This is a genomic window from Mesorhizobium sp. BHbdii, from assembly GCF_053848045.1.
Window position 1 is genome coordinate 385,507 of record NZ_JBSPKX010000005.1, and the last position, 56,979, is coordinate 442,485.

The 56,979-nt window shown below is 62.6% G+C and carries 51 protein-coding genes, 1 tRNA gene and 3 pseudogenes (2 of these 55 cut by a window edge); 22 read left to right on the forward strand and 33 right to left on the reverse strand.

Annotation, left to right across the window (positions count from 1 at the left end; all coding sequences use genetic code 11):
* Window positions 1-134, reverse strand: the start of a protein-coding gene (locus ACWTU8_RS25435) for a 50S ribosomal protein L21 (RefSeq protein WP_095518038.1). It extends 520 nt beyond the left edge of the window; only the first 134 of its 654 coding nucleotides appear in the window; the start codon lies at window positions 132-134; the stop codon falls past the left edge of the window.
* 316 nt (window positions 135-450) lie between these two features.
* Here ACWTU8_RS25435 and ACWTU8_RS25440 point away from each other — a divergent pair.
* From ACWTU8_RS25440 to ACWTU8_RS25455, 4 genes and pseudogenes are all read left to right on the forward strand, one after another.
* Window positions 451-540 (forward strand) — tRNA-Ser (locus ACWTU8_RS25440).
* A gap of 429 nt (window positions 541-969) precedes the next feature.
* Window positions 970-2,088, forward strand: coding sequence for an alpha/beta hydrolase (locus tag ACWTU8_RS25445; RefSeq protein WP_455850318.1), 1,119 nt, complete (start codon window positions 970-972; stop codon window positions 2,086-2,088).
* Between the two features lie 72 nt (window positions 2,089-2,160).
* Entirely contained in the window at window positions 2,161-2,571 is a 411-nt protein-coding gene (locus tag ACWTU8_RS25450) for a cyclophilin-like fold protein (RefSeq protein WP_455850319.1), read from the forward strand.
* A gap of 167 nt (window positions 2,572-2,738) precedes the next feature.
* Window positions 2,739-3,185, forward strand: a pseudogene (locus tag ACWTU8_RS25455) (LysR substrate-binding domain-containing protein); the annotation flags it as partial.
* A 206-nt stretch (window positions 3,186-3,391) separates the two neighbouring features.
* On the opposite strand, the gene ACWTU8_RS25460 reads toward ACWTU8_RS25455, so the two are convergent.
* Entirely contained in the window at window positions 3,392-4,366 is a 975-nt protein-coding gene (locus tag ACWTU8_RS25460; protein ID WP_455850392.1) for a Tim44 domain-containing protein, read from the reverse strand.
* Between the two features lie 180 nt (window positions 4,367-4,546).
* Between ACWTU8_RS25460 and ACWTU8_RS25465 the strand changes: the two genes are divergently transcribed.
* Window positions 4,547-5,470, forward strand: coding sequence for an alpha/beta fold hydrolase (locus ACWTU8_RS25465; protein ID WP_455850320.1), 924 nt, complete (start codon window positions 4,547-4,549; stop codon window positions 5,468-5,470).
* Between the two features lie 105 nt (window positions 5,471-5,575).
* Window positions 5,576-5,899 (forward strand): hypothetical protein, encoded by a 324-nt coding sequence (locus ACWTU8_RS25470; RefSeq protein WP_029349021.1) that lies wholly within the window; start codon window positions 5,576-5,578, stop codon window positions 5,897-5,899.
* Window positions 5,900-6,013: 114 nt separating this feature from the next.
* On the opposite strand, the gene ACWTU8_RS25475 is transcribed toward ACWTU8_RS25470, so the two are convergent.
* From ACWTU8_RS25475 to uxaC, 13 genes are all read right to left on the reverse strand, one after another.
* Window positions 6,014-6,364: a type II toxin-antitoxin system PemK/MazF family toxin gene (locus ACWTU8_RS25475; RefSeq protein ID WP_455850321.1), complete on the reverse strand. Its 351-nt coding sequence runs from the start codon at window positions 6,362-6,364 to the stop codon at window positions 6,014-6,016.
* Entirely contained in the window at window positions 6,354-6,578 is a 225-nt protein-coding gene (locus ACWTU8_RS25480; RefSeq protein WP_455850322.1) for an antitoxin MazE family protein, read from the reverse strand. The genes ACWTU8_RS25475 and ACWTU8_RS25480 overlap by 11 nt, the downstream gene beginning before the upstream one ends.
* 99 nt (window positions 6,579-6,677) lie before the next feature.
* A complete protein-coding gene (locus ACWTU8_RS25485) occupies window positions 6,678-7,454 on the reverse strand; it encodes a hypothetical protein (protein WP_455850323.1) in 777 nt (258 codons plus the stop codon).
* Entirely contained in the window at window positions 7,441-8,880 is a 1,440-nt protein-coding gene (dgt, locus tag ACWTU8_RS25490) for a dGTP triphosphohydrolase (RefSeq protein ID WP_455850324.1), read from the reverse strand. Before dgt ends, ACWTU8_RS25485 begins: the two co-directional genes overlap by 14 nt.
* 395 nt (window positions 8,881-9,275) lie before the next feature.
* Window positions 9,276-11,117, reverse strand: a complete 1,842-nt coding sequence (gene recQ / locus ACWTU8_RS25495) for a DNA helicase RecQ (protein ID WP_455850325.1) — start codon at window positions 11,115-11,117, stop codon at window positions 9,276-9,278.
* A 422-nt stretch (window positions 11,118-11,539) separates the two neighbouring features.
* Complete coding sequence (locus tag ACWTU8_RS25500; protein WP_065011190.1) at window positions 11,540-11,878, reverse strand: cupin domain-containing protein; 339 nt, start codon at window positions 11,876-11,878, stop codon at window positions 11,540-11,542.
* Window positions 11,879-11,899: 21 nt separating this feature from the next.
* Window positions 11,900-12,667 (reverse strand): 2-dehydro-3-deoxy-D-gluconate 5-dehydrogenase KduD, encoded by a 768-nt coding sequence (gene kduD / locus ACWTU8_RS25505; RefSeq protein WP_455850326.1) that lies wholly within the window; start codon window positions 12,665-12,667, stop codon window positions 11,900-11,902.
* A complete protein-coding gene (gene kduI / locus ACWTU8_RS25510) occupies window positions 12,664-13,521 on the reverse strand; it encodes a 5-dehydro-4-deoxy-D-glucuronate isomerase (protein ID WP_455850327.1) in 858 nt (285 codons plus the stop codon). Before kduI ends, kduD begins: the two co-directional genes overlap by 4 nt.
* 20 nt (window positions 13,522-13,541) lie before the next feature.
* A complete protein-coding gene (locus tag ACWTU8_RS25515) occupies window positions 13,542-14,324 on the reverse strand; it encodes a FadR/GntR family transcriptional regulator (RefSeq protein WP_455850328.1) in 783 nt (260 codons plus the stop codon).
* A 9-nt stretch (window positions 14,325-14,333) separates the two neighbouring features.
* Window positions 14,334-15,614 (reverse strand): TRAP transporter large permease, encoded by a 1,281-nt coding sequence (locus tag ACWTU8_RS25520; protein ID WP_065011186.1) that lies wholly within the window; start codon window positions 15,612-15,614, stop codon window positions 14,334-14,336.
* Between the two features lie 4 nt (window positions 15,615-15,618).
* The gene (locus tag ACWTU8_RS25525; RefSeq protein WP_455850393.1) at window positions 15,619-16,146 is read right to left on the reverse strand and encodes a TRAP transporter small permease; all 528 of its coding nucleotides are present in this window, start codon (window positions 16,144-16,146) and stop codon (window positions 15,619-15,621) included.
* 103 nt (window positions 16,147-16,249) lie between these two features.
* A complete protein-coding gene (locus ACWTU8_RS25530) occupies window positions 16,250-17,227 on the reverse strand; it encodes a TRAP transporter substrate-binding protein (RefSeq protein WP_029349035.1) in 978 nt (325 codons plus the stop codon).
* Between the two features lie 36 nt (window positions 17,228-17,263).
* Window positions 17,264-18,673 carry a glucuronate isomerase gene (uxaC, locus tag ACWTU8_RS25535; protein WP_455850329.1) on the reverse strand — a complete coding sequence of 470 codons (1,410 nt, stop codon included), beginning with the start codon at window positions 18,671-18,673 and terminating at the stop codon, window positions 17,264-17,266.
* Window positions 18,674-18,849: 176 nt separating this feature from the next.
* Here uxaC and ACWTU8_RS25540 point away from each other — a divergent pair, with 176 nt between their 5' ends.
* Window positions 18,850-20,334 carry a mannitol dehydrogenase family protein gene (locus ACWTU8_RS25540; RefSeq protein ID WP_455850330.1) on the forward strand — a complete coding sequence of 495 codons (1,485 nt, stop codon included), beginning with the start codon at window positions 18,850-18,852 and terminating at the stop codon, window positions 20,332-20,334.
* A 51-nt stretch (window positions 20,335-20,385) separates the two neighbouring features.
* Here ACWTU8_RS25540 and lepB read toward each other — a convergent pair whose 3' ends face one another.
* The 9 genes from lepB to ACWTU8_RS25585 all read right to left on the reverse strand — a co-directional run bounded on the left by lepB (window position 20,386) and on the right by ACWTU8_RS25585 (window position 29,685).
* On the reverse strand, window positions 20,386-21,348 hold the full coding sequence (lepB, locus tag ACWTU8_RS25545; protein WP_455850331.1) for a signal peptidase I: 963 nt from the start codon (window positions 21,346-21,348) through the stop codon (window positions 20,386-20,388).
* A 94-nt stretch (window positions 21,349-21,442) separates the two neighbouring features.
* The gene (locus ACWTU8_RS25550) at window positions 21,443-21,850 is read right to left on the reverse strand and encodes a F0F1 ATP synthase subunit epsilon (RefSeq protein ID WP_455850332.1); all 408 of its coding nucleotides are present in this window, start codon (window positions 21,848-21,850) and stop codon (window positions 21,443-21,445) included.
* Window positions 21,850-22,089, reverse strand: coding sequence for a hypothetical protein (locus ACWTU8_RS25555; protein WP_455840119.1), 240 nt, complete (start codon window positions 22,087-22,089; stop codon window positions 21,850-21,852). Before ACWTU8_RS25555 ends, ACWTU8_RS25550 begins: the two co-directional genes overlap by 1 nt.
* The gene (gene atpD, locus ACWTU8_RS25560; RefSeq protein WP_455850333.1) at window positions 22,089-23,669 is read right to left on the reverse strand and encodes a F0F1 ATP synthase subunit beta; all 1,581 of its coding nucleotides are present in this window, start codon (window positions 23,667-23,669) and stop codon (window positions 22,089-22,091) included. The genes ACWTU8_RS25555 and atpD overlap by 1 nt, the downstream gene beginning before the upstream one ends.
* A gap of 73 nt (window positions 23,670-23,742) precedes the next feature.
* Window positions 23,743-24,627 carry a F0F1 ATP synthase subunit gamma gene (locus ACWTU8_RS25565; RefSeq protein ID WP_455850334.1) on the reverse strand — a complete coding sequence of 295 codons (885 nt, stop codon included), beginning with the start codon at window positions 24,625-24,627 and terminating at the stop codon, window positions 23,743-23,745.
* A 33-nt stretch (window positions 24,628-24,660) separates the two neighbouring features.
* The gene (gene atpA, locus ACWTU8_RS25570; RefSeq protein WP_029349046.1) at window positions 24,661-26,190 is read right to left on the reverse strand and encodes a F0F1 ATP synthase subunit alpha; all 1,530 of its coding nucleotides are present in this window, start codon (window positions 26,188-26,190) and stop codon (window positions 24,661-24,663) included.
* Window positions 26,190-26,750, reverse strand: a complete 561-nt coding sequence (locus ACWTU8_RS25575) for a F0F1 ATP synthase subunit delta (protein ID WP_128342606.1) — start codon at window positions 26,748-26,750, stop codon at window positions 26,190-26,192. The genes atpA and ACWTU8_RS25575 overlap by 1 nt, the downstream gene beginning before the upstream one ends.
* A gap of 245 nt (window positions 26,751-26,995) precedes the next feature.
* Entirely contained in the window at window positions 26,996-27,391 is a 396-nt protein-coding gene (locus ACWTU8_RS25580) for an AGROH133_08824 family phage infection protein (protein ID WP_455850335.1), read from the reverse strand.
* A gap of 110 nt (window positions 27,392-27,501) precedes the next feature.
* Window positions 27,502-29,685 (reverse strand): primosomal protein N', encoded by a 2,184-nt coding sequence (locus tag ACWTU8_RS25585; protein WP_455850336.1) that lies wholly within the window; start codon window positions 29,683-29,685, stop codon window positions 27,502-27,504.
* Between the two features lie 91 nt (window positions 29,686-29,776).
* On the opposite strand from ACWTU8_RS25585, the gene fsa reads away from it, so the two are divergent.
* A complete protein-coding gene (gene fsa, locus ACWTU8_RS25590) occupies window positions 29,777-30,430 on the forward strand; it encodes a fructose-6-phosphate aldolase (protein WP_455850337.1) in 654 nt (217 codons plus the stop codon).
* A 128-nt stretch (window positions 30,431-30,558) separates the two neighbouring features.
* On the opposite strand, the gene lptE is transcribed toward fsa, so the two are convergent.
* Window positions 30,559-31,146, reverse strand: a complete 588-nt coding sequence (lptE, locus tag ACWTU8_RS25595; RefSeq protein WP_455850338.1) for an LPS assembly lipoprotein LptE — start codon at window positions 31,144-31,146, stop codon at window positions 30,559-30,561.
* Complete coding sequence (gene leuS, locus ACWTU8_RS25600; RefSeq protein ID WP_455850339.1) at window positions 31,133-33,757, reverse strand: leucine--tRNA ligase; 2,625 nt, start codon at window positions 33,755-33,757, stop codon at window positions 31,133-31,135. The genes lptE and leuS overlap by 14 nt, the downstream gene beginning before the upstream one ends.
* 145 nt (window positions 33,758-33,902) lie before the next feature.
* Here leuS and ACWTU8_RS25605 point away from each other — a divergent pair, with 145 nt between their 5' ends.
* From ACWTU8_RS25605 to ACWTU8_RS25620, 4 genes and pseudogenes are all read left to right on the forward strand, one after another.
* Window positions 33,903-34,565 carry a YggS family pyridoxal phosphate-dependent enzyme gene (locus ACWTU8_RS25605; RefSeq protein ID WP_455850340.1) on the forward strand — a complete coding sequence of 221 codons (663 nt, stop codon included), beginning with the start codon at window positions 33,903-33,905 and terminating at the stop codon, window positions 34,563-34,565.
* Window positions 34,566-34,633: 68 nt separating this feature from the next.
* Window positions 34,634-34,890: pseudogene (locus ACWTU8_RS25610) on the forward strand (type II toxin-antitoxin system Phd/YefM family antitoxin).
* A pseudogene (locus tag ACWTU8_RS25615) lies at window positions 34,890-35,287 on the forward strand (PIN domain-containing protein). Before ACWTU8_RS25610 ends, ACWTU8_RS25615 begins: the two co-directional pseudogenes overlap by 1 nt.
* Before the next feature lie 134 nt (window positions 35,288-35,421).
* Window positions 35,422-36,471 (forward strand): aldo/keto reductase, encoded by a 1,050-nt coding sequence (locus tag ACWTU8_RS25620; protein WP_455850341.1) that lies wholly within the window; start codon window positions 35,422-35,424, stop codon window positions 36,469-36,471.
* 71 nt (window positions 36,472-36,542) lie between these two features.
* On the opposite strand, the gene ACWTU8_RS25625 is transcribed toward ACWTU8_RS25620, so the two are convergent.
* Window positions 36,543-37,451: a LysR family transcriptional regulator gene (locus ACWTU8_RS25625; RefSeq protein ID WP_455850342.1), complete on the reverse strand. Its 909-nt coding sequence runs from the start codon at window positions 37,449-37,451 to the stop codon at window positions 36,543-36,545.
* A gap of 137 nt (window positions 37,452-37,588) precedes the next feature.
* On the opposite strand from ACWTU8_RS25625, the gene ACWTU8_RS25630 reads away from it, so the two are divergent.
* Window positions 37,589-38,773 carry an MFS transporter gene (locus ACWTU8_RS25630; RefSeq protein ID WP_455850343.1) on the forward strand — a complete coding sequence of 395 codons (1,185 nt, stop codon included), beginning with the start codon at window positions 37,589-37,591 and terminating at the stop codon, window positions 38,771-38,773.
* A gap of 136 nt (window positions 38,774-38,909) precedes the next feature.
* Window positions 38,910-39,944 carry an aldo/keto reductase gene (locus ACWTU8_RS25635; protein ID WP_455850344.1) on the forward strand — a complete coding sequence of 345 codons (1,035 nt, stop codon included), beginning with the start codon at window positions 38,910-38,912 and terminating at the stop codon, window positions 39,942-39,944.
* Between the two features lie 172 nt (window positions 39,945-40,116).
* Here ACWTU8_RS25635 and ACWTU8_RS25640 read toward each other — a convergent pair whose 3' ends face one another.
* A complete protein-coding gene (locus ACWTU8_RS25640) occupies window positions 40,117-40,389 on the reverse strand; it encodes an usg protein (RefSeq protein WP_065011174.1) in 273 nt (90 codons plus the stop codon).
* A 305-nt stretch (window positions 40,390-40,694) separates the two neighbouring features.
* On the opposite strand from ACWTU8_RS25640, the gene acs reads away from it, so the two are divergent.
* Window positions 40,695-42,650 carry an acetate--CoA ligase gene (gene acs / locus ACWTU8_RS25645; RefSeq protein ID WP_455850345.1) on the forward strand — a complete coding sequence of 652 codons (1,956 nt, stop codon included), beginning with the start codon at window positions 40,695-40,697 and terminating at the stop codon, window positions 42,648-42,650.
* A gap of 324 nt (window positions 42,651-42,974) precedes the next feature.
* On the opposite strand, the gene ACWTU8_RS25650 is transcribed toward acs, so the two are convergent.
* The 3 genes from ACWTU8_RS25650 to ACWTU8_RS25660 all read right to left on the reverse strand — a co-directional run bounded on the left by ACWTU8_RS25650 (window position 42,975) and on the right by ACWTU8_RS25660 (window position 47,433).
* Window positions 42,975-44,243, reverse strand: coding sequence for a class I SAM-dependent methyltransferase (locus ACWTU8_RS25650; RefSeq protein WP_455850346.1), 1,269 nt, complete (start codon window positions 44,241-44,243; stop codon window positions 42,975-42,977).
* 558 nt (window positions 44,244-44,801) lie between these two features.
* Window positions 44,802-46,220, reverse strand: a complete 1,419-nt coding sequence (locus tag ACWTU8_RS25655; protein WP_455850347.1) for a pilus assembly protein TadG-related protein — start codon at window positions 46,218-46,220, stop codon at window positions 44,802-44,804.
* A 343-nt stretch (window positions 46,221-46,563) separates the two neighbouring features.
* Window positions 46,564-47,433 (reverse strand): transglutaminase-like domain-containing protein, encoded by an 870-nt coding sequence (locus tag ACWTU8_RS25660; RefSeq protein ID WP_455850348.1) that lies wholly within the window; start codon window positions 47,431-47,433, stop codon window positions 46,564-46,566.
* 174 nt (window positions 47,434-47,607) lie between these two features.
* On the opposite strand from ACWTU8_RS25660, the gene ACWTU8_RS25665 reads away from it, so the two are divergent.
* Window positions 47,608-48,279, forward strand: a complete 672-nt coding sequence (locus ACWTU8_RS25665; protein ID WP_455850349.1) for an HAD-IA family hydrolase — start codon at window positions 47,608-47,610, stop codon at window positions 48,277-48,279.
* Between the two features lie 21 nt (window positions 48,280-48,300).
* Here the strand turns inward: ACWTU8_RS25665 and ACWTU8_RS25670 are convergent, their stop codons facing one another.
* Window positions 48,301-48,540, reverse strand: a complete 240-nt coding sequence (locus ACWTU8_RS25670) for a DUF1674 domain-containing protein (RefSeq protein ID WP_065011324.1) — start codon at window positions 48,538-48,540, stop codon at window positions 48,301-48,303.
* 108 nt (window positions 48,541-48,648) lie between these two features.
* Here ACWTU8_RS25670 and htpX point away from each other — a divergent pair, with 108 nt between their 5' ends.
* The 6 genes from htpX to ACWTU8_RS25700 all read left to right on the forward strand — a co-directional run bounded on the left by htpX (window position 48,649) and on the right by ACWTU8_RS25700 (window position 55,837).
* Window positions 48,649-49,665 (forward strand): zinc metalloprotease HtpX, encoded by a 1,017-nt coding sequence (gene htpX / locus ACWTU8_RS25675; RefSeq protein ID WP_455850350.1) that lies wholly within the window; start codon window positions 48,649-48,651, stop codon window positions 49,663-49,665.
* Window positions 49,656-51,050 carry an RsmB/NOP family class I SAM-dependent RNA methyltransferase gene (locus tag ACWTU8_RS25680; RefSeq protein WP_455850351.1) on the forward strand — a complete coding sequence of 465 codons (1,395 nt, stop codon included), beginning with the start codon at window positions 49,656-49,658 and terminating at the stop codon, window positions 51,048-51,050. The genes htpX and ACWTU8_RS25680 overlap by 10 nt, the downstream gene beginning before the upstream one ends.
* A 138-nt stretch (window positions 51,051-51,188) precedes the next feature.
* On the forward strand, window positions 51,189-52,913 hold the full coding sequence (locus ACWTU8_RS25685; protein WP_455850352.1) for a heparinase II/III family protein: 1,725 nt from the start codon (window positions 51,189-51,191) through the stop codon (window positions 52,911-52,913).
* A 232-nt stretch (window positions 52,914-53,145) separates the two neighbouring features.
* The gene (gene purH / locus ACWTU8_RS25690) at window positions 53,146-54,762 is read left to right on the forward strand and encodes a bifunctional phosphoribosylaminoimidazolecarboxamide formyltransferase/IMP cyclohydrolase (protein WP_455850353.1); all 1,617 of its coding nucleotides are present in this window, start codon (window positions 53,146-53,148) and stop codon (window positions 54,760-54,762) included.
* 86 nt (window positions 54,763-54,848) lie between these two features.
* Entirely contained in the window at window positions 54,849-55,436 is a 588-nt protein-coding gene (locus ACWTU8_RS25695) for a transposase (protein WP_455850354.1), read from the forward strand.
* Between the two features lie 14 nt (window positions 55,437-55,450).
* Window positions 55,451-55,837: a transposase gene (locus ACWTU8_RS25700; protein ID WP_455850355.1), complete on the forward strand. Its 387-nt coding sequence runs from the start codon at window positions 55,451-55,453 to the stop codon at window positions 55,835-55,837.
* Between the two features lie 168 nt (window positions 55,838-56,005).
* Here ACWTU8_RS25700 and ACWTU8_RS25705 read toward each other — a convergent pair whose 3' ends face one another.
* On the reverse strand, window positions 56,006-56,979 hold the 3' portion of the coding sequence (locus tag ACWTU8_RS25705; RefSeq protein WP_455850356.1) for an MFS transporter. It continues 403 nt past the right edge of the window; 974 of the gene's 1,377 nt are visible here — the last part of the coding sequence; the start codon falls outside the window, past its right edge; it ends in the stop codon at window positions 56,006-56,008.

Genomic DNA, 56,979 nt, shown 5'->3' on the forward strand with positions numbered 1-56,979 from the left:
TCGCCCTCGCCATGCGCGAGCACGTGGCCGATCTCGACGATATCGCCGACCTGGCCTTCGACTTTTTCGATCTTCAGGAGATCGTTGGCGGCGACGCGATACTGCTTGCCGCCCGTTTTGATGACTGCGAACATTTTTTGCCTTTCGCTGTTCGGTCGGCCTTGATGAACCGCTTCAGGCGGTTCGGCCGTCTTTTTGTCAGTCTGCGGGTTCAAAAAGCAAGCGGCGCGGAAGAACCCTCCACGCCGATTGCGCGCTGTCCCTAACCGAAGGTTGGGCGCAAGTCAAGGCAAGCGGCCAGCATGCGAGCCACGAACGCATTCAAGCCAGGCGCCGACAGCCGGGCGGCAGCCTGACAAGAAGCCGGTTCGCCGGGCAGATTGGCCCTTGTAACCTGTTCGCCCAGCCGTTATCTAGTGCGCCGCGCCGGCAACGGCGGACCATGACCGCGGAGAGGTGGCAGAGTGGTCGAATGCACCGCACTCGAAATGCGGCATGGGTGCAAGCCCATCGGGGGTTCGAATCCCTCCCTCTCCGCCATAAGCCGCCGATAGCCGCACAAATTTCCCAATATTCTCCAGATTGTTAATTATGATAGCCGTCTGGGAGCTCCGTCGCGGCCGCCGGCGCTATTCCTGAATTGCTTTGAATTCTCCCGTTGTTCGGGCAGCGCCCGCATATCACCAGCGCGTTGCTGGACGGGAGAAGCGATTTCCCGATCTGCGATTGATGAATCTGCTTCATGACGACATGCGGATTTTGCCGCCTAATCGATCGCCGGCGTCGTCACTAATCTATTTTAGACATTCGCAACACTGCCGCGCACATGCCGAGCAACCGATCTCGGCATTGACCGGAACGTTGCTCGGCTACGCCAGAGCAGCGCTTCTCAATGGGAGGATGTGAGCGAACGGAATGAGCATGGCCCGGCAGGCTTGCGACGGTTCAAGACGATCAAAGGAGACAGGCATGAACAAGCAGATCGGAATTGAGAGCACGGCGGAACCGCAGTCCAGTGTCGACTCTGGCCGGCGTGACCTCCTGAAGCTGACCGGCGCCGGCGTCGCCGCGCTCGGTGCCGCGTCGCTCTTCAACATCCCCTTCGCAAAGGCTCAAGACATGTCAAACGGCGCCAACAACTTCTACACCAGCGATCAGGTGACGCTCGAAAAGGTTGCCTTCAAAAGCCAATACGAGATGAACGTCGCGGGGAATCTGTTCATTCCCAACAACCTCGACCGCAATGCGCGCCATCCGGCGCTCGTCGTGGGGCATCCGATGGGTGCGGTGAAGGAGCAGAGCGCAAACCTTTATGCCACCAAGATGGCCGAACAGGGCTTCGTCGCCATGTCCATCGACCTGCCGTTCTGGGGCGAGAGCGAGGGCGAGGCCCGCCAGATCGTTTCGCCGGATGTCTACGCCGAGGCGTTCAGCGCTGCGGTCGATTTCTTGGGCACACGGCCATTCGTCGACAGAAGCCGCATCGGCGCTATCGGCGTCTGCGGCAGCGGCAGTTTCGTCATCAGCGCGGCCAAGCTCGACCCGCGGATGCGCGCCATCGCGACCGTCAGCATGTACGACATGGGGGCCGCCAACCGCAACGCGCTCAATCATTCGCTGAGCGTCGAGCAGCGCAAGGAGATCATTGCTGCAGCTGCCGAGCAGCGCTGGGTCGAGTTTGAAGGCGGCGAGGTCGAATATACCAGCGGCACGGTGCATGAGCTGACCGCCGACACCCATCCCATCCAGCGGGAGTTCTATGACTTCTACCGCACGCGGCGGGGTGAATTCACGCCCGCAAGTGCAAACCCGCAGATCACCACGCATCCGACCCTGACCAGCAATGTCAAGTTCATGAACTTCTACCCGTTCAACGACATCGAGACGATCTCGCCGCGCCCGATGCTGTTCATCTCGGGCGATCAGGCTCACTCCCGCGAGTTCAGCGAGGATGCTTACAAACGAGCGGCCGAGCCGAAGGAGCTTGTGTGGATTTCCGGCGCTGGGCACGTTGATCTCTACGATCGCATGGACTTGATCCCATTCGACAAGCTGACCAGCTTCTTTAATCAGCACCTCTCCGTGTGAGCGGCGAGATAGAGCCTGCGCCGGAGGGAGCAGGCTCTATCAGCATAGATCGGAGATACGGAGGGCGACCGCATGCTGAAATCATTGCTGAGCTCTGCCGTTATCGCACTAGGAATGGTTGGACCTGCCATGGCTCAAGAGCGCATTCGCATTTCTTCCGGCTGGGGCGAGGTCACAGCCGATCTCGCCGATAACGAAGCCGCAAAATCTCTGGCGCAGATGCTGCCGCTCACGATCGAGATGTCCGACCATCTCCGCCAGGAAAAGACCGGCAATCTGCCTTCCGCCTTGCCCGAACTGGCGCGGCAGCGCGACTTCTCCGTCGGCACGCTTGGGTTGTGGAGTTCCGATCATTTCGTGATCTACTATCGGAGCGGTCGCGTCCCGGCACCTGGCATCATCGTGCTCGGGCAGGTCACTGGCGATGTCTCGATCTTTGATCGTCCCGGTTCCGTCACTGTCCGAGTTGAACGCACCGATTGAACCTATGCAACCCCGCTCGTAGCTGGTTGCCAAACGGCGAGCGGCGCGAATTGCATAAGCTGCCGCAAAATGAGGTCTCTGAATTCGCTTTCGATTTATTCGGTATAATCGGGCTCTAGCTCTGTGAAGGATTCATGAGTGTCGCGGCAGAATGTCAACGATCTGCTCGCGTTGCGAAAGACATGATCTCCGCTCGCATCGGGCCGGATTTCCGGTTCGCGGTCGTCGGCGAAACGTCCTACTTTGCCGAGCATCCCGAGCCGGAGAAGCCGCAGGATCTCGTGCAGCACGATTGCATCAACTACCGTTTTCCAACGTCCGGGGCTCTTTTTGTATGGGAGTTCGAGGAGAACGGCCGCGAGATCAAAATTCGCGTCGACGGGCAGCTCGTCTTCAATAACATCTTTCATGTCCTGGACGCTGCGCTGGCCGGCCGCGGCCTCGCCTATGTTCCAGAAGAAATTGCCCTTCCTCACATCGCGAAAGATCGACTGGCCCGGATACCGGAAGGTTGGTCGCCATATTGGGATGGCTACCATCTCTATTATCCGAGCCGCCGGCAATCCTCACCTGCTTTCGTGGCCCTGGTCGATGCGCTGCGCCATCGCGAGTAACGCAACGAAGGACGACGACAACCGTCTTTACATCACGGCTCGCAAGAGGACGTGAACGGCCGAGGCTGCGTCGAAACCCGTCCTGTCCTGCTTCCCGTCCTGTCCTGCTTTTTGGCGAAAGTCCGAGTGCAGCCGGTTGCAAATCCGGCGCCAATTCGCGTGCAGATCCGCGCTGTCAGATCTCGCTGTCAGATCTAATCCATCAGTCAGGGTTGCTGTATTGCTGCGAGCTTCCAGTCGCCACCGTTCTGGCGCGTGAAGGTCCACAGTTCGGTTGTTTCCGTCGGTCGATCGGCTTCGCCCGCGACGATCTTGCCGCTGGCGCGATCGCGCATCACGTCGTGAGACTCGTAGCGCAAGGCAGCTGTCGCGTAGTCGCGATCATCTTCCCGCCAGCTCTCCGCAATGTCGGCCTCCAACAAACTGACATTCGACACATCATTCCTGATGCCCTTTTTTGCGTTGTCGGCAAGTTCTTCGGACAGGTACGACACCATCTCGGGGGTCGCCAGCCGGCGCAAACCAGCATGATCTTCGCGCCCGAATGCTTCCTGAACCTCCGTCAACCGCTGCTGGAATATGTCGAGGTCGGCCTGCGTCATTGTAATTTCATCGGAGGCTTGAGCCGTCCGGCCAAATCCTGACCCGATGCCTGGAATGGGGAAAGATGAGACGTTGTCCGCCTCAGGCTGGGCTGCCGCGTTTCGCCCAAAGTTCCCCATGCTCCGCGGAACGCCGGCCATGGCGGGCGCTTGGTTGCGTGCCGATTGCGACCGAAAAAAGCGGATGATCAGCATGATCGCGCCGCCGATCAGCAGCCCTTGAAGCAGCAGGCCCAACATGCCGGCCAAGCCGCCGAACCCTTGGCCCAAAAGAAGTCCGATCAGACCGCCGAGCAGCAGGCCGCGCATCATCGAACCGCCGAGGCCGTTGAAGAGCCCTGGTCGTTGGGGTGCCTGTGTCTGGCGGGCCGCATTGTTCGTTGCGGGCGTCATCGAGCGCTCGACCGGCGCGGCCGGCTGTGGCGCCGTCCTGGTCGGCGGGACCGACTGGAACGTGCGCGTGCCGCGGCTGCCGAAGCTGCCGCCACGCCGCGCCTCGGCGTAATCGGCCGTGACCATGGACAATGCCAGGAACAGTCCTGCAAACAAAACTGCAAACCGGCTCGAACGCGAAATCATCATGGCAAATCCCTAGGCGATACTCTTCGCGCTCATATGGGGTGCGCCGATCGAAATATCAGTGGGCCCACCCTCCATATTCAGAATTCCGGGGCCGCCTTGACTCCAGACACGGCAGCCGACCGTGATCCTTCTGCCACCTTGTGCGTTGTCGCCTGAGGCACACCGAGGAGACGAACGGTGTTTGCAGGTTTCAGAGCCACCAGCTTGCAACTGGACGACACGACCATTTTCGCAAGGGTCGGCGGAACCGGTCCGCCGCTGCTGCTGCTTCATGGTTTTCCCGAAACGCATCTGATGTGGAGGGATATCGCCGTGGCCTTGGCGCCCGACTTTACGGTGATCGCCGCCGATCTTCGAGGCTATGGGCAAAGCGGGTGCCCGGTCTCCTCTGCCGATCATAGCCCATACGCCAAGCGCGCCATGGCCGGCGACATGGTTCAAGTCATGAAACAGCTGGGATTTAAGCAGTTCATGGTTGCTGGACATGATCGTGGCGGGCGGGTCGCCTATCGCCTGGCGCTCGATCACCCCGATGAAATCTCCAAGATCGCGGTCCTCGACGTCATCCCCACCGCCGCCGCGTGGGATAGGGCGGACGCCAGACTGGCTCTCGGCTTCTGGCCCTGGAGCCTTCTTGCGCAACCGGAGCCTCTGCCGGAGCGACTGATAGGCGCCGCGCCGGATGCCATCGTCGACAATGCGATTGTGCAGTGGGGGTCGCCGGCAGAAATGTTCTCTACGGAGGTCAGGGACGCCTATGTCGAGGCGCTTCGCGATCCCGTTCATATTCATGCGATTTGCGAAGAGTATCGGGCCGCTGCCACGATCGATCGTGAGCATGACGCGGCGGACCAGGCAAATGGTCGTCGCATTGAGTGCCCGCTACTGGCACTGTGGAGTAGCGAAGGCGGCCTAGAGACCTGGTATGCAAGGGAAGGCGGACCGCTGGCTATTTGGAGAGAATGGGCCGACAGGGTTGAAGGAAGCCCTGTTCCGGGCGGGCACTTCTTTCCCGAAGAGCACCCTCACCAGACCGGAGCGGCTCTCTCGACGTTCTTCGACGATAATAGGGGGAATGACGCGTCGAACAGAGTATTGTAGAGGTCACATGCTTCCGTTACGCAAAACCTGGGGAACGCTCCGCGGCCCGAGATCGAGAACCCTCTGATATTCGCCCGGTCGGCGTCAAAACCTGCTTGATAAAAAATGAAGGCGATCACTGCAGCCACGCCCCTGATTTGCAGCTTCGTATTTATCGGAGGTTGCGCATCGCCCTTCCACGCATCCTTTGATGCCGCGAAATACGACAAGATGAGCTGCGTCGAACTCAACGTGGCCATGGGCGAAGTCGCCAAGGAGATGTCGGCGACAGCGATCACTCGGGGCAAAGTCGCGAAAAGCAATATTCCGGACTGGCTATGGGGCGCCCGGCGTGTCGCCTCTGCCGTCACTGCCCGCCAGAGCGCAAAAATCGAGCAGCTGCGGCAGCAGGAGGCTGCGATCGCGGCGGTGAGACGAAGCAAGTGCTGATTGCGCCGCCGGGGTGAGAGCCTGCAGGCCGAAGGCAGGAAATGATCAACATCGCAGGGACGTGGTATTGGAGCCGAGGCTCGACGGCTCCGTGGGTTCGGTCCTTCCCCAAAGTCACGGCTTCAGTCTTGGCGACACCGCCAAGCCGAGGAAAACGATAACGGCCTGGTTGAGGCGCAGGATGTCCGCGTCGTCCAATCGCCCGATATTCGCGCCGATCTTTGATTTCGGGACCGTGGTGATCTGTCCACCATCAGGGGCAGACGGCGAGCAGCCCGTTGCGCTCGTTCGGTTCGACGGCCAGACGGAACAATGGCGCGTCCGTGCGTCGGTCGTGAAGCCGCAGTTGGTGATCGAATCCGTCGCATCGAGACTGTCATCCTGGATGATGACGACAGATGCGATTTGCCGGCGTAATCCTTGCCGCCGGCGACCGTCCAGATATCGCCACGCTTCATTCATCATCCGCTTCCGATATCGCGTCGATGAAAGCCTGATCGTCGCTTGCATGGGCGCTTGCCGCGACCGCCAGCGACTGCCGATGCGTTTCCGAACGGAAGGCCGGCGCACGCACGTCCGGCGCCCAGATCTGTCTAGGGCGCAGACCTTGGCGGCGCAGACGCTCACGATGTTCCCGCACCTTCATGCCTGAGGACTTAGGCTTCGATGCCGGGGCCATGACGATTCTCCCCGCCAGGCTCAGTCGCAAGGCACTTCTCGAGTAGGTGTTTTCGTGGGTTAGGTCGGCTGACTGTCGCCTCCGTGAGGCTGACGTGTCTTACAACGGCAAGGCCAACTGTTGAACTTTTGGTATCTTATTTTCCGTCCAACGCATCAAGTCCGTGAAGTCCCTTCCACTTCTCGGATGGAGGTCATTGATCCAACCCAACGATGGCCGGTCAGGATATGCCGCGCGATCGACCATCACTATCTTGGCCCATCCCACGGCATCGATTTGAGAGGCGATGTATTGTACCAGGTTTGATGAAGCCCGCATGTCGAGTTCGTACATCCGTCGCAGAGCACGGACAGACGCCCCCAGCGGATTGGGATTAGGACAAAGGTTTATGTCCAAGAAGCGCCGATCCAAATCCTCCAGCGTGCCTACCTTCGCATGGACCTTGTTCTCATCCAGAAGGTAGATCATAGCGTCCACGTTGAAAAATGTGGTATCGAGAACATCCTCCAAATTGTTAACAGCCTTGTAGCCACTGGTGTGTGCCCAGGAGCATGTCACGTCCCAAAAATCTATATCAATATGATGATAGGAAACGCGAAATCCGCCGAACTTGTTTGGTTTCGCGCAGCGCCGCTCGACGAGACGCTTCCATGCATCTTGCTTTCGCACCTCGACCACAAAATCGAGATCGGATCGAAAGTGACGAACAGGCGCATAGCGGAGTTCCCGGAGAGCGCCGCCTATCAGAGCAACACGACCACTTTCCCCTAACTCTTCCAAGACTTCGGCTACGAACCCTTCTCTGGTGGCCAGCTTGCGAAGCAGAGACCGAGCTTGCCTAGCCAAGCGCCTCTCAACTTTTTCAGCCTTCGCCATCGTGCACCCCTCGAAACTTCCGATAGAGGTCAATAGCGAAATTTTCTGTCATACCGGAGACCATGTCTGTGAGCAGCAGCAGTTGATGATAGCGAGCATGCACTGCCGTTGGCGTGTTTCCCAATTCTGAGTTGAACGAGCCCACATAGTTCCTGGAGATATGGCTGTAGACAAATTGTCCAAAGGGTGTGGGTTCTGGAGCGTCCAGCGCGACGCAGAGTTCGGGGTGCTCCTTCTTATTCAAGCTGCATTCGGTAATGGCCCGCCAAAAGTAGTCCATCAGGCCGCGCAGAAGATTGTCCCCTCGCAGTTCCAACTGCTTCACTGAAGGTGCATTGTAGGCATGCTCAAAAGCGAATTTCTTTAACTGCTTGCAGAGGGCCGAGCTGCTGGACGCGTCAACCAATCCACGGGGGAAATCGCCGCTTAGAATTGCGTCTCTGTTACGCAAGAACGCTTCCGCCGCCGAGTTCACCATGTGGTGGATCGAAAAAGTTCGATAGTACTGAGAACCTATCTCATTGATGTCGGCTGTCTGTCGCCCCTCAGAACGCAGTTCCGTGACTTTGTCCCTCACTCCTTTTACGATACCTGCAAAAGCGTCACCAGCGTTCTCAACAGCCACCAGCACATCATTGATGGAAACCAAACCTTTCTTGACTGCGTCTTCTATATCGATCACCGAATACGCGATGTCATCACAAGCTTCCATCAGATACGCTAGGACATGACGCCTGCCGGGAACAAGCCCAACGGCCGCCAAAATATTTTCCGCAGTCGCCTGATCCGAAAGGAAGTACCCGAACTTCTTCTGCGCTGGATGACATCCCTTGTCCTCGCTGCGCCCAGTGGACGGGACTGTATACTTCATAAGAGCAGCCAGCGTCGCATAAGTCAGGTCGAGCCCGAAGCTGCCTTTAGCCACTTGTAGCCGCGTAAGGAGCCTCAGCGCTTGGGCGTTTCCTTCCCAAAAGAGGAAGTCCTGTTGCTGTTGCTCAGAGAGTGAAGTTCCGTCTTTGCCGACTTCGAAAATTCCCGGTCTATTTTTGAACCACCTTTGTATGGCTGCTTCGCCCTGGTGCCCGAAAGGAGGGTTGCCCAGGTCGTGGGCCAATCCTGCCGCCGCGGCGATGACCGGAACCTGCTCCTTCACATCTGCATTGCCGAAAGCCGACGCGTTTTTCCGAAGTATCTGAGTAGCCAAAGAACGGCAAAGATTGGCAACTTCATGCGAATGAGTCAGCCGCGTGCGGACGCTGTCGTTCTTTTCTAAAGGGAACACCTGCGTTTTGTCAGCCAGACGGCGGACAGGCGCCGAGAACAGAATGCGATCATAGTCGCGTTCAAATTCATTGCGGTCATCAGGCTCCGGCTTTGGAGAGGTAGCGCCAGCAGAGAGCCGCCTAGGATTAAGAAGGTTTGGCATGATTTTTCACATTATCGAAAAGAGAACGAAATGAGCACAAAGCGCAGATATTCGCAAGGCTGATGACGCGCCGCGCCACACCGCGAAAGCCACGAGGCTCCGCCGTCGTCCGCGCCAAGCCGAAACGTGAAAAACAACAACGCGAAGCAGCAAAACCACGGCCGAGAGCGAAGTCAAAGGCGGCTTCGGAGACGCAAGCCGCAGCGGGGCGGAAGCCCTAGTTCCCGTAGCTGCAAGAGCGTTGACGGTGTCTTTCGGATTCCCATGCCCAGAAATGTCCGTTGAGCGGCTACTCACATTATCGAGATTCTCTTCGAGATGACGAGTGAGACGGCAGAATGCTGGATCCCCCGTAGGCCGCAGTTTGACCTCGAGAAATACTGCCTGGATGAGCTTCACACCGCTGCTCCGGATTGGTGCGCAGCGATTGCGCCGAGGAAGATCTGACCGAATTCCCTGAGCTTCGCGGCGCCGACGCCATTGACTGCGGCGAAGGCGTCGAGGTCGCGCGGGCAGCGTTCGGCCATATCGATCAGTGTACGATCGGAGAAGATCACGAACGCCGGCACCTGGCGCTCCCGGGCGAGGCGCAGCCGAACCGCCTTGAGCGTGGCCAAGAGGGCGGTATCCAGGTCTTCCGTACCCGCAGCAGCAGCAGCGGGACGCGTCTTACCACGCGACGCGCGGCTCCGCACCTCGACGCGATACCGGAACGAGACGTCGCCACGGGCCAGCTCACGACCTTTTTCGGCGATGGCGAGGCCGCCATGGCCGCCTGAGTCCAGTGTCAGAAATCCTCCCGCGACGAGTTGGCGGACCAAGGACAGCCAGACATCCTTCTTGTGCGCCACACCGGTCCCGAAGCTGGCAAGCCTGTGGTGGTTCCTGGCCAGGACCTTCTCGGTTTCATGGCCGAGCAGAACGTCGACGATATGGGCAGCGCCAAAGCGCTCGCCGGTCTGCGCGATGGCCGCGAAGACGATCCGCGCCTCCGCCTCGCCATCCGCTTGCGGCGTCTGGTCAAGGCAGTTGTCGCAATTGCCGCAAGGCATTGCTGTTTCGCCGAAGTAGCCAAGCAGGATCTGGCGACGGCACTGGGCCGTTTCGCAATAACCGATCAGCGTGTCGAGCCGGCCATGCGCGCGTCTTTTATGCTCCGCCGGTGCGTCCTCGTCGTCGATGAAAAGCCGCCGCATGCGGATATCGCCGAGACCGAAGAGCATATGTGCCTCGGCAGCCCGCCCGTCGCGGCCAGCACGGCCGATTTCCTGATAATAGGCTTCGAGGCTGCCCGGCAGATCGGTATGGAAGACATAGGCGACGTCAGGCTTGTCGATCCCCATGCCGAAGGCGATGGTCGCCACCATCACGACGCCGGACAAGGTCATGAAGCTGTTCTGGTTGGCCTCGCGCGCCTCTTTGCTCATGCCGGCATGATAGGCCAGGGCGCGCACGCCGTTGCGGTCGAGGAACCCTGCCATCTCTTCCGTCTTCTTGCGCGACAGGCAATAGACGATACCGCTGCGGCCGGCATGACGCTGCATGAAGCTCAGCAATTGACGCTTGCCGTCCCGCTTGGCCTCGATGCCAAGCTTGATGTTCGGCCGGTCGAAGCCCAGCACCAGGGTTTCGACGCAGCCAGCGAACAGCTGTGCGGCGATGTCGGTGCGCGTCGTCTCGTCCGCTGTCGCCGTCAGCGCAATGATCGGCACATCAGGAAAGATGCCGCGCAGCAGCGACAACTCTTCATATTCGCGCCGGAACGCCGGACCCCATTGGGAGATGCAATGCGCCTCGTCGACAGCGATCAGCCGGATGTCGAGCCTGGCCAGCGCCTCAAGCATCCGCGGGGTCATGAGCCGCTCCGGCGCAAGATAGAGCAGGCGCGTTTGGCCAGCCGCCACACGGCGCCATGCGGCGACATTGGCATCGCGATCGAGCGAGGAATTGATCGTATCGGCCGCCACGCCGGCAAGGCGCAATGCGGCGACCTGGTCCTGCATCAGCGCCACCAGCGGCGAAACGACAATGGTGAGCCCGCCAAGGACCAGCGCCGGGACCTGGTAGCAGAGCGATTTGCCAGCGCCGGTCGGCATCACAGCCAGCACATGACGCCCGGCCAGCAGTGCCTCCGTCACAGCATCCTGGCCGGGACGAAAATTATCGAAGCCGAACACATCCTTCAGGACACGCCGCTTGGGATCCTCCGCCCGGACGCTCGCCGTCGATACCTGCATCAGGGAATTTCTACGATCGGCGCCGCCTGAAAAGGTAGCGTGGGAACGGCCACTTGCGATGTGACCTGCCACAGCTCCCCCGCGAATCTGCAGATGCCTGCCTTGACCGCAGATTCGAATGCTCGATCACCCCTCAAGTCCCGTCTCCGTCGGCGCCGTCTGAAAGAATATTTCCCTCATTGGCGGATATGGGACCGTGATTCCAGCCCCTATTCGCTTTGCCTGTGAATATCGCGTCGGCTCTGGCCGGGTTAATCCTATCTTCATCATAATTCGGCAGGTTCAGGTTCTGCGGTGATGTTTTGAGTACCGCGGCGCCACAAGCGCCCAGGCAACACGCCCGCGTCTCTCCGGAGGCGCGGGCTTTTCGTTTGCGAAGATAGCTGCCGCTGCGTAAGTGACCTGCGTTCGTTCTCGTAACGTCAGGCGAGGAAATCGGCGCGGTGCGGCGTAAAGCTGTCGACCAGGCGCCCGGCCTCGAGCGCCTTGACGCCATGGACCAAGTTGGATGGGACAATGAAGCTGCTCCCCGTTTCCAGGATCTCGGTCCTGCCGTCGATGGTGACCTCGAAGCGACCTTCGGCGACGTAGCTCGCCTGGACATGCGGGTGCGAATGCAGCGCACCGACACCGCCCTTGTCGAAACCGAACTCGACCATCATCAGTTCGTCCGTGTGCAGCAGCACGCGCCTGCGATTGCCATCCGGGGTCGGCGTCCATGCGCCCTCGCCGGCGTGCGAAAATATCTTGGTTCCAGTCATCGCCAAATCCTCATCATGGCCTCATCGCGCCAGCCAGCCGCCGTCCACCGGCACCACTGCGCCATGCATGTAGTTTGACGCTGGCGCCAGCAGGAAGACGGCCGCGTCGCCGATATCTTCCGGTCCACCCCAACGCCCGGCTGGAATGCGCGCCAGAATGGCGGCGCTGCGGTCTGGATCGGCACGCAGCGCCTCGGTATTGTTGGTTTCGATGTAGCCGGGCGCAATGCTGTTTACGTTGATGCCTTTCGACGCCCATTCGCAGGCGAGCAACCGGGTGATGCCGAGCACGCCATGCTTCGACGCGGTATAGGAGGCGACGCGGATGCCGCCCTGGAAGCTCAGCACCGAGGCGATGTTGACGACCTTGCCGCGCCGTCCGGGTTCGGCAAGCACGCGCCGGGCAAAGCTCTGGCTGAGAAAAAAGACCGTCTTCAGGTTGACGTCCATGACGTCGTCCCAATCGGCTTGCGTCAGATCGACTGCGTCGGCGCGCCGGATGATGCCGGCATTGTTGACCAGCCCGTCGAGCGGCCCGGATTCGTCCCAGATGCGATCGAGTACCGCCTGGGCGGCGGCATGGTCGGCAAGATCGCAGCGCACCGCCTCGAAGCGTCCGCCCGACGCAGCGACCTTTTCCGCCGTCTCGTCCATCGCCGAACGGCCGACGCCGACCACCGCACCACCGGCGCGGGCGATCGACAGGGCGATACCTTGGCCTATGCCGGTGTTGGCGCCGGTGACGAAGATGCGTTTGCCGGCCAGGCTGAATGGGGAGAGGTCGCTCACCGCAGCTCTTCCATCGCTATCGGATCGACGTCGGTGTAGTCGACATTGTCGCCGGCCATCGCCCAGATGAAGGCATAGTTGGACGTGCCGGCGCCCGAATGGATCGACCATCCCGGCGACAGCACCGCTTCTTCATTGCGCATGACGAGATGGCGTGTCTCATCCGGTTCGCCCATGAAATGGAACACGCGCGCCGCTTCCGGCAGATCGAAGTAGAGATAAGCCTCCATGCGCCGGTCATGCACATGGCACGGCATGGTGTTCCAGACCGAGCCTGACGCAAGTTGGGTCATGCCGACGACGAGTTGGCAGGTTTTGACGCCTTCGGCATGGATGAACCGGAAGATCGAGCGCTCGTTGCAGGTCGCCTGGCTGCCGAGATCGAGCCGCTTGGCATCGCCGATGCGGATCAGCTGGCTGGGATGGCTCTGATGCGCCGGCGCGCTGAGCAGATAGAATTTAGCCGGCTCGGCTGGGTTGACTGAGGCGAACGACACCTCGTTGGCGCCCATGCCGAGATATAGCATGTCGCGCGGCTGCAGCTCGTAGGATCGGCCGCCAGCTTTCACGATGCCGGCGCCGCCGATGTTGACGGCGATCATTTCGCGGCGATCGAGAAAATTCTTTGTCCCGGTCGGCTTGATCGCTTCCAGCGGCAGCGGCGTGCCCGCGGGCATGGCGCCGCCGACGATCATGCGGTCGTAATGAGTGTAGGTCAGGCCGATGCGGCCGAGCTGGAACAGGCCTTCGATCAGGAAATTATGACGAAGCTCGTCCGTCCCCATCGCCGCGGCGGTAACAGGGTCGATGGCGAAGCGCGAGGTGAAGTCCGTGTGATTATCAGTGTGATTCATTGCTGTCCCATTGGGCTGCCTCATGGTCCTTCGGTTGCCGCGGCCTTGACCGAGTCGGCATAAAAACTCTGACGCGCGTGCAAGCGCTCACGATAGCGCTGCTGGCTCGCGGTGAGATGCGCGCGCATGGCTTCGCGCGCGGCCTCGGCATCGCCTGTCATAATGGCGTTCAGGATCACCAGATGCTCGCCTTGCAGCCCGCGCTGATAGGCGTCCGACTGGGCGAGCTCGGTGGACCACGGCGACGTTACGTCGCAAGGAATGGCGCGCCGTCCGAGCACGTCGAGCATCTCGACATAGAACGGATTGTTGGTGGCGCTAGCGATCGCGCGGTGGAAGGCAAGGTCGGCCGGACCTGTCGGCTCGCTGTTCAAGAGCAGCCGCTCGAACTCGAAGAACGCCTCCTGGATCGCTGCTTCCTGCGCGGCATTGCGACGGATAGCGGCGAGCCCGGCGGACTCGATCTCGATCGCCAGGCGCACCTCGAGCACGTTGAGGGCGATCGAATCCTTGCTGCCCATATCCGCGGCCAGCGTGCCGAACATCGTCGAGATATGCTCGGTGACGAAGACCCCGGCGCCTTGCCGCGGCTCGACCAGACCGTCGGCGGCAAGCTTGGCCAGCGCTTCGCGGATGACGGTGCGGCTGACCCCGAAAGTTTCGGTCAGCTGGCCCTCGGTCGGCAGCTTTTGGCCCGGCTGGATCTCGCCCGCCTGCAACTGCTTTCGGATTGCCGCGACCACGGTCTCCGACAGCTTGGGCTTGCGTTCGACCTTCAGGCTGATCGCCGTATCCGATGCCATTGCCAACCCCTATTTGAAGACGCTCGGCAGCCATAGCGAGATGGCCGGAATGTAAGTGACGAGCCCCAGCACCACGAGGCCTGCGCCATAGAATGGCCAGATCGAGCGCATCGCTTCCCAGACGGATATCTTGCCCACTGCGCACGCCACGAACTGCACCGCGCCCACCGGCGGCGTGTTCAGCCCGATGCCGAAGTTGAGGATCATGATGACGCCGAAATGCACCGGATCGACGCCGTAGGCCTGCGCCACGGGCAGGAAGATCGGCGTGCAGATGATGATCGTCGGCCCCATGTCCATGAACGTGCCGAGGAACAGCATCAAGAGGTTGAGCAGGAGAAGTACGACCAGCGGATCCTCTGAAATCGCGTTCATCGAGGCTATCAGCGCTGCCGGCACTTTCAGGAACGCCATCAACCACGAGAACGCCGCCGCCATGCCGATGATGAGCAGCACCATGGCTGTGGTGCGCACGGCACCATGGGTGGCATGAACGAAACCTTCCCAGGTCATCTGCCGGTAAACCAGGACCGTCACGAGCAACGCATAGATGACGGCGATACAGGAACTCTCGGTGGCCGTGAAAACGCCCGATCGCACGCCGCCGAAGATGATCGCGATCAGCAACAGGCCGGGCACCGCGACAGCGAAGAGATGCGCGACGGCGGCGAAGCCTGGAAACGGCTCGGTCGGATAACCGCGGGAGCGCGCCACGAAATAGGCGGTGATCATCAGTGCGAGCGCCAGTAGCAGCCCCGGGATAATGCCGGCGGTGAACAGGTCGGCGATCGAAATCTTTCCGCCTGCCGAGATCGAGTAGATGATCATGTTGTGCGACGGCGGCAGGAGCAGCGCGATCAGCGCCGCCATCGAGGTGACGTTGACGGCATAATCCGCTCCATACCCACGCGCCTTCATCTGCGGGATCATCAAGCCGCCTACCGCCGCTGCCTCCGCCACCGCGGAGCCCGAAATGCCGCCGAACAGTGTAGCGGTCGCGATGTTGACCTGCCCGAGGCCGCCGCGCATGTGGCCGACGAGCGAGCCGGCGAAGGCAACGATCTTGCTGGCGATGCCGCCGCGCACCATCAAGTCGCCGGCGTAGATGAAAAACGGAATGGCCAGCAGCGAAAAGACGCTCATGCCGGAATTCAGGCGCTGGAACACGATGAGCGGCGGCAGGCCCATGTAGAGGACGGTGGCAAAGCTTGCGACGCCGAGGCAGAAAGCGATCGGCGTGCCGATGAGCATCAGAACGGTGAAGACGCCGAAGAGTATCCAGAGTTCCATGGCGTCAGACCTTCACCTTCGCTGTGTCGAGTTCGGCTGCGACTTCCGCAGGCGGCAGTTCATCGAGCGCATCGTCGATCGGCGCACCGGAAAGGCGAAGCACGATGCGCTCCAGCGTGAAGAGCACGATGAGCGCGCCTCCCGCGACAAGCGGGACGTAGTCCCAGCCTCCTGATATGCCGAGCGACGGCAAGGTGGCACCCCAGGTCAATGCAACCAGCTGGCTGCCATACCAGATCATGCCGATGCCGAAGGCGAGCGCGACGAGGTCCGAGATCATCCTCAGCCAACGCTTGCCGCCTTTCGGCAGGACGTAGAGCAGGACGTCGAAGCCGAGGTGATAGTTCTCGCGCACCCCGACGGCAGCGCCGAGGAAAATGAACCAGCTCATCAGCATCACCGAGCCCTGCTCGGTCCAGCTCGGCGACCGGTTCAGAACATAGCGGCCGAACACCTGCCAGGCGACGAAGGCGGTCATCAGCACCAGCCCGACGCCGGCGATCCACAGCGCCGCCGTGCTGACGCGCGACATCACCCGCGCGATGCCGGGCAGGGGCAGTCTCTGTTCTGAGCTGGAGGTCACCGGTTCTCTCCGCAAGAGGATGGCGGCGCGGAATGCCCGCGCCGCCGCTTGATCACTGCACGGCCTTGATGGCCTCGACCATCGCCTTCAGCTTGTCGTCCTTGACGTGCTTTTCGTAGACCGGACCCATCGCGTCGATGAAGGGCTGCTTGTCCGGTGTCGTGATCTGCGAACCGGCCGCCTCGACCTTGGCACGCGATTCCTTGACCTTGGCGGCCCACAGCTCACGCTGCTTGGCGACGCTTTCCTTGGCGGCCGCCTTGAAGATCGCCTGGTCTTCCGGCGTCAGCTTGTCCCAGCTCGACTTCGCCATGACGAAGGCTTCCGGCACCATCGTGTGCTCGTCGAGCGAATAGAACTTGGCGACTTCCGCATGCTTGGCGGTGTCGTAGCTCGGAAAATTGTTCTCCGCGCCGTCGATGACCCCGGTCTCGATCGCCGAATACACTTCGCCATACGGCATCGGCGTCGCGTTGGCGCCGAGTGCAGCCACCATGTCGACGAAGATGTCGGACTGGATGACGCGGAACTTCATGCCGGCCAGATCGGCTACAGTGTTGATCGGCTTCTTCGAATTGTAGAAGGAGCGCGCGCCGCCGTCATAAAAAGCGAGCAGCACCAGCCCGACCTGTTCGAACGCCGCCGCAATCTGGTCGCCGACCGGCCCGTCCATGACCTTGTGCATATGGTCTTCCGAGCGGAAGATGTAGGGCAGCGAGGGCACGGTGGTTTCCGGGATCAGTCCGTTGAACGGCGCCATCGAGACGCGGTTGAGGTCGATCACGCCGGAGCGCACCTGCTCGATCGTGTCCTTTTCCTCGCCGAGCTGCGCGGAATGGTAGACATCGACCGAATAGCGGCCGGCCGTGCGCTCTTTGACAAGCTCGCCAAAATATTTGACCGCCTCGACCGTCGGATAGCCGTCCGGGTGCGTGTCGGACGAGCGCAGAACCGTCTGGGCGCTTGCCGTTCCGGCCATCAGTGCGGCGGCCAGTAGCGTAGCTCCCGCCAGTCTAGAAAAATGCAGCATTGGTTTCCTCCCGTTGAACGATGGCGGCAAGCGCCGTTAGAGCCGGTACGCCTTTTTTGCGAGCGTATAGGCAAGTTCCTGCGCCAGCTCGTGCGCCTCGTCTTCGCGGAGCCGGTGCTCGGCGACGAGACGCGCAAGAAAGGCGCAATCGACCCGACGCGCCACCTCGTGGCGAGCCGGGATGGATGGAAAGGCGCGGGTGTCGTCGTTGAAGCCGACGGTGTTGTAGAAGCCGGCCGTCTCGGTGGTCATCTCACGAAACCGGCGCATGCCCTCAGGGCTGTCGTGGAACCACCAGGCCGGCCCGAGCTTCAGCGCCGGGTAGACGCCGGCGAGCGGCGCCAATTCGCGCGCATAGCTGGTCTCGTCGAGCGTGAAGAGGATGATGGTGAGCTCGCGCTCCAGCCCGACGCAGTCGAGCAGCGGCCTCAGCGCCGTCACATAGTCGGTTCGGGTCGGGATATCGAAACCCTTGTCCCTGCCGAACCTCTGGAAGACGGCAGGCGAATGATTGCGCCAGGAGCCGGGATGGATCTGCACGACGAGCCCATCGTCGCGGCTCATCTTGGCCATTTCGGTCAGCATCTGGGCGCGAAACAGTTTTCGCTCACGCTCGTCGTCCGAGCCCCGCCGGATGCGGTTGAACAGCTCCTGCGCGGCGGCATCCGACAGATTGGCGGTCTCCGCTGTCGGATGGCCGTGATCCGACGCGGTCGCGCCAAAACTTTTGAAGAAGGCCCTTCTCTGGCGATGCGCATCGAGATAGCCGGCCCAGGTGCCGGTGTCGCAGCCGGTGATGTCGCCGAGCCGATCGAGATTGGCCGAAAAGCCTTCGAAATCGGGATCGACGACTGCATCCGGCCGGTAGGCGGTGACGACGCGGCCCTCCCAGCCGCTGTCGCGGATCATCTGGTGCCATCTGAGATCGTCGAGCGCGCCTTCGGTGGTCGCGATGACCTCGATATTGAAGCGCTCGAACAGCGCTCGCGGGCGAAAATTCTCCCACTGCAGCAGCGTCGCAATCATATCGTAGTGGCGGTCGGCCGTCGCCGCGTTCAGCGGCTCTTCAATGCCGAACAGATGGGCAAGCACATGGTCGAACCACAAGCGCGTCGGCGTGCCGCGGAACAGATAATAGTGCTCGGCGAAGCGCCGCCAGATCGTCCTGCCGTCGGTCTCCACCGGTGAGCCGTCGAGCGTCGGCACACCAAGGTCCTCGAGCCGGACGCCCTGGCTGAACAGCATGCGGAAGATATAATGGTCCGGCACGATCAACAATTGCGCCGGATCGGGAAATGCCTCGTTGAGCGCATACCAGCGCGGATCGGTGTGACCGTGCGGGCTGACGATCGGCAGATCCTTGACAGCTGCGTAGAGATCGCGGGCAACCGAACGCGGACGCGCCTCCGCGGGAAACAGCAAATCCGGATCGGTCAATGCGGCCACGTCGTTCCTCCCAACCCGGCCATCGGTAGGATCGGAAAGAAATTATGTCAACATACAAAAAATAGATTGTTGTATGATGACTTTTACGCAACGTCAGCCCATTGTGCGAGAAAGAAACGGATGTTACGCCGCATGCCGGCCAACCCCGGTACCAGCTCGATCAGACCCATCGCACGATGACAGACAGACGCCTTTCCAACACTACGCGGCAGGCATTGCCGGCCTCGGTCGCGGTCCCAGGATACGACCGCAAACGTGTCCTACCCGGCATCGTCCATCTCGGCGTCGGCGCATTCCACCGCGCCCATCAGGCAGCCTATGTCGACGATTGCCTGGCGGCGGGAGAGATGGATTGGGGCATTGTCGGCGTCTCGCTGCGCAGCACCGACACACGCGACGCGCTGGCGCCGCAGGACGGGCTCTACACTCTGGCGGTCAGGAGCAGCGACAGCGAAAGCCTGCGCGTCGTCGGCTCGATCGTGTCGATGCTGGTGGCCCCGGAAGATCCGGGTGCGGTGCTGGCCGCGCTGACTGACCCGCGCACCTCCATCGTCACGCTGACGATCACCGAAAAGGCCTATCTCAGAGCGGCGGGTGGCGGACTGGACACAGCCCATCCCGACATTGTCCACGATCTGGCCAACCCGCGCACGCCGCGAACGGCGCATGGTTTTCTCGCCGAATCGCTTGCGCGCCGCCGCGCCGCCGGTATCCAGCCATTCACCGTGCTGTGCTGCGACAATCTCCCGGCCAATGGCGCCACGCTGCACCGGCTGCTGGTCGAATTCGCCGCTTTGCGCGGCACCGATCTCGCCCGCCATATCGCCGACGAGGTGGCGTTTCCGTCGAGCATGGTGGATCGCATCGTGCCGGCGACCACCGATGCCGACCGGGCACGGATATCAGGCCAGCTCGGCATCGAGGACGCCTGGCCTGTGATGACCGAGCCGTTCTGCCAATGGGTGGTCGAAGATGATTTCCCGGCGGGCAGGCCGGACTGGGAAAAGTTCGGCGTCACAATGGTCGGTGACGTCGGGCCGTTCGAGGACATGAAGCTGCGTCTGCTCAACGGCTCGCATTCGGCCATCGCCTATCTCGGCCTGCTCAGCGGCTACGAGACAGTCGACTGCGCCTTCGCCGATCCGGCGATCCGGCAATTCGTCGACGGTTTGTGGGCCGAAGCCATCACAACGCTACCGAAAGACGCCGGGCTCGACATGGCCGACTACACCGCCCAGCTTGCCAAGCGCTATTCGAACACCGCGCTCGCCCATCGGACGGCGCAGATCGCCAATGACGGCAGCCAGAAACTGCCGCAGCGCATCATTGCCTCGGCCATGGAGCGGATGAGTGCCGGTGCGCCGCCCGCGCATCTGATGCTGGTGGTAGCCGCCTGGATCGCTGCTTGCGAGGCGCGCGGCGAAGCCTTGCCGGAAAGCCATTTCACCGACCCGCTCGACTTGGCCCTGGCTGCACTCGACACTCGGCATCTTTCGGCTGGCGAAACGGTGGCGGCGGTGTTCGACCTGGCCGGCTTCGCCAAGGGCGGTGCTGAGCGCCTGACGCTGATCGACCTCGCGGCCGCCCATCTCGAACGCTTGCGCCAGGGCGGCGTGGCTGCTGCGTTCACAGCGCTGGGCATACAGGGTGCGAAAACATGAGGCAGAACCGCGCGCCGTCGTGGGTGCGGTGGAAGCGGTGACGACTTGAATCTATTTGCCTGTGAGACCGTCCAAGGTGTGCCGTGACGAGTAGTCGACACCTCTGGAGTTCCAAAACAGGCGAACGCCCTTGCCGACCAAATTCTCATACGGAATAGTGCCCATATCAAAACGGCTATCGGCGGAACTGTCGCGATTGTCGCCAAGCATGAAGTAGCGGCCGGCCGGAACGACAACAGGCTGGGTGTTGTCGCCCGTCGATCCGTCGATCACGTCGAGGACGTAGTAGGAGACGCCGTTCTGCAATGTTTCGCGCTGCACTTTGGCCCACCGGATTTCATCGGAGGAGTAAGAACCGGTCTCTTCAAGCTTCACCGCCTGGTCGTTGATGTGAAGGACGCCGTCGATCATCTGGATCTTGTCGCCAGGAAGGCCGACAATGCGCTTGATGTAGTCGGTACTGGGATCAGACGGCCGCCTGAAGACTGCGATATCGCCTGGCGCCGGCGCCGTGTCGAACGTCCGCCCTTCGATCGGCAGCAAGCCAAAGGGGACGCTGTGGCGGCTGTAGCCGTAAGCAAATTTGGACGCGAACAGATAGTCGCCGACCTCAAGCGTTGGCACCATGCTGCTGGCCGGTATTGAGAATGGCTGAAACAGGAACGACCGGATCGCAAACGCAGCCAGAGACGAGGCCAGAAAGGCCAGCACCAGAACCGAAAGTCCATGCGCGTACCACTTGTCCGGCTTGAATCGATGCGCAAAGGGAACAACGAGCACCACCGAAAATATCGCTATGCCGATACTTGAAAGATTGGCCAATCCGGAAAGATCGATGCCCGGCAAAACCGGGAATCCGATGTAGCAAAGGGCGATGCTTGCGGCACTGATCGCGACCAGACTTATGACCGCCAGCTTGCCGCTGCCAATCCAAAGAAATCCGCCGAACGGGCCGCCAAAGGCCGACACCAGGGCCGCCGACCATCTGGATCTCGACCTTGTGTCTTCAGTCACCGGCTACCGCCCCCAAGGCAAGCAAAGGCGGACTGTCCTTCAAACAAAAAAGCGAGGCAAGCCTCGCTTTGCAATTGCCGGACTGATCTTCGCTTCAAGCAGGCAGGATGGCGCCTTCGAGTGTGGTGAGCTGGCTAAGAAACTGCTCGGCCTTGCTGCGCGTCTGGTCGTCCTTGGCGTCGGCGACGTCTTCCCTGGCTTCCTGGATACGGCGGGTCAGGTCGGCGCGATCGATGTCGCCGACGGCTACTGCCGATTCGGCGAGCAGCGTGCAGCCGGCCGGAACGATGTCGGCAAAGCCGCCGAACACGACGTAGCGTTCTTCCTTGCCTGCCGCGGTTTTCACCGTGACGACGCCCGGCTTGATCGTGGACATGACCGGCGCGTGATGGGCCATGACGGTCATTTCGCCTTCGGCGCCCGGAATGACGACGGACTCGACCTGCTCGGACACCAGCAGGCGCTCCGGCGAGACCAGTTCGAATTGAAAGCTGTCGGCCATTATTGAATCTTCTCTTTGGCTAAGGCTTCCACGTCCTGAATGTGGGTGCCGCAGAATGGACAGTACGCCATCGCTTGGTCCATGTACGCCAGACCGTTTTCTGTCTCAATAATTCCCACGACCATCATCAATACCCCGTTTTCGGTAAGGTATATTGACGGCGACGCGGGCTCCGGAATATCTGCTGTCACTTCTCTCAGCGTGTGACAGCAGAAGTCCGGATCTACATCTTCGACCATTAAGCCGCTTCGGCCGCCAGGCGCTGTGCCTTCTCGACCGCTTCTTCGATGCCGCCGACCATGTAGAAGGCGGCTTCCGGCAGGTGGTCATAGTCGCCGTTGCAGAGGCCCTTGAAGCCCTTGATGGTGTCGGCGAGGTCGACCAGCTTGCCCGGCGCGCCGGTGAACACTTCGGCGACGAAGAAGGGCTGCGACAGGAAGCGCTCGATCTTGCGGGCGCGGGCCACCGTCTGCTTGTCCTCTTCCGACAGCTCGTCCATGCCCAGGATGGCGATGATGTCCTGCAGCGACTTGTAGCGCTGCAGGATCGACTGCACCTGGCGCGCGACCTGGTAGTGCTCTTCGCCGACGACCATCGGGTCGAGCATGCGCGAGGTCGAATCGAGCGGATCGACGGCCGGATAGATGCCCTTTTCCGAGATCGCGCGGTTGAGCACGGTCGTCGCGTCGAGGTGGGCGAACGAAGTCGCGGGCGCCGGGTCGGTCAGATCGTCGGCCGGCACGTAGATCGCCTGCACCGAGGTGATCGAGCCCTTGGTCGTCGTGGTGATGCGCTCCTGCAGCGCGCCCATGTCGGTGGCCAGCGTCGGCTGGTAGCCCACGGCCGAAGGAATACGGCCGAGCAGCGCCGATACTTCGGAGCCCGCCTGCGTGAAGCGGAAGATGTTGTCGACGAAGAACAGCACGTCCTGGCCCTGGTCGCGGAAATATTCGGCAACCGTCAGGCCGGTCAGGCCGACGCGGGCGCGCGCGCCCGGCGGCTCGTTCATCTGGCCGTAGACGAGCGCCGCCTTGGATCCTTCACCGCCGCCCTTCTTGTTGACGCCGGACTCGATGAACTCGTGATAGAGGTCGTTGCCTTCGCGGGTGCGCTCACCGACGCCGGCGAACACCGAGAAGCCGCCATGCGCCTTGGCAACGTTGTTGATCAGTTCCTGGATCAGCACCGTCTTGCCGACGCCAGCGCCGCCGAACAGGCCGATCTTGCCGCCGCGGGCATAGGGCGCAAGCAGGTCGAGGACCTTGATCCCGGTGACCAGGATCTGCGCTTCCGTCGACTGCTCGACATAGGTCGGAGCCGGCTGGTGGATGGAGCGCATCTCGATGCCGTCGACCGGGCCTGCCTCGTCGACCGGTTCGCCGATGACGTTGATGATGCGACCGAGCATGCCGGGGCCGACCGGCACGGTGATCGGTGCGCCGGTGTCATAGACGTCCTGGCCGCGAACCAGACCTTCGGTCGAGTCCATGGCGATGCAGCGCACGGTGTTTTCGCCGAGATGCTGAGCCACCTCGAGCACGAGGCGATTGCCGACATTGGACGTTTCCAGCGCGTTCAGGATCGCCGGCAGATGTTCGCCGAACTGCACGTCGACAACGGCACCGATGACCTGACGAACCTTGCCGGCCAAGCCAGTCTTGTTGATGGTAACGGTCGGCGCCTTCGCCGCGGCAGCCTTGGCGGGCGCCGCCGATTTCTTGGCCGGAGCGGCCTTCGCTGCCGCTGCCGGAGCCTTTGCCGGTGCTGCCGTCGCGGCAGCCTTCGGGGCCGCCTTCTGGGGGGTCGCTGCTTTCGCCATCGTCTTTACCCTTTTCGTCTCTTTGTTTCTCACGCAATCCGCCTGAAGGTCGCTGACCTTCATCGGAGCGCGTCTAGAGCGCCTCGGCGCCCGAAATGATTTCGATCAATTCCTTGGTGATCTGCGCCTGCCGCTGGCGGTTGTAGGTGATCGACAATTTGTTGATCATGTCGCCGGCGTTGCGCGTCGCATTGTCCATGGCGCTCATCTTGGCGCCCATCTCGCCGGCCGCGTTTTCGAGCAGCGCACGGAAGACCTGTACGGAAATGTTGCGCGGAATGAGGTCGGAGAGGATTTCGCCCGGCTCCGGCTCGTATTCATAGACGGCATTGCCGCCGCCGGCCACCTCGGCGGGGGCGGAAGCCACGCCTGCCGGAATGATCTGCTGCGTCGTTGGAACCTGGCTGATAACCGACTTGAACTGAGAATAGAACAGCGTGCAGATGTCGAAGCCGCCCTCGTTGAAGAGCTGGATGACTTTTTTGGCAATGGCATCGGCGTTGATGAAGCCGAGCGTCTTCACTTCGCGCAGGTCGACGCGCTCGAGGATCAGCGCCGCGTAGTCGCGGCGCAGGATGTCGAACCCCTTCTTGCCGACGCAGATGATCTTGACCTGCTTGCCGTCGGCCAAAAGCTTGCGGATGTGGTCGCGGGCAAGGCGTGCGATCTGCGAATTGAAGCCGCCGCACAGACCACGCTCGGCGGTGCAGACGACGAGCAGATGCACGTCGTCCTTGCCGGTGCCGGTCATCAGCGCCGGGGCCTCGCCACCGCTGCCGATCGCCTGGGTGATGTTGGCCAGCACAGCGCCCATGCGCTCCGAATAGGGGCGCGCCGCTTCCGCCGCTTCCTGCGCGCGACGCAGCTTCGCCGCGGCGACCATCTGCATCGCCTTGGTGATCTTCTGCGTCGCCTTGACCGAGGCGATACGGTTACGAAGGTCTTTTAGTGAAGGCATGCTTCAAACCTGATCCCGTCCGTCCGGCTTCGTTCAAGCAAAGGTCTTGGCAAAGGTGTCGATCTCCGCCTTCAGCTTGGCACGCAGATCGTCCGACAGCGCCTTTTCCTTGCGGATGCCGTCGAGCACCTCCTTGCCGGCCGAGCGCATGTGGCTGAGCAAGCCATGCTCGAATTTGCTCACCTGGTCGATTGCCAGCTTGTCGAGATAGCCGTTGACGCCGGCGAAGATCACCGCGACCTGTTCCTCGACCTTGAGCGGCGAGAATTGCGGCTGCTTCAGGAGTTCGGTCAGGCGCGCACCGCGGTTGAGCAGGCGCTGCGTGGCGGCGTCGAGGTCGGAGCCGAACTGGGCGAAGGCCGCCATTTCGCGGTACTGCGCGAGCTCGCCCTTGATCGAGCCGGCGACCTGCTTCATCGCCTTGATCTGCGCCGAGGAGCCGACGCGCGACACCGACAGGCCGACATTGACCGCCGGGCGGACGCCCTGGAAGAACAGATTGGTTTCCAGGAAGATCTGGCCGTCGGTGATCGAGATGACGTTGGTCGGGATGTAGGCCGACACGTCGTTGGCCTGGGTCTCGATGATCGGCAGCGCCGTCAGCGAACCGCCGCCATTGTCGTCATTGAGCTTGGCGGCCCGCTCCAGAAGGCGCGAATGCAGGTAGAAGACGTCGCCCGGATAGGCTTCGCGGCCGGGCGGGCGGCGCAGCAGCAGCGACATCTGGCGGTAGGCGACGGCCTGCTTCGACAGGTCGTCGTAGCTGATCAGTGCATGCATGCCGTTGTCGCGGAAATATTCGCCCATGGTGCAGGCGGTGAACGGCGCCAGGAACTGCATCGGCGCCGGATCGGAAGCGGTGGCGGCGATGATGATCGAATAGTCGAGCGCGCCGCGCTCTTCGAGAACTTTCACGAACTGCGCGACGGTCGAGCGCTTCTGGCCGACGGCGACGTAGACGCAGTAGAGCTTTTCCTTCTCCGGCCCGTGTTCGTGCACCGATTTCTGGTTGAGCATCGTGTCGAGGATGATCGCGGTCTTGCCGGTCTGGCGGTCGCCGATGACCAGCTCGCGCTGGCCGCGGCCGACCGGGATCAGCGCGTCGATGGCCTTGAGGCCGGTCGACATCGGCTCGTTCACCGATTTGCGCGGAATGATGCCGGGCGCCTTGACGTCGACGCGCTTGCGCTCGGTCGCCTGGATCGGGCCCTTGCCGTCGATCGGGTTGCCGAGCGCGTCGACGACACGGCCGAGCAGGCCCATGCCGACAGGCGTGTCGACGATAGCGCCGGTGCGCTTGACGATGTCGCCTTCCTTGATGTCGCGGTCGGCGCCGAAGATGACGACGCCGACATTGTCGGCTTCGAGGTTGAGCGCCATGCCGCGGATGCCGCCGGGGAACTCGACCATCTCGCCGGCCTGGACATTGTCGAGGCCATAGACGCGGGCGATGCCGTCACCGACGGACAGAACCTGGCCGACTTCGGAGACCTCGGCCTCCTTGCCGAAATTCTTGATCTGGTCTTTCAGAATTGCGGAAATTTCCGCGGCGCGGATGTCCATCAGCCGACCTCTTTCAGTGCAAGCTTGAGCGAATTGAGTTTGGTTTTGAGCGACGTATCGATCTGGCGCGAGCCTATCTTGACCACCAGCCCGCCGAGCAGCGACGGATCGACGGTCACGGTGATCGCGACATCCTTGCCGGCAACGCTTTTCAGCGCCGCCTTCAGCTCGGTTTGCTGGGCGTCGGTCAGCGCATGCGCCGAGGTAACTTCAGCGGCGGTCTCGCCACGGTGCTCGGCGGCGACCTGGCGGAATGCCTTGATCATGCCGGGGATGGCGAACAGACGGCGGTTCTGGGCGACGACGCGCAGGAAATTGCCGGTGAGGCCGGTGATCCCTGCCTTGTCCGCGATCGCCGCAATGGCCTTGGCCTGGTCCTCGCTGGAGAACACCGGGCTGTTGATCAGACGGGCAAGTTCCGCACTGCCTTCGAGCATCGCGGCGAAACTGTTGAGGTCGGCCTCGACCTGGGCCACCGAATTCGCCTGGAGCGCGAGCTCGAACAGCGAACCCGCATAGCGCTCTGCGACACCTGAGATTGGCGATGACGATTGGGCCACGGACCGTCTTTTCTCTTGTCTGACAGGCCGCAGATTGTTGGCGCGAGCGAAAACTCTAGCTAAATCTTTGACCTTACTGCATTTTTCCAAGCACGGAGGCGCGGCTTCCGCTATCCCCGGCCGAAAGTCGATTGCCGTCTAGCACAGGCATTTTAAGACCGCAATGCGTCGTCCCGCATGGTTTTCAGGCACTATTGTCGCATCCAGCGGTGCGGTTCGACCGTCGGTCCCGAATTAGCCTTGATTCAAGGCACAAAGCCGAAGGCGAAGGCAAGCGGCAGCGCCGCCAGCACCAGTTCCACCACGATGGACGCCCAGTTGAAAGGTGTGTTGGCGCCGTCCGACATCATCGACAGCAGGCGGCCGAAGGCGGTGAACAGCCAGGAAAAGCCAAGCGCCATGTAGAGCAGCGGTTGCGCCAGCAGAATGCAGCACAGGCTGACGCCAAGATAAAAACCCGACATCCGGCCGCGCCCTTCGGCGATCGCTGCCGCCTTCTCAGGCTTGACCTGCAGCCGCAGAATCCCGAAGGCCAGCCCCGGCGCCAGGAACAGCAGCAGGCCGAACAGCAAGGTCACGACGGCGCTCGACCAGGCCAGCCACTCGCCCTGGCTCATCGGCCACGGAAACGCAAATTCCATACTGTCCCCTCGAAAATGGCTGGTTCGAAATTTCGGGCATTCTAGCGAAGGAAGAGACATGCGCCAGATGGCGTCGGCAATTTACGGAAAACCTGTGAGCTGACGGCCTCTCACAAAAAGCTCTGCGGGTCTATGTCGACCTGCACCCGCACCGAGCCCCGTATCTTCGGTCCCTCGGCCAGCATGGTGCGAATGAACCCCTGCATGTCGGCGCGCCGCTCGCCCTGGATCAGCAGGCGAAAGCGATGCCGGCCGCCGATCAGCGACAGCGGCGCCTCGGCCGGGCCGAGCACGAACAGGTCGGAGGCCTGGGGCGCCGCCCGCCGCAGGCCGCGGGCGTGCCCTTCGGCTTCCGCCCGCGTCGCCGCACTGACGATGACGCCGGCGAGCCGGCCGAAGGGCGGCAGCGCCGCCCGCTCGCGCTCGGCAATCTCGCGTTCGTAGAAGGCCTCGGCATCGCCGGAGACGATCGCCCGCATCACCGGATGGTCGGGCTGGAAGGTCTGCAGCAGGCCAAGGCTCTTCTTGCCGGTACGGCCGGCGCGGCCGGTCACCTGGCTGAGCAGCTGGAAGGTGCGCTCGGCGGCACGCGGATCGCCATTGGCCAGGCCAAGATCGGCGTCGACCACGCCAACCAGCGTCATGTCAGGGAAATTGTGGCCCTTGGCGACAAGCTGCGTGCCGATGACGATGTCGGCCTCGCCGTTGGCGATGGCTTCAAGCTCTAACCTCAGCCGCCGCACGCCGCCCATCAGGTCAGACGACAAGACGATGGTTCGGGCGTCGGGGAAATGCGCGACGACCTCTTCGGCGATGCGTTCGACGCCCGGCCCGCAGGCGACCAGATGATCAAGCGTGCCGCATTCCGGGCAGGCCTCGGGCCGTCGCTCATTGTGTCCGCAATGGTGGCAGACGAGCTGGCCGCGAAAGCGGTGCTCGACCAGCCAGGCCGAGCAGACCGGGCAGCCGAAGCGATGGCCGCAGACCCGGCACAGCGTCAGCGGCGCATAGCCGCGCCGGTTAAGGAACAGCAGCGACTGTTCCTTTTTGTCCAACGTCTGCCGTATATGGCCAAGCAGCACCGGCGACAGGAAACCGCCGCGCGCCGGCGGAGCGCGGCGCATGTCGATCGTCTTCAGGTCGGGAAGCGCCGCCTCGGCGAAGCGCGCCGAAAGCACCGCCCTGCTATAGCGGCCTTGGCTCGCATTGACCCGGCTTTCGACCGACGGCGTGGCTGAGGCGAGCACCACAGGAAAGCCGCCGATATGGCCGCGCACCACCGCCATGTCGCGCGCATTGTAGAAGACGCGGTCTTCCTGCTTGTAGGCCGGGTCGTGCTCCTCGTCGACGACGATCAGCCCGAGTTCCCTGAACGGCAGGAACAGCGCCGAACGCGCGCCGGCAACGACGCGCACGCCACCTTCCGCCACTTGCCGCCAGACGCGCTCGCGCATCCTTGGCGGCAGGTCCGAGTGCCATTCCGCCGGCTTGGCGCCGAACCGTTCCTGGAAGCGCTCAAGGAAGGCATGGGTCAGCGCGATCTCCGGCAGCAGGATCAGCACCTGCATGCCACGGTCGAGCGCCGCCGCAACCGCCTCGAAATAGACCTCCGTCTTGCCCGATCCGGTCACCCCGTCGAGCAGCGTGACGCCGAATGCGCCGGCGGCGACATTGGTGCGCAGCATCTCGGCCGCATCGCTCTGGTCCGGCATCAGCGAAGGCTGGGCGTAATTCGGATCGGGTGCTGCGACCACCGGTCGCGGCGGGATCATAACCGTATCGAACACGCCTTGCGCTTTCAGCCCGTCGATAACGGTCGACGAGACGCCGGCGGCATGCGCCAGACCGGACCGCGTCCAGGCGAGCCCGCCTTCGGCTGTTTCCAGCACGCGCATCCTCGCACCCGTCATCCGGTCGGGTTTGGCGAAGGTCCGTTGCAGTCCTTCGATCCACGGTTCCGGGTCGAAGGCCTCCGGCGCCCGCAGCAGCATGCGCGCCACCATGCCGGGCGGCGACAGCGTGTATTGCGCGATCCAGTCGACGAAGCGGCGCATGGCGCGGTCGATCGGCGGGCAGTCGAAGACCTGCTCGATCGGGCGCAGTTTCTTGGCATCGACCTTTTCGACGGCGCCGTCCCAGACGATGCCGGCGACCTGGCGCGGGCCGAGCGGAACGCGCACGATCGAGCCCGGCACCACGCGCATGCCGGCGGGCACGGCATAGGTGTAAGGCCGCTCGGCGGGCATCGGCACCAGCACCGGTGCGGCCGCGACAAAGGGCGAATCTTCGATCATGAGGCGTGACCTTGCCCCGACTTTGGTCTAGATCAAAGTCCGACCCCAAATGTGCATGACATGCACATGAAAAATTCTTCAGGAGACCGTCATGAAATTTTTTGTCGACACCGCCGATGTCAAGGAAATCCGTGAGCTGAACGATTTGGGGCTGCTCGACGGCGTCACCACCAATCCCTCGCTGATCCTCAAATCCGGCGGCAAGATCGCCGACGTCACCAGAGAGATCTGCGAGATCGTCAAGGGCCCGGTCTCGGCCGAAGTCGTCGCCACCGAATACACGGACATGATGGCGGAGGCCAAGATCCTGGCCAGGATCGCCGATAATGTCTGCATCAAGGTGCCGCTGACGCTCGACGGCCTGAGGGCCTGCAAGGACATCCGGTCGGAGGGCCGCATGGTCAATGTTACTTTGTGCTTCTCGGCCACCCAGGCGCTGCTCGCCGCCAAGGCCGGCGCCTCCTTCATCTCGCCCTTCGTCGGCCGCATCGACGATTCCGGCTGGGACGGCATGGAACTGATTGCTGACATCCGCACCATCTACGACAACTATGATTTCCAGACCGAGATCCTGACCGCCTCGGTGCGCACGGTGAACCATGTCAAGCAGGCCGCACTGATCGGCGCCGACGTCATCACCGCTCCGCCGGCGACGCTGAAGGCGCTGGTCAAGAACCCGCTGACCGACAAGGGCCTGGAGCAGTTCCTCGCAGACTGGGCCAAGACCGGCCAGAAGATCGGCTGAAATCCAGAAGATCGGCTGAAATTTAAGACGCCGCGTTCCCGTAAAAAAGGCCGAGCAATCGGCCTTTTTTTGTGCGCGAGCAGCTAGACCTCGGCGTAACCGGAACGTCTCGATCCACGCCGAAAAGTTTAACCCGCCACCGTCTTGCCGTGCTTGACCAGATTCTGGGCGATCGACAGGCGCAGCAGGTCCGCCAGTTCGCGCGCCGCGCGGTTTTCGGCGTCGATTTGCGCCCGGTAGGAGGCAAATTCCTGACGGGGCCTGTCGAAGGACGACGCTATCGAGCGCCGGCCGGTCGCGATGGTCTTGCCGGTCTTGGCGTCGGTCAGCACATAATTCGCGGTCAGTGTCACCGTGCCCGCTGTCGGCTCGTCGTCATCGGTCGTGACCTGCACGGTCGCAGCGGATTCAACAAGTTCGGTAACGCCGAGATCGAGCGAATAGGCGGGCGACGCCGGCTCGCCTGCGCCCTGGCCAAGCGCGAAGATCAGATTGTTGCGGACCTGCTGGGCGTAGCGGGTGTTGACCGGCTTGACCGAGATGGACCCGAGTTCGGCGGCAGCCCCGACTTGCGAACCGGCCGACAGCGGCGCGCTCGAATAGAGCGGGCGCACCGTGCAGGCCGAAACCAGCGCAACCGAAGCGACCAGGCCATACAGCGCGGTACGGCGCAGCAAATTCGCCACTTCTGTCTTCCTCGGATCAGGCAACGACATTGACGATCCTCTGCGGGACGATGATCACCTTGCGCGGTGCCTTACCTTCGAGCGCTTTCTGCACGAAGTCGAGAGCCAGAACCGCTTTTTCGACGGCACCTTGGTCCGCGTCGCGGGCAATTGTCAAATCGCCGCGTTTCTTGCCGTTGACCTGGATCGGCAGCACGATCTCGCTGTCGATGACAAGCGACGGATCATAGACAGGCCAGGGCCGTTCGGCGACCAGATCGGTGCCGCCGAGCGTCTGCCAGCATTCCTCGGCCAGATGCGGCATGACCGGCGCAATCAGATGCACGAGGATGTCGACGGCTTGCCGGCACGCAGCCTTGAGCGCCGGATCGGCCTTGCCTTCGGCCGCCTCGTTGAGCGGCGTGGTGAGCGCGTTGGCGAGCTCGTAGATGCGGGCGATGGCGCGATTGAAGGCGAGCTTTTCGATATCCTCGCCGACCGATTTCAACGCCTTGTGCGCGGCCTTGGAAACAGTTCCTGCCTCGCCCTCCTTCGCCGCTGCCGGCTGGACTGCAGCGAGCGATTCGGCAGCTGTCGACACCAAGCGCCAGATACGCTGGATGAAGCGGTGCGCGCCGGCAGCACCCTCGTCAGTCCATTCCACGTCACGCTCGGGCGGCGAGTCCGACAGCATGAACCAGCGGGCGGTGTCGGCGCCGTAGCCGTCGGTGATCTCTTCCGGGCTCACCGTGTTCTTCTTCGACTTCGACATTTTTTCGAGCGGGCCGATCACCGCCTCTTCACCGGTCGCGATTTCGATGGCCCGGCGTTTGCCGTCGACGTCCTCCAGCCGAACCTCGCTGGGCGCAAGCCAGCGGCTGTTGGAGCCACTGCCGACCCGATAGGTCTCGTGCACCACCATACCTTGCGTGAACAGGCCCTTGAATGGCTCGGCCAGATCGACATGTCCGGTCTCGCGCATGGCGCGGGTGAAGAAGCGTGAATAGAGAAGGTGCAAAATGGCGTGCTCGATGCCGCCGATATACTGGTCGACCGGCAGCCATTCGGTAGCTGCCTTGGGATCGGTCGGGTCGTTCGCCCAGGGCGCGGTGAAGCGCGCGAAATACCAGGACGAATCGACGAAGGTGTCCATCGTGTCGGTTTCGCGACGTGCATCCTTGCCGCATTGCGGGCATTTCACATGCCGCCATGTCGGATGGCGGTCGAGCGGATTGCCCGGCCGGTCAAACTCGATATCGTCAGGCAGCCTGACCGGCAGGTCCGCCTTCGGCACCGGCACCACGCCGCAATCCTCGCAGTGGATCATCGGGATCGGACAGCCCCAGTAGCGCTGACGCGAAATTCCCCAGTCGCGCAGGCGGAAGTTGACCTTGCGCTCGGCCATCGGCCGATTGCCGATGGTCTTTTGTTCCAGCAGCTTCGCCACCTCGTCGAACGCCTGATCAGGTTTCATGCCGTCGAGGAAGCGCGAATTGATCATCACGCCGTCGCCGACATAGGCCTCGTCGATGATCTGGAAGTTTCCCTGGTTCTCGCCTTCCGGCATCACCACCGGAATGACTGGCAGGCCGTATCTGTTAGCGAAGTCGAGGTCGCGCTGGTCACCGGACGGGCAGCCGAAGATGGCGCCGGTGCCGTACTCCATCAGCACAAAATTGGCGACATAGACAGGCAGCGTCCACGCCTCGTCGAACGGATGGACGACGCGGACGCCGGTATCGAAACCCCTCTTCTCGGCTGTCTCCAGTGCCGCCACTGAAGTGCCCATATGGCGAACCTCGTCGATGAACTTGGCCAGCGCCGGATTGCTTTCGGCCGCCTTCTTCGCCAGCGGATGATCAGCTGCGACCGCCATGAAGGAGGCGCCGAAGATGGTGTCGGGCCGCGTCGTGTAGACTTCCAGCTCATCTTCGCCGTCGACTGGAGTGGCCAGCGGCCAGCGGATCAGCAGGCCTTCCGAACGGCCGATCCAGTTCGCCTGCATCAGCTTCACTTTTTCCGGCCATTCGTCGAGGCCTTCCAGCGAGTCCAGCAGATCCTGCGCATAATCGGTGATCTTGAAGAACCACTGCGTCAGCTCGCGCTGTTCGACCAGCGCGCCCGAGCGCCAGCCGCGTCCGTCGATGACCTGCTCGTTGGCAAGCACCGTCATGTCCTCCGGATCCCAATTGACCTTGGAGGATTTGCGCGTCACCAGCCGCTTCTCGACGAAATCGAGGAACAGCATCTGCTGGCGGTGGTAGTAGTCGACATCGCAGGTGGCGAATTCGCGTGCCCAGTCGAGCGACAGACCCATGACCTTGAGCTGCTCGCGCATGGCGGCGATGTTCTGGTAGGTCCAGTCCTTGGGATGGACCTTGTTCTGCATCGCCGCGTTCTCGGCCGGCATGCCGAAGGCATCCCAGCCCATCGGGTGCAGCACGTTGAAACCCTTGGCTCGCTTGTAGCGCGCCACCACGTCGCCCATCGTGTAGTTGCGGGTATGGCCGATATGGATGCGCCCCGACGGATAAGGGAACATCTCGAGCACGTAGTATTTCGGGCGCGGGTCGTCGTTGTCAGCCTCGAACAGCTTCTTGGCGTCCCAGGCCTTCTGCCATTTGGGCTCTGATGCGCGCGGATTGTATCGTTCGGTTGCCATCGGATGTTTTTCACTTAAAAAGCAGGCGCGAACGGCCGGACAATGCCCGGCGGCTCAGGAAATGTCGTCGCGGTGTTCACCATGGATTGCCGGACCCGTCAACTGCAGCGATCCGGTAGGATAGAAACTAGGGGCAGATATAGGCATGGCGAGCGCCGTCGAACAGTTTTTCACGGTCAAGGCGAAGATCACCGCCGCCGAGCGCGAGGCAGGACGGCAAGCCGGCGCGGTGACGCTGGTCGCGGTCTCGAAGACCTTCGACGCCGCCGATATCAGCCCGGTCATCGAAGCCGGCCAGCGTATCTTCGGCGAGAACCGCGTCCAGGAAGCCCAAGCCAAATGGCCGGCGCTGAAGGAAGCCTTCCCCGATATCGAACTGCATCTGATCGGTCCACTGCAATCCAATAAGGCGAAGGAAGCCGTCGCGCTGTTCGACGTCATCGAAACGGTCGATCGCGAGAAGATCGCTGCCGAACTCGCCAAGGAAATCGCCAGACAAGGCCGATCACCAAGGCTCTACGTTCAGGTTAACACCGGCTCGGAACCGCAAAAGGCCGGCATCGAATCCCGCGAAGCCGTCGCCTTCGTCACCCGCTGCCGCGACGTCCACGGCCTCGCCATCGAAGGTCTGATGTGCATTCCGCCAGCCGATGAGAATCCCGGTCCGCACTTCGCGCTGCTGGAAAAGCTCAGCACGGAGGCAGGTGTGGAGGAGCTTTCGATGGGTATGTCCGGCGACTACGAAACCGCGATCGCCTTCGGCGCGACAAGCGTCAGGGTTGGATCGGCGATTTTCGGCAGCCGCTAGCGGGCATTTGGCTTAGAGATCCATTTTGGCTCCCGCCTTGATATCCAGGCGTGTCGAGTTCACCGTCCATGAACTGGCACCTTCAGGATGCGAAAAACAACTTTTCCAAAGTGGTTCAGCGCGCCCGCAGCGAGGGACCGCAGACGGTGAGCCTGCGTGGCGAGCGCGCGCGGCGGTGGTGCTTTCTGCCGAAGACTATGAGCGCTTGTCGGGAAAAAAGAAGTTACTGCCGGAATATCTTCTGACCGGTCCGGTCTGGGATGGTGATTTTGCCGAGGAGGTCAACCGTCGCTCGGATACGATGATCCGCGACATCGACCTCTAATGTACCTGCTTGATACGAACATCGTTGCGGATGTGCAGAGGCGTCTGCCCAAGCCGACCGCCTGGCTAGCTTCAGTGGATCCGGCCTCGATCAATCTCAGTGTTTTACCCTCGGCGAGATCGAACGGGGGATCGTCAAGCTGCGCAAGGTCGATCCCGAACGGGGAACACGGCTCGACCTCTGGCTTAGAGAGCTTCGGCGGGACAAATGCCGACCGGATCCTTGCAGTCACTGAAGATGTCGCATTGTCGTGGGGTCGCTTCTCGGCTGGCCGCACGCGAGGCAGCGCCGACATGCTCATCCCCCCACGGTCGTCTACGACCTCATTCTGGTTACGCGTAACGTCGCCGATTTCGACGATACGGGGGTGACGGTCCTCAGTCCTTGGACGATCTGACCTGTTCCCCACTACGCCGGATCGTCGGGTCGCGGAACTTGGTCCAGAACCACTAGGCCGTTACACCAGCAATGGAAACGAACCGTATCGTTCCTATATCGGCCGGGTCATCCAAAACTTTCCGGAGCTGCACCATGCGCTATAATCAACTTGGAAACACGGGGATGTTCGTCTCCGAACTTTGCCTCGGCACAATGACCTTCGGCGCCGCAGGTGAAAACGCCCAATGGGGCCTGATCGCCAGCCTCGACCAGAAGGCCGTCGACGAGATCGTCGCCCGCTCGCTCGCCGCAGGCGTCAATTTCTTCGACACGGCGGACGTCTATTCCTTCGGCGCATCGGAACGGCTTCTCGGCCAGTCGCTTAGGAATCTCGGCATCAAGCGGCAAGATGTGATCATCGCCACCAAAGTCCATGGCGCCATGGGCGACGGCCCCAACCAGCGCGGCTCCTCGCGCGGCCACATCATGGACTCGGTCGAGGGCAGCCTCGAACGGCTGCAGCTCGACCATATCGATCTCTATCAGCTTCACGGCACCGATGCGGTGACGCCGATCGACGAGACGCTGCGGGCGCTCGACGATCTGGTTGCCAGCGGTAAGGTCCGCTATGTCGGCGTCTCGAACTGGGCGGCCTGGCGCATCGCCAAGGCGCTCGGCATCGCCGACCGCAAGGGCTTCGCCCGTTTTGAGACGGTCCAGTCCTACTATTCGATCGCCGGCCGTGATCTGGAGCGCGAGATCGTTCCGCTGCTCAACGAGGAGAAGCTTGGGCTGATGGTCTGGTCGCCGATGGCGGGTGGTCTGCTCTCCGGCAAATACGGACCCGGTGCCCCCGGCAATGGCGAGGGCCGTCGCGCCAGCTTCAATTTCCCGCCGGTCAATGAAGACCGCGCCTGGGCGGCGGTTGCCGTCATGCGCGAGATCGCCGGCAAGCATGGCGTCAGCGTCGCCACGGTCGCTTTGGGCTATGTGCTGGCAAAACCCTTCGTGATGAGCGTGATCATCGGTGCCAGCCGCATGGAGCAACTCGAACAGAACCTTGCCGCCACCGAGCTGAAGCTCGACAGCGACGATCTTGTTCGCCTCGACGAGGTCAGCGCGCTTCCACCCGAATATCCGGGCTGGATGCTCGAGCGCCAGGCGGCGGGCCGGCGGCCGGCGCCCTTTGCGCCGAAAAAGTAATTCAATCTCAGCTTCGATTTTCGGGAGCCGGCGGCTCCCGATCTTCTTTGGGCTCCCGATCTTCTTTAGGCTCAGGTCAACCGGACAGTCTCGACCAAAAAGTCGAGAAAGGCCCGCACCCGTGCCGGCAAGTGCTTGCCCTGCCCGACATAGACGGCGTGGGTGAACTCCTCGTCGCCGGGGTTGAAGTCCTCCAGAAGCGGCACCAGCCGCCCGGCGGCGATGTCGGGTTCCACATGCCAGCGCGCCAGCCGGGCGATGCCCGTGCCCGAGAGCGCCATCAGCCGCATCGCCTCGCCGTCGCTGACCAGCGCATTTCCGGTGATCGGGACAATAAGGGCCTCGCCGGCCGAGTCAACGAAAGGCCAGCCGTCGACATGGCGCACGAAGCAGAAACCCATCCGGTTGTGATGATCGAGATCGGCCGGCGTTCGGGGTGCGCCGTGCTTCCTTAGGTAAGGTGGCGCGGCGACGACGACCACCCGGCTCTGCCCGAGCTTGCGCGCCACCAAACGTGATTCGCCGAGCGGCCCGGCGCGGATGGCGACATCGGCGCGCTCCTCCATCAGGTCGATGACATTGTCGGTCAAAACCAGATCGATGGCGATTTCCGGATAGCGTTCGAGAAACCGCGGCATGAGCGGGATCAGCCGGTGCTGCCCGAACGGCACGTAGCTGTTGACGCGCAGCCGTCCACGCGGGGCAGCACCGGCCGCCGCCTCACGCTCCGCGGCTGCCATGTCAGCCAGGATGCGCTCGCCGCTGTTGAAGAAGGCCGCGCCTTCTGGGGTCAGTTGCAGCTTGCGCGTCGAACGGCTGACCAGCCGCGCGCCAAGACGTGCTTCCAGCCGCGCGATCAGCTTGCTCACCGCCGACGGCGTCATCCGCAACAGGCGAGCGGCGGCCGAAAAGCTCCCCGCCTCAACGACGCGGACGAACACTTCGATCTCGCCTGAGCGATTGATCTCGGGTCTCGCCATTCGTGAATCTATTTCACAGACGATGTGCCTGACGCAAGGCTGGTTCACAGCACATCGCGACACGATCTTCCGGGTCGGGGCGTGGAGGACACGGCGTCCCGTCGTCAAAACTGGCTGTCATCGAAGTGGGAACCGCCATGCCTCTTGCTCTTTACGCTCTCGCCGCCGGTGCCTTCGGCATCGGCGTCACCGAATTCGTCATCATGGGCCTGCTGCTCGACGTCAGCACCGATCTCGGCGTCTCGATCTCGGCCGCCGGCCAGCTGATCTCAGGCTATGCGCTCGGCGTCGTTGTCGGCGCGCCGCTGCTGACGATCGCCACCGGCTGCTGGCCGCGCAAGACCGTGCTTCTGGGGCTGATGGCGATCTTCACGCTCGGCAACCTCGCCTGCGCGCTGGCCCCCGACTACTGGACGCTGATGGGTGCCCGCGTGCTCACCGCCTTTGCCCACGGCACCTTCTTCGGCGTTGGTTCGGTCGTTGCGACCAGGCTGGTGGCGCCTAACAAGAAGGCCTCGGCGATCGCCCTGATGTTCACCGGCCTGACCATCGCCAACATCCTCGGCGTGCCCTTCGGCACATGGCTCGGCCAGGCCTTCGGCTGGCGGGCGACCTTCTGGGCGGTAACCCTGGTCGGCATCGTCGCCTTCGCCATCATTCTCCTGCTGGTGCCGCGCAGCCAGGCGGCGCCTGAGAAGAGCGACCTGCGCGGCGATCTCGCTGTGCTCGGCCGCGCGCCGGTCCTGCTTGGCTTCGCCACCACTGTGCTCGGCTATGCCGGCGTCTTCGCCGTCTTCACCTATATCGCCCCCTTGCTGACCGAGATCACCGGTTTTGAGGAAGCAGCCGTGTCGCCGATCCTGCTTGTCTTCGGCGGCGGCCTCATCGCCGGCAATCTCACCGGCGGCAAGGTCGCTGACCGCTGGCTGGTGCCTTCCGTTCTCGGCAGTCTCGTTGTGCTGGCGCTGGTGCTCGGCTCGATGACCTTCGCCCTGCACAGCCAGGCGATGGCCGTCGTCTATGTCGGCCTGCTCGGCGCCGCCGCCTTCGCCACCGTGGCGCCGCTGCAGATGTGGGTGCTGGAAAAGGCTGAAGGCGCCGGCCAGAGCCTCGCCTCGTCCTTCAACATCGCCGCCTTCAACCTCGGCAACGCCGCCGGCGCCTGGCTCGGCGGCGTGGTCATCGCCCATGGCCCCGGCCTCAGCGCCGTGACTTGGGTCGCCGCCCTGCTGCCGCTCTCGGCGTTGGCCGTGGCGGCGCTGGCGCTGCGCCTCGATACTACAGCGCCGCGCGTCCTCTTGGACGCGCAAAGGACGCTGTAGCACGTGATTTTGCGCATGATCCTTGTCCGAAAATCGGTTCCGATTTTCGGGGTCATGCGCAGCTCGGTGCTCGGCGTACCGGCATCCGCCCGGTCGTGACGATCCCAAACAAATCCAAAATACAAGGAGCAAAACCATGGATTATCGACGTCTTGGCGCCTCGGGCCTGCAGGTCCCGGCGCTCTCGTTCGGCGCTGGAACCTTCGGCGGTTCGGGGCCGCTGTTCGGCGCCTGGGGCAATAGCGATGCGACGGAAGCGCGGCGGCTGGTCGACATCTGCCTGGAGGCCGGCGTCAACCTGTTCGACACCGCCGACGTCTATTCGAACGGCGCCTCCGAAGAGGTGCTCGGCGCGGCCATCAAGGGCCGCCGCGATGCCGTGCTGATCTCGACCAAGACCTCGCTGCCGATGGGCGACGGACCCAACGATGCCGGCTCCTCCCGTTCGCGTCTCATCAAAGCCGTCGAGGACGCGCTCAAGCGTCTCGGCACCGATTACATCGACCTGCTGCAACTGCACGCTTTCGACGCCGCAACGCCGATCGAGGAGGTGCTGTCGACGCTGGACAGTCTCGTGCGCGCCGGCAAGCTGCGCTATATCGGCGTCTCCAACTTTTCCGGCTGGCAAGTGATGAAATCGCTCGGCCTGGCGGACAAGCACGGCTACCCGCGCTACGTTGCCCATCAGGTCTATTACTCGCTGGTCGGGCGCGACTATGAATGGGAGTTGATGCCGCTAGGCCTCGACCAGGGCCTCGGTGCGCTGGTGTGGAGCCCGCTCGGCTGGGGCCGCCTGACCGGCAAGATCCGCCGCGGCGAGCCACTGCCGGAAAAAAGCCGGTTGCACGACACGGCAAGCTTCGGGCCACCTGTCGAGGACGAGCAACTCTACAGGGTCGTCGATGCGCTCGACACTGCCGCCAAGGAAACTGGTAAGACGGTGCCGCAGGTCGCCATCAACTGGTTGCTGCAGCGGCCGACCGTCGCCTCTGTCATTATCGGCGCACGCAACGAGGAACAGCTGCGCCAGAACCTCGGCGCCGTCGGTTGGTCATTGACATCAGACCAGATCAAGAAGCTCGACGCGGCAAGCGCGGTCACCGCACCCTATCCGTATTTCCCCTATCGCCGGCAGGAGGGTTTTGCCCGGCTGAGCCCGGCTGCGGTCTGACCCCGCTCGATATTTCAAACGCCCCGCGACAGGGCATGTTGAGATTCAGGTCAGGTCGCGCCGAGAATGGTGACTTCCGAGAACCGGAGCGGAGCGTACTTAAAGTACGTGAGCCCCGGAAGCGCAGGAAGCCGCCATTCGCAGGCCGGCCTCACCTGAATATCGACACGCCCTAATGCAGCACGAACTCGCCGTCGACCTTGTGCCATTCGTTGGGCGCGATCAGCTTCTGGTGCGTATAGCTCACCGAATGCAGCGGGCCATCGAGCTTGGTCTGCCAGAACTCGATGAACCGGATCAGCACCGGAAATTTCGGAGCGATGTCGTAGTCCTGCCAGATGAAGCTCTGCAGCAGATGCGGATGATCGGGAAAATGATAAAGGATCTTGGCCGTGGTCAAGCCATAGCCCTTGAGCATCAGGTCCATTTCGGAATGGTCACGCATCGCGGTCCCCTGGTTGATTCTCCTTTCCTCCCAATTTGAAATTGTGCGCGCTATTTGCTTAATCGTCTATTGATATTTCGTAGTTAGAGGCCAGGTTTACGACGCAAAAACATGCAGTTAGCAGCGATCGTAGTCGAGTGCTGATAGCGGCGAAAACGACGTCTGCGGCATCCCGCCGCGCGAATCCAACGTCTAATGTTGCCGTCACCGCGGAACTGTTAATAATGCGCGCGAATTCGCGGCCGCTGCGCCGCGATGCTGCTCGGCGGGCAAGCTGGCAGTTGGTCTTGGGAGGGAATGGAAAAATGTCCGAGGTTCATGTCCATCGCGTCCAGCCGGCGTGGAAGAAGAACGCGCTGATCGACAATGACACCTATTTGAAATGGTACACCGACAGCGTGAAGAACCCGGATAAGTTCTGGGGCAAGCACGGCAAGCGCATCGACTGGTTCAAGCCCTACAGCAAGGTCAAGAACACCTCCTTCGACGGCAAGGTCTCGATCAAATGGTTCGAGGATGGCGAGACCAACGTTTCGTGGAACTGCATCGACCGGCATCTGAAGAAGCGCGGCGATCAGACCGCCATCATTTGGGAAGGCGACAATCCCTACGATGACAGGAAGATCACCTATAACGAGCTCCACGCGCATGTCTGCCGGCTCGCCAATGTGATGAAGAAGCACGGCGTCAAGAAAGGCGACCGCGTCACCATCTACATGCCGATGATCCCGGAAGCCGCCTATGCAATGCTCGCCTGCACGCGCATCGGCGCCATCCATTCGGTGGTCTTTGGCGGCTTTTCACCGGACGCGCTGGCCGGCCGCATCGACGACTGCAAATCAACCTTCGTCATCACCGCCGACGAAGGCCTGCGCGGCGGCAAGCCCATCCCGTTGAAGGACAATACCGACAAGGCGATTGAGATCGCCGCCAGGGCCGGAACGAAAGTCGAGAAGGTCGTCGTCGTGCGCCGTACCGGCGGCAAGACCGGCTGGGTCGCCGGACGCGACGTCTGGTACCACGACGAGGTCGCGACGGTGAAAGCGGAGTGCAAACCCGAGAAGATGAAGGCCGAGGACCCGCTGTTCATCCTCTACACATCGGGTTCGACCGGCAAACCGAAGGGCGTGCTGCACACCACGGCCGGCTATCTCGTCTATGTCTCGATGACCCACCAATATGTCTTCGACTACCATGACGGCGACATCTACTGGTGCACCGCCGATGTCGGCTGGGTCACCGGCCACAGCTACATCGTCTACGGGCCGCTCGCCAACGGCGCCACCACGCTGATGTTCGAAGGCGTGCCGAACTGCCCGTCGCAGTCCCGGTTCTGGGAGGTCATCGATAAGCACAAGGTCAACATCTTCTACACCGCCCCGACGGCGTTGCGGGCGCTGATGGGCGCCGGCGACGCCCATGTCGCCAGGACGTCGCGCAAATCGCTGCGCGTGCTCGGCACGGTCGGCGAGCCGATCAATCCGGAGGCCTGGGAGTGGTATTTCAACGTCGTCGGCAACGGCAAGGTGCCGATCGTCGACACATGGTGGCAGACCGAGACCGGCGGCATCCTGATTACGCCGCTGCCCGGCGCCACCCACCTTAAGGCAGGTTCCGCGACGCGGCCGTTCTTCGGCGTCAAGCCGCAACTGGTGGACGGCGACGGCAAGGTGCTGGAAGGTGTTGCCAGCGGCAACCTCTGCATCGCCGATTCGTGGCCGGGCCAGATGCGCACCGTCTATGGCGATCACGAGCGCTTCGTGCAGACCTATTTTTCCACTTACAAGGGCAAATATTTTACCGGCGACGGCTGCCGGCGCGACGCTGATGGCTACTACTGGATCACGGGCCGCGTCGACGACGTCATCAACGTTTCCGGCCACCGCATGGGCACGGCCGAGGTCGAATCCGCGCTGGTTTCGCACGAGAAAGTCTCCGAAGCCGCCGTCGTCGGCTATCCGCACGACATCAAGGGCCAGGGCATCTACTGCTACGTCACTTTGATGGCCGGCGAGAAGCCGAGCGAGGAGTTGCGCAACGAACTCGTCGCCCATGTCCGCAAGGACATCGGCGCCATCGCCACACCGGACAAGATCCAGTTCGCTCCGGGCCTGCCGAAAACCCGTTCGGGCAAGATCATGCGGCGCATCCTGCGCAAGATCGCCGAGGACGATTTTGCCGCGCTCGGCGATACCTCGACGCTGGCCGACCCGGCGGTCGTCGACGACCTCGTCGCCAACCGGCAGAACAAGAGGGCTTGATGCAGGCAGCAACCGCCACAACGTGCACAAGTCTCGGCGTCTGCGTGGTCGACAGGCCGGCCCGTGTCGGGGTGGGCGAGATGATGCGGTTCGTTTAGGCGGTGCAGAACATTTGAGATGCAAGCGGGACAGCGCCCTCCTCTGTCCTGCCGGACATCTCCCGCACTTGGGGGGAGATCGGCAGTTCGGGCGCCGCGCCCACAACACCACGCTGGCGATTGGCGAAAACCGGGGTGACAGCCAATCTCCCTCCTTGTGGGGGAGATGTCCGGCAGGACAGAGGGGGGCGCGAAGGATCGCGGCAGAACGCAATACGCATGCTGATCATCGATAAAGATCCGCCCGCGTCGGCGGCAGTCCGCTCGGGCCCCGCGCGCGCTTGGTGACGACGGTCTGGAAAACCTGCGCCGAGGCGCGTTCGAAAGTGATCGAACAGCCGGTGAGATAAAGCAGCCAGAGGCGCGCCTTGGCTTCGCCGACCTCGGCGATCGCTTCGTCGAAGCGTGCGTGGAGGCGCTCGGCCCACAGACGGCAGGTGCGGGCGTAGTGCTCGCGCAAATTCTCGACATCGTAGACGAGGAAGCCGTGCGCTTCGAGATTGCCGAGCGTCATGCCGATCGTATCGAGCTCACCGCCGGGAAAGATGTATTTGATCAGCGCCTTGAATTCCGGCCCTTTGCGCAGTGTCTTCTTGATGCTGCCCTTGTCGCGCCGGGTGATGGCGTGATGCAGATAGACGCCACCCGGCTTGAGCAGGCGATGAATGGTCGAGAAATAAGCGGCGTGGTTAGCGAGGCCCAGATGCTCGAACATGCCGATCGAGGATATCTTGTCGAAGGAGCCGGACAGCTCGGCGTAGGATTTTATCTCGATGGTAATGCGATCTTCCAGCCCCTCGGCGCGGATGCGTTCGCGGGCAAGTTCGGTCTGGGCTTCCGACAGCGAAACGCCATGGCCGACGACGCCGTAATTTTTCGCGGCATGGATGAGCATGGCACCCCAGCCGCAGCCGATGTCGAGCAGCTTTTCGCCGGGCTTCAGCCGGAGCTTGCGGCAGATATGATCGAGCTTGTCTTTCTGCGCCTGGTCGATGCCGTTGGCGAAATCGGTGAAATAGCCGCAGCTGTAGACCATGCGTTCGTCGAGGAAGAGCCGGTAGAAGGCGTTCGAAATGTCGTAGTGGTGCTGGATCGCTTGCCTGTTCGACCCGCTGACGAAGGGGTTGCGCCCGGAAAGGTCGGTCCGCGCCGTCATCTGTTTTCTCGAAAACAGCACGGCCGGCAGGTCGCGCAGGACCGCGAGCTTGGGCAACGACTTTAGCTTCGTCCTGAGCTTGCCGTGCGAAGGCAGAGCGTAGAAATCGAACAGCGAACCACCTTCCACATCGATGGTCTTGGAAATCCACATTTCGATCAGCGTCGAGAGGTTGGGCCGACGCATCACCTGCCAGACGATGTCCTGGTCGTTTATGGTGAGCACGGGTCCTGTGGCGGGCCCGATCCGCTCGCCGGTCCACAGCCTGACCGCGAAACCCGGCTGCAACGTCTCGATAACCGTTCGAACGATCCGTGCGGCTCTCTCGGCTGCCTCCATCCCGGTCCTCCCCTGCTCAGTACGCTGGCTTTCCACGGCGACTTTGCCTGTCCGATCGGACAGTCGCAAGCCGCCAGCGATAAGCTCGCACGGCATTTTCACCATGGCGCCTTGCCATTTGCGGATCGACACCCCATCATGAGGGCGTGTTCAACAAATCGAAAGGAGGTGATCCGATGTCGAGTGATTTCGTTTTCCAGAACGTGGCCTCAGCGGATTGCACTTTCGGGAAGCAGTCTTCCCGTTAAGGCGCGAGATGCGCGGCTGGCGACGCCTGGAGCGCCGCGCGCCCTTTGGACGCGCAAAGGACGCTCCAGCACCTTAAGGTAACGTCGCCGCCATGAGCCGCGCCATGGACGGAAACACGGAAGGCCGCCAGCTTCGCAAGAAGCGGCGGCCTTTTCCGTTCCTGTAATTCCTGTTCTGTAATCGCGCGTCCGACTCGCTGTGGGCACGTTGGAGGCGCGTGCGCCCACTTGGACGGACAAAGTACGCATCAAACTTTGAATCTGTGCATCGCGCTTTGCGAAAATCCAATCCGATTTTCGAGCCGATGCGTCAGCGCTTGATGGTAAGCTTCTCGATGTTCCGGGTGATCTCGTCGAAGGCGGCGGTCAACTCCGCCCCCGTGGCAGCCTCGTAGTAATGCTTCAGCGAAGACGTGTCTGCCGTGGAGCAATTCTTGAGCACGCTCTTTGCCTGGTCCCTCTCGTTCACCGTCATGGTCGGATCATTCAGGGCAAAGCCGATCGTGAATATCTCGATCCCATCGCGCTTCATGTTGTCGCAGATGGCTTCGGCGTTATTTCGTGCGGTCTGGCCCTGACTCTGTGAGGTGGGCTCACCGCGCCCCTTGGCAAAAGCTGTATTGAACTGGCCATCGGTCATCAGAATGGCGATCTTGGCCACCTTCCTTCTGTCGAAATTGGCGGGACCGACACCCTGACCGGCTTCGGCTATGGCTGAGCGCCACGACGGCGACAGCATGTAGTAGCCCCATTGCGCGGCGATGCCGCCGGCCGTAACGCCTGCCGCCTTGAAGCCTGCGATCGTGCCGAGCAGCTTTGTCTCGTCGGCTGTCAGTGCAACGAGTGCCGCGGACGGACACGTCCCCATCCGATAGTCGCGGTTTACCTTAGCCAGATACCGCCTGCCATTGTTATCCAATCGCTCCGTGTAAGGCCCATCGGATGAGTAATCGGCATAGCCGTCCTTGTCCTTGCGTTCGGTGGCGCATTTGTCCGGCGCGGGGGTGGCCGATACTTGAACCGGCGCATCGATGGGCGGCGGCACCTTTGGTCCATATCTCGTCTCGACGAAGACCGTGCTGGCCAATCCGCCGGTGTTGACCGCTTCGGCGTACGGAACGATGGCTACGCGTATACGGGGATCGCTGTTGGCGCGGTTCCATTTAAGCAGATCCTTCACGGCCTTCGAAGCCGCAACCTGCAGGTCGCCAATTTTGTTTGTCTTGGTGTACCAGTTGGCGGCCATCGATCCGGTCACGTCGAGCATCATCGACACCTCGATCGTCTTGTCCGAATAGAGCGCTGTCGTCGATGCAGCGACACGTTGCATGTCGCCCATGCCGAAAATTGGAAAATAAAGGCCGACATTGACATGGACGTCCGCCTGAACCGTCTTGGCGATTTTGTCGACGGCCAATTGGTCGAGGACGATCTGGTCGGCGTTCAGGATGCCCGCTCGGCTGTTGGCATCGAGAAACGCTTGCACCGACTTGTTGGCATCGGCCTCCTTGATGACGCCGGTCGTCAGGTCGCGTGCTGTCGAGGTCACCGCCGCATCGACCACGCCTTGCAGGCTCGACCTGGCGTTGTAGAGCTGGGAAACGTTGACGGCAAAGCCGACACCGAGCGCAAGAACCGACGCGACCATGCCGAGCAGAACCGCGAGGTTTCCGCTTCGATCTCTGGCAAAGCCGCCGATCGCGTGAACAAGACCCCCAAGATGCCGCATGCTTCCGCCTCCATTCGCCACGACCTCAAAGCCGTGTGAAGGCGCATTGCAGGATTCCGGCCGGAATGGCGCCGCCAAGGGACCAACGCCAGCGGCTCATTGTCAAACCGTTGTTTCTGCTTGGTTTCGAAATGCGGCAAGATGAACAATCGGTAAACGAAAAGCCGCTGCGGCAGTTTCGTTTACGAAGCGCTTACCATGATCCTGACGTGTGCCGTGGAGCACAAGAACGCGATCCCGATCCGGCACAGAGGTTCTGTGCCGAAGCGGATCAGGCGCATCAGATCCGTAGGACAGTCCGGATTATCGCAATAAGGGGCGCATGCCGTTCGCGCTTGCGCTTTTATGCCAACATCTGCGCGCTGACGGTCCTGTCGACGCCGCGATGAGGCGGGTTGAACAGGTTGCTTTCCTGCTCGTAGGTCCAGACCTTGAACAGGCTGAGCCGGTGCGGGCCGAAACTGTGCAGCAGCGGCACGTCGGTCGCGTCGCGACCGCGCGCGATGACGACGCGGCCGATCCTCGGCACGTTGTGGCGGGGGTCGAACGTGTACCATTTGCCGTCGAGGAACACTTCCAGCCACGCCGAAAAATCCATCGGTGCCGGGTCGACCGGTACGCCGATGTCGCCGAGATAGCCGTTAACGTAGCGGGCAGGGATGTTCATGCAGCGGCAGAGCGTGATCGCCAGATGAGCGAAGTCGCGGCAGACGCCGACGCGCTCTTCATGCGCCTGCGCCGCCGTGCGGGTCGGGCGCGCATAGCCGTAACCGAACGACAGGCGGTTGTGGACATAGTCCACGATCGCCTGCACCCGCGCCCAGCCGGATGGAACAGGCCCGAAAACCTGCCAGGCCAGATCGCTGAGATGATCGGTTTCGCAATAGCGACTGCCGAGCAGATAGCAGAGCACGTCGTCGGGCAACTCCGCCACCGGCACTTGCCTGGCCAGCGGGTTGACCTCGTCGGTCTCGCCGCTGTCCTCGACGACGGCGTCGTAAAGAATGCGAAAGCCGCCGCCCGGCGCCGTGAAGCGGCGGCAGGTGTTACCATAGAGATCATGATAGAGCCTGGTTGGGACGGAAGGCGAGGTCAGCACACGCGTCTGCCGCTTGATGTCGGCCTGGCGCTCCTTGTGGATCTCGAGCAGCGAAATCACCGGGGTGGCTTCAGCACAGTCGATGGCGATTTCGTAGCCGAGCCGAATCAGCATCGCGTTTCCCCGTTTTTGAGCATCGTCGAAGGCAGTTCGGTCAACGCGAGACGGCTCGCCGTGGTTCCCTCGTATTGTCGAAAAGGCGATCTCGCGCCTTCCCACGAAGCCGACGCCACGTTACGGTCGTCGACAGGCTTTTGGTCCCTCCAAAACAATCTCCCAGGATAGCAGATGTTCGCAGGCAAGAAATTCGCAGCCTTCCTGTTCGACATGGACGGCACGGTGGTCAATTCGATTGCCGCGGCAGAAAGGGTCTGGGCAGATTGGGCACTCCGGCAAGGTCTCGACGTTGCCGCATTCCTGCCGACGATCCACGGCGTGCGGGCGATCGAGACCATCGCTCGGCTGGCGCTTCCCGGCGTCGACCCGATGCGCGAGGCCGATGCGCTTCTGAAAGCCGAGGCGGCCGATATCGACGGCATCCTTCCGATCGCCGGCGCCGCTGCGTTTCTGGCGTCGCTGCCGCCCGAGCGCTGGGCCATCGTCACTTCCGCGCCGCGCGAGCTGGCTCTCCTGCGCATCGCGGCCGCCGGCATCCCGCTTCCCGCCATCCTTGTCGCGGCCGAGGACGTTTCCCACGGCAAACCGGCGCCCGATTGCTTTCGGCTGGCGGCCGAGCGGCTGGGCGTCGATGCGCGCGACTGTCTCGTTTTCGAAGATGCGCCCGCCGGCATATCGGCGGCCGAGGCCGCAGGTGCTGCGGTCGTGGTGATCAGCGCCACGCACCAGCATCCGTTGCAAACGCCGCATGCTGTGATCGCCGGTTATGACGCGATCGGCATTGCTGTCGACGACCGCGGCTGGATCGCCATTGAGCCGGAGCGCACCCCCGAGGTCTGCTGACCCTCCGGTATCCTGTCGTGCCTAAAAATCGCTGGTCAGGCCCTTGACCTCCCAGTCACCATAGCGGCCCGGTTCCTTGCCGCCACGGCCGCCGATCTCCTTCGGCACCGCGGCTTCCTGCTGGCGATAGCGTTCGCGCCGTGCTTCCGCCTCCGCCAAAGCGCGGCGGGCTGCCGGCGTCAGCGTCTTTTGCGGCGCGCCGTAACCGGGATCGGCGTTTGTATTGCTGGCTTCGCCTGTTTTACTGGTTTCGTCGATCATGCGATTTTCCCGGCGGATTGAAACAGGGCCACACGTTTCCCATCATATAACGATGAGCCGACAAGGATCGACTATTTTTCCGCAGCGCCGACAGAAACGGAGCAGACAATGAACACACTTCGCACCGCTATGCTTTTGGCAGCGATGACGGCGCTGTTCATGGGCGTCGGCTATCTGATCGGCGGGTCGGGCGGCATGGTGATCGCCTTGCTGATTGCCGCCGCTATGAACCTGTTCAGCTATTGGAACGCCGACAAGATGGTGCTGTCGATGAACCGCGCCGTCGAGGTCGACGAAAGGAACGCGCCGGAATATTACGCCATCGTGCAGAGCCTCGCCAGACAGGCCGGCCTGCCGATGCCGAAGACCTATCTGATCGACAACCCGCAGCCCAACGCTTTCGCCACCGGTCGCAACCCGCAGAATGCCGCGGTCGCCGCCACCACCGGACTGTTGCAGCAACTGTCGCATGAGGAGGTCGCGGCTGTCATGGCACACGAGCTCGCCCATGTGCAGCACCGCGACACGCTGACCATGACGATTGTCGCCACGCTTGCCGGCGCGATCTCGATGCTCGGCAATTTCGCCTTCTTTTTCGGTGGCAACCGCGACAACAACAATTCCTTTGGCATTATTGGCGTGCTGGTGGCGATGATCGTGGCGCCCTTTGCCGCGATGATCGTGCAGATGGCGGTCAGCCGCACCCGCGAATACGAGGCCGACCGGCGCGGCGCCGAGATCTGTGGACAGCCGCTTTGGCTTGCCTCGGCCCTTGACAAGATCGCCCGCGGCGCCGAACGCATCCGCAACCCGGATGCCGAGCGCAATCCGGCGACCGCCCACCTCTTCATCATCAATCCTCTTTCCGGCGAGCGCATGGATAGCCTGTTTTCCACCCACCCGAGCACCGACAACCGCATCGCGGCGCTGCAGGCGATGGCGCGCGATATGGCGTCCGCCCCCGCTCAGCGGCAGGCCGCGATGCCGCGGCAGGCGGACGGGCAGCGTCCGTCGGGCCCGTGGGAGAGGGCAGCCGACCAGCCTGAGCAGTCTACTGAACCGGCCAGGCCGAAATCCAATCCCTGGGGCCGCAATCCGACCGGACCCAAGGGTCCGTGGTCGTGAGCCAAGCGAAACGCCGGCACCGAATTTCAGGCGATCATGAAAACAATGCAGCGAGCCCCGACGAGCCCGTCGCTGGTCTCGCCGCGCGCAAGGCGGCGGCACGGCTGCTTGCCGCCGTCATCGATGCGAGGACCCCGCTGGACGGACTGACCGACCATGAGAACGGCCATCCGCAATACAAGGCGCTCGACCTGCGTGATCGAGCGCTGGTGCGCGCCATACTCGTTACTGCGCTGCGCTTCCGCATGACCATATCAGGGTTGCTGGCCCGTCGCCTGGAAAAGCCGCTGCCGCCCAACGCCACCGCGCTTTCGCACATTCTGCATGTAGCAGCGGCACAGATCCTGTTCCTCGACATTCCCGACAGCGCCGCCGTCGACCTTGCCGTGACCCACGCCAAATCCGATCCGCGCACAGTACGCTTCTCCGGTCTCGTCAACGGCGTGCTGCGCACGCTGGCGCGGTCCAAGCAGGCCGAGTTGGCTGCAGCGCTTGCCGCCACCGACGAAGCGCCGAAGTGGTTTTCCGACCGGCTGAAAGCCGCCTATGGCGTGGACAAGGCCAGGCAAATTCTCGCCGCTCACCGGCACGAGGCACCAGTCGACTTCACCATCAAGTCCGACCCCGCGCTGTGGGCCGAGCGGCTCGGCGGCATCGTGCTGCCGACCGGCACGGTGCGAGTGGAAAAGCTCAGCGCCTCCGTCACCGAATTGCCGGGCTTCGAAGACGGCGCCTGGTGGGTTCAGGATGCCGCCGCCAGCCTTCCAGCCCGGCTCTTCGGCGACATCAAGGGTTTGCGCGTCGCCGACCTCTGCGCCGCCCCCGGCGGCAAGACCGCTCAGCTCATTCTCGGCGGCGCCAATGTAACCGCCGTCGATACCTCGAAGAACCGGTTGGCGCGGCTATCGCAGAATCTCGAACGGCTTGGTCTGTCCGCAGAGATCGTCCAGGCCGATCTGCTCAAATATGAGCCGGAACAACTGTTCGACGCCGTTCTCCTCGATGCACCGTGCTCTTCGACCGGCACGGTGCGGCGGCATCCCGACGTGCCCTGGACGAAGACAGCGGCCGACATCGAAAAACTCGCCGATCTGCAGCGAAGGTTGCTCGCCCGAGCCGTCACCCTGGTCAAGCCCGGCGGCCGCATCGTCTTTTCCAACTGTTCGCTCGACCCGCTCGAAGGCGAGGCGCTTTACCGCGCCTTCCTTGCCGGGACGGCGGACATCGTCGACGATCCGCTCCGCCCGGGCGAGATCGCCGGCATCGGTCCGTTCCTGACGCCGCAAGGCACGCTGCGCACCACGCCCGCCGATCTGGAGCTCGGCTCACCGGAACGGTCCGGCCTGGACGGCTTCTTCGCCGCCCGCTTTCGCAGAGCCGGCTAATGCTGACAATTTGTCGAGTATTTTAGGAAGAATCCTGCGGAAAACAGGCTGAACGCCAAGGCCTCCATGGAATTCGCCTTCGCATAAGTTCTTGAAGCATATAACTTGTCTTCGGGTTGAGGGGTATGAGGAGGGCTTTTGGCGATCGCTGCCGGCAGCACGACGCTTCTATGGACGCTTGTCGCGAAGGAGTTCTGGCGCAAGACGCGCCGGCGCCTGCGTGCCGGGCCGCTCCATCGCTGGCGATACTCCGGCCGCACGCCGGAACGGGTGTTGATCGCTCCGCCGGACCTGCGCCTGGCCGACCCGCAGATCGCGCTCGAGATCTATTATGGCCGCTATCCGCTGTCGGGGCATCTGGTCGAGACCGGCGGCAAGTCGCCCTTCCAGATTGCCGTGCCCAATCCCGGCTGGCAAAAGGCGCTGCACGGTTTTCGCTGGCTGCGCCATATGCGCGCCGCCGGCACCGAGCTTGCCGCAGCCAATGCCCGCGCGCTGGTCTCCGACTGGATCACTATCCATGGCAGCAACATTTCCGGTGTCGCCTGGGAGCCCGGCACGACGGCCAAGCGCGTGATTGCCTGGCTGCAGCATTCCTCGGTGGTGCTGCAGGGCGCTGAATTTCCCTTCTACCGGGCCTTCCTGAAATCGCTGGCCATGCAGATCCGCTATCTCAGGGCGATGGCACGCCAAATGCCGGACGGCAAGGACAGGCTGCGCGCCCGCATCGCGCTTGCCTTCGCCGCTCTGTCACTGCCGGCACCGCCATCGGCGCTGCGCGGTGCGACACGCAACCTCGCCGAGGAGCTCGACCGTCAGATTCTGCCGGATGGCGGGCATATTTCCCGCAATCCGATGGCCGTTCTTGAAACCCTCGCCGATCTTCTGCCGCTGCGCCAGACCTATGCCAATCAATCCGAAACGCCGCCGGCGGCGCTGATGGGCGCCATCGATCGCATGCTGCCGGCGCTGCGTTTCTTTCGCCACCAGGACGGCAGCCTCGCCCGCTTCAACGGCATGGGCGCGACCATCCACGACCGCATCGCCACCATACTACGCCACGACGACACCGCCGGCGCGCCGTTGCTGCACGCACCGCATTCGGGCTACGAGCGCCTCTCCATGGGCGGCGTCACCGTGATCGCCGATACCGGCCCGCCACCGCCTATCGATGTTTCCAACGCGGCGCACGCCGGATGCCTGGCCTTCGAGCTGTCTTCCGGCCGCCGCCACTATGTCGTCAACGCCGGCGTCGATACCTATGGCGCCGCCGAATTCCGGCCGCTTGCCCGCGCCACGGCCGCCCATTCGACCGCCACCATCAACGACACCTCGTCGGCGCGTTTCAGCCACTCGCTGCGCGTCAACGATCTGCTCGGCACGCCGTTGATCGGCGGCCCGCAGCATGTGCTTTGCAAGCGCACCGACCAGCAAGGCAGCCAGGGTTTTCTGGCTCGCCACGACGGCTATGTCGCGCGCTTCGGCTTCCTGCATGAGCGCGAACTGAAATTGTCGACGAACGGCAATGTGCTCGCCGGCAGGGATCGCCTTCTGCGGCCGGGCAATGCTGCGATCCGCAACAACGGCCGCGATCTCGTCACGGTACGCTTCCACATCCATCCCGACATAGGCCTGCTCCAGGACGAGCACGGTCGCCTGGTGCTGACCGCCGAACAGGCCGACACATGGGTGTTCACCTGCGCCGAAGTCGCGCCCGAGGTCGAGGAATCGATTTATTTCGCCGGTCTTGGCGGCCCGCGCCGCAGCCGGCAGATCGTGCTGGCCTTCAAGGCATCGGAGGTTTCCGAAGTCCATTGGCAACTGACGCGAACGGCCATCGCCGGTCATTCGGCAAAAAGCTGAGACTGCAGATGGCAGCGGAGCGAATGGTCCAGGCCTGGAGCAAAGGATGCTGTAACGCATCGGCCCGAAAATCGGAACGATTTTCGGAAAGTACGATGCGTAGGCCGAAAAGTGTTAGAGCGTACTCTGTGCGTCCAAGTGGACGCACGTCGCTCTAACGGCTTGATTTCCGGTCGCCATGTGCTACGGCGCGCGGACACTTTCCCAACCAGCCGTGAAAGGCCGCCAGCCCATGGCCGTCGCCGCCAAGAACATTCCCGCGCCCGACCTCGTTCCCGTTCGCCGCGCGCTGCTCTCCGTCTTCGACAAGACCGGGCTCATCGATTTCGCCAGGGCTCTGGCCGGGGCCGGCGTCGAGCTGGTCTCCACCGGCGGCACGGCAAAGGCGATCGCCGAGGCAGGCATGGCCGTGCGCGACGTCTCCGACCTTACCGGCTTTCCCGAGATCATGGACGGCCGCGTCAAGACGCTGCATCCGTCCGTGCATGGCGCGCTGCTCGGCGTGCGCGACGATCCCGAACACGCCGCGGCGATGCGCGATCATGGCATTGAGCCGATCGATCTCGTCGTCTCCAATCTCTATCCTTTCGAGGATGTCCGCCGCTCCGGCGCCACTTACGCCTCGATCGTCGAGAACATCGACATAGGCGGCCCGGCGATGATCCGCGCCTCGGCCAAGAACCACGCCTATGTCGCCATCGTCACTGACCCCGAGGACTATGCCTCGGTGCTCAACGCACTGGAGATGAATTTCGGCTCGCTCTCGCTGGATTTCCGCAAGAAACTGGCGGCTAAGGCTTTCGCCCGCACCGCCAGCTATGATGCGGCGATCTCCGGCTGGTTCGCCGAAGCGCTGGAGATCGAGCATCCCACCTGGCGCGCCTTCGGCGGCAGGCTGGACCAGGTGATGCGCTACGGCGAAAACCCGCACCAGAGTGCCGGCTTCTACGTCGATGGCGATAAGCGGCCGGGCGTCGCGACGGCGCGCCAGCTTCAGGGCAAGCAGCTTTCCTACAACAACATCAACGACACCGACGCCGCCTTCGAACTGGTCGGCGAGTTCGATCCGGCCCGCTCCGCCACTGTCGCCATTATCAAGCACGCCAACCCGTGCGGCGTCGCCGAGGGCGCTTCGCTGAAGGCGGCCTACGCCAAGGCGTTTGCCTGCGACCCTGTCTCGGCTTTTGGCGGCATTGTCGCGATGAACCGTACCCTCGATGCCGAGGCCGCCGAAGAGATCGTCAAAACCTTCACCGAGGTCATCATCGCGCCGGGTGCCTCGGAAGAAGCAATCCGCATCGTCGCCGCCAAGAAGAATCTGCGCTTGCTTGTCACCGGCGGCCTGCCCGATCCGCGCGCGGCCGGCTCCACCGTGAAATCCGTTTCCGGCGGGCTGCTCGTCCAGCGCCGCGACAATGCGGTGGTCGATGACCTCGACCTGAAAGTGGTGACCAGGCGCGCGCCGACGCCGGCCGAGATGGCCGATCTCAAATTCGCCTTTCGCATCGCAAAGCACGTCAAGTCGAATGCCATTATCTATGTCAGAGACGGTGCCACCGTCGGCATCGGCGCCGGCCAGATGAGCCGGGTCGATTCCTCGCGCATCGCCGCGCGCAAGGCGCTCGACGCGGCCGAAGCTGCCGGCCTGGCCGAGCCGCTGACCAAAAATTCTGTCGTCGCCTCGGATGCTTTTTTCCCGTTTGCCGACGGGCTGCTGTCTGCGATCGAAGCCGGCGCTACCGCCGTCATCCAGCCGGGTGGCTCGATGCGCGACGACGATGTCATCGCCGCCGCCGACGCCCACGGCATCGCTATGGTGTTTACCGGCGTGAGGCATTTCAGGCATTGAGCAGTCTTCCCTTCTCCCCTTGTGAGGCCTTTGCACAGAATCTGATTGGTGATTCTGTAGTGTTGGTCACTACGGGAGATTCGCGGATGGTTGATCGTGTGCTTGGTCAATTGAGCTTGGCGGACGGTCTTGCGGTGTCGGATGAGACGATCTTCGATCTTGTTGCGAAAGAGATCGACTGGGGTCCGATCGACGGGCTTTTGGGCGCACGCAGCGGAGCCGGGCCAGGCACGGCCAGCTATCCGGCACCGGTGCTGATGCGCTGCCTGTTGTTGGGTGTATGGCATGGGCTGAGCGATCCGGCGCTGGAGGCACAGATCCGCGACCGGCTGTCGTTCCGCCGCTTTGCCGGCTTCAGCCTCTCGGATCGCACGCCTGATCATTCGACGCTGTGGCGCTTCCGCGAGGAGCTGACGCGCGAGCGGCTGATCGACAAGGTGTTCGAGGAGATCAACCGCCAGCTTGAGGAGAAGGGCCTGATCGTCAAGCGCGGTACTCTGGTCGATGCCTCGTTCTTGCAAGCTCGCGGCCGCCCGCCGAAACAACCCAAGAAGGGCCACCAGGGCCCGGTCAAGCCATCGGCGGACAAGGATGCGCGCTGGGGCAAGAAGGGCAAGAAGGGCACCTTCGGCTACAAGATGCACACATCGGCGCCGACCAGGATCATACACTGATCCGGCGCGTCGAGGTGAGCGACGCCTCGGTCACCGACACCGAGCCGCCCGACGCACTGATCAGCGGCGATGAAAAGGCGGTCTATGGCGATCAGGCTTATTATACCCACGCCAGACATGCCCGGTTGATCGAGGCAGGCATTAAGGACCGCCTGATGCGGCGACCCAACAGACATCATCCCAAGCTGCCGCCGCGCCAGAAGCTGCGCAACCAGCTGATCGCCAAGATGCGGGCGGCGGTCGAGCGGCCCTTCGCCGTGTTCAAGGAGACCTATGCCATGCGGCGTCTGCGCTTCTTCAACCTCGCCGCCAACCGCACGCAATGCATACTGGCCGCCTGCGCCTACAACCTGCGGCGCATGATCAGCGCCCTCCATCCGCCTGGCGAGAAGCCGGCATAAGCAGGAGTCCGTCCACAATCGGCCGGATCGGCCGATTGCTCTCTGGCAAATGTCTTGCCGAACAGCCAAGCAGCGCTTCGCCGGCCCCCAAAGGAGGCCGATGCCCCCAACCCGACGTCCATACGCCTTCTCTGCAAAGGCCTCCTTGTAGGAGAAGGGAAGAGCAGTTCACTCTGCCGGCTGGTCCGCTGGATAAGGCGTGCGGACCAGGATCGCCAGACCGACCCCGAGGAACAGCACGATTGCCGCCATGCCTAGCCGCGACGAGCCGCTGGCCAAGGTGATCGTGGCCACCATAAATGGCGCAGCAAAACTGGTCGCCCGTCCGGCCAGCGCATAGATGCCGAAATAGCGGCCCGATTCGGCAGCGGTGACGCTGCGCGCCATGTAAGAGCGCGACGATGCCTGCACCGGCCCAAAGGCAAGCCCGATCAGCAGACCGAAAAAGATGTAGGCTTTTTCGGCGGGTGTACCGAACAACCCGCCGCTATCGGCTCCGGGCATCATCCAGGCACCGAACAGCGTGTAACCCGGCCCGGTCGAAACGATGCCGATCGTGGCAATGCTGAGCAAGACAAGCGAAATCATCACTATGGCCTTGGAGCCGAGCGCCACGTCGAGGCGTGCGGCAACCAGGCAGCCGACGATGGCGACGACGTTGAGGATGATGCCGAACAGGCCGATCTCGGTGATCGACCAGTGGAACATCGCCGCCGCAAAGGCACCGCCCAGCGCAAGCAACGCATTGACGCCATCCTGATAGATCATGCGGGCGACGAGAAAGCGGAAGATGCCGCTGCGCTTGCGTATTTCGCCCAGCGTCGATTTCAATTCCGACAGCCCCTCGCGCACCGCCGGTCCAAGGGGAATACCCTTGGCCGCATCCGGCGTGAAAAAGAACATTGGCAGGATGAACAGGAAATACCAGGCCGCTGTGAGGGGTCCGGTCGCCCGTGCGTCCTCGCCGAGTTTCGGATCGAGCCCGAGGATCGGGTGGAGGCCGACGATCGTCTTGCCGGATTCCGGTGAACTGGCCATGAGGGCGACGACGAGGATCAGCGCGATCATGCCGCCGAGATAGCCAAGGCCCCATGCCATATTCGAGATTCGGCCGATTTCGCTCTTCGGCACCAGACGCGGCA

Coding starts and splice junctions, on each gene's coding strand:
- ACWTU8_RS25445 (WP_455850318.1), top strand. CDS start 970: ATGAACAAGCAGATCGGAATTGAGAGCACGGCGGAACCGCAGTCCAGT.
- ACWTU8_RS25450 (WP_455850319.1), top strand. CDS start 2,161: ATGCTGAAATCATTGCTGAGCTCTGCCGTTATCGCACTAGGAATGGTT.
- ACWTU8_RS25460 (WP_455850392.1), bottom strand. CDS start 4,366: ATGATTTCGCGTTCGAGCCGGTTTGCAGTTTTGTTTGCAGGACTGTTC.
- ACWTU8_RS25470 (WP_029349021.1), top strand. CDS start 5,576: ATGAAGGCGATCACTGCAGCCACGCCCCTGATTTGCAGCTTCGTATTT.
- ACWTU8_RS25475 (WP_455850321.1), bottom strand. CDS start 6,364: ATGATGAATGAAGCGTGGCGATATCTGGACGGTCGCCGGCGGCAAGGA.
- ACWTU8_RS25480 (WP_455850322.1), bottom strand. CDS start 6,578: ATGGCCCCGGCATCGAAGCCTAAGTCCTCAGGCATGAAGGTGCGGGAA.
- ACWTU8_RS25485 (WP_455850323.1), bottom strand. CDS start 7,454: ATGGCGAAGGCTGAAAAAGTTGAGAGGCGCTTGGCTAGGCAAGCTCGG.
- dgt (WP_455850324.1), bottom strand. CDS start 8,880: ATGCCAAACCTTCTTAATCCTAGGCGGCTCTCTGCTGGCGCTACCTCT.
- recQ (WP_455850325.1), bottom strand. CDS start 11,117: ATGCAGGTATCGACGGCGAGCGTCCGGGCGGAGGATCCCAAGCGGCGT.
- ACWTU8_RS25500 (WP_065011190.1), bottom strand. CDS start 11,878: ATGACTGGAACCAAGATATTTTCGCACGCCGGCGAGGGCGCATGGACG.
- kduI (WP_455850327.1), bottom strand. CDS start 13,521: ATGAATCACACTGATAATCACACGGACTTCACCTCGCGCTTCGCCATC.
- ACWTU8_RS25515 (WP_455850328.1), bottom strand. CDS start 14,324: ATGGCATCGGATACGGCGATCAGCCTGAAGGTCGAACGCAAGCCCAAG.
- ACWTU8_RS25520 (WP_065011186.1), bottom strand. CDS start 15,614: ATGGAACTCTGGATACTCTTCGGCGTCTTCACCGTTCTGATGCTCATC.
- ACWTU8_RS25525 (WP_455850393.1), bottom strand. CDS start 16,146: ATGTCGCGCGTCAGCACGGCGGCGCTGTGGATCGCCGGCGTCGGGCTG.
- ACWTU8_RS25530 (WP_029349035.1), bottom strand. CDS start 17,227: ATGCTGCATTTTTCTAGACTGGCGGGAGCTACGCTACTGGCCGCCGCA.
- ACWTU8_RS25540 (WP_455850330.1), top strand. CDS start 18,850: ATGACAGACAGACGCCTTTCCAACACTACGCGGCAGGCATTGCCGGCC.
- ACWTU8_RS25550 (WP_455850332.1), bottom strand. CDS start 21,850: ATGGCCGACAGCTTTCAATTCGAACTGGTCTCGCCGGAGCGCCTGCTG.
- ACWTU8_RS25555 (WP_455840119.1), bottom strand. CDS start 22,089: ATGGTCGAAGATGTAGATCCGGACTTCTGCTGTCACACGCTGAGAGAA.
- atpD (WP_455850333.1), bottom strand. CDS start 23,669: ATGGCGAAAGCAGCGACCCCCCAGAAGGCGGCCCCGAAGGCTGCCGCG.
- ACWTU8_RS25565 (WP_455850334.1), bottom strand. CDS start 24,627: ATGCCTTCACTAAAAGACCTTCGTAACCGTATCGCCTCGGTCAAGGCG.
- atpA (WP_029349046.1), bottom strand. CDS start 26,190: ATGGACATCCGCGCCGCGGAAATTTCCGCAATTCTGAAAGACCAGATC.
- ACWTU8_RS25580 (WP_455850335.1), bottom strand. CDS start 27,391: ATGGAATTTGCGTTTCCGTGGCCGATGAGCCAGGGCGAGTGGCTGGCC.
- ACWTU8_RS25585 (WP_455850336.1), bottom strand. CDS start 29,685: ATGATCGAAGATTCGCCCTTTGTCGCGGCCGCACCGGTGCTGGTGCCG.
- fsa (WP_455850337.1), top strand. CDS start 29,777: ATGAAATTTTTTGTCGACACCGCCGATGTCAAGGAAATCCGTGAGCTG.
- lptE (WP_455850338.1), bottom strand. CDS start 31,146: ATGTCGTTGCCTGATCCGAGGAAGACAGAAGTGGCGAATTTGCTGCGC.
- leuS (WP_455850339.1), bottom strand. CDS start 33,757: ATGGCAACCGAACGATACAATCCGCGCGCATCAGAGCCCAAATGGCAG.
- ACWTU8_RS25605 (WP_455850340.1), top strand. CDS start 33,903: ATGGCGAGCGCCGTCGAACAGTTTTTCACGGTCAAGGCGAAGATCACC.
- ACWTU8_RS25620 (WP_455850341.1), top strand. CDS start 35,422: ATGCGCTATAATCAACTTGGAAACACGGGGATGTTCGTCTCCGAACTT.
- ACWTU8_RS25625 (WP_455850342.1), bottom strand. CDS start 37,451: ATGGCGAGACCCGAGATCAATCGCTCAGGCGAGATCGAAGTGTTCGTC.
- ACWTU8_RS25630 (WP_455850343.1), top strand. CDS start 37,589: ATGCCTCTTGCTCTTTACGCTCTCGCCGCCGGTGCCTTCGGCATCGGC.
- ACWTU8_RS25635 (WP_455850344.1), top strand. CDS start 38,910: ATGGATTATCGACGTCTTGGCGCCTCGGGCCTGCAGGTCCCGGCGCTC.
- ACWTU8_RS25640 (WP_065011174.1), bottom strand. CDS start 40,389: ATGCGTGACCATTCCGAAATGGACCTGATGCTCAAGGGCTATGGCTTG.
- acs (WP_455850345.1), top strand. CDS start 40,695: ATGTCCGAGGTTCATGTCCATCGCGTCCAGCCGGCGTGGAAGAAGAAC.
- ACWTU8_RS25650 (WP_455850346.1), bottom strand. CDS start 44,243: ATGGAGGCAGCCGAGAGAGCCGCACGGATCGTTCGAACGGTTATCGAG.
- ACWTU8_RS25655 (WP_455850347.1), bottom strand. CDS start 46,220: ATGCGGCATCTTGGGGGTCTTGTTCACGCGATCGGCGGCTTTGCCAGA.
- ACWTU8_RS25660 (WP_455850348.1), bottom strand. CDS start 47,433: ATGCTGATTCGGCTCGGCTACGAAATCGCCATCGACTGTGCTGAAGCC.
- ACWTU8_RS25665 (WP_455850349.1), top strand. CDS start 47,608: ATGTTCGCAGGCAAGAAATTCGCAGCCTTCCTGTTCGACATGGACGGC.
- ACWTU8_RS25670 (WP_065011324.1), bottom strand. CDS start 48,540: ATGATCGACGAAACCAGTAAAACAGGCGAAGCCAGCAATACAAACGCC.
- htpX (WP_455850350.1), top strand. CDS start 48,649: ATGAACACACTTCGCACCGCTATGCTTTTGGCAGCGATGACGGCGCTG.
- purH (WP_455850353.1), top strand. CDS start 53,146: ATGGCCGTCGCCGCCAAGAACATTCCCGCGCCCGACCTCGTTCCCGTT.
- ACWTU8_RS25695 (WP_455850354.1), top strand. CDS start 54,849: ATGGTTGATCGTGTGCTTGGTCAATTGAGCTTGGCGGACGGTCTTGCG.